General features: G+C 45.2%; 42 protein-coding genes (1 of these 42 running past the window's edge). 21 read left to right on the forward strand and 21 right to left on the reverse strand.

Annotation, left to right across the window (positions count from 1 at the left end; all coding sequences use genetic code 11):
- Positions 1–117: 117 nt before the first annotated feature.
- From GVO62_RS11165 to GVO62_RS11175, 3 genes are all read right to left on the reverse strand, one after another.
- The gene (locus GVO62_RS11165) at positions 118–366 is read right to left on the reverse strand and encodes a hypothetical protein (protein WP_236547136.1); all 249 of its coding nucleotides are present in this window, start codon (positions 364–366) and stop codon (positions 118–120) included.
- Positions 367–1,220: 854 nt separating this feature from the next.
- Positions 1,221–1,832 carry a tyrosine-type recombinase/integrase gene (locus tag GVO62_RS11170; protein ID WP_159119316.1) on the reverse strand — a complete coding sequence of 204 codons (612 nt, stop codon included), beginning with the start codon at positions 1,830–1,832 and terminating at the stop codon, positions 1,221–1,223.
- 366 nt (positions 1,833–2,198) lie between these two features.
- A complete protein-coding gene (locus tag GVO62_RS11175; protein WP_159119317.1) occupies positions 2,199–2,657 on the reverse strand; it encodes a PACE efflux transporter in 459 nt (152 codons plus the stop codon).
- A gap of 86 nt (positions 2,658–2,743) precedes the next feature.
- Between GVO62_RS11175 and GVO62_RS11180 the strand changes: the two genes are divergently transcribed.
- Positions 2,744–3,148: a LysR family transcriptional regulator gene (locus tag GVO62_RS11180; RefSeq protein WP_159119318.1), complete on the forward strand. Its 405-nt coding sequence runs from the start codon at positions 2,744–2,746 to the stop codon at positions 3,146–3,148.
- A gap of 76 nt (positions 3,149–3,224) precedes the next feature.
- Here the strand turns inward: GVO62_RS11180 and GVO62_RS11185 are convergent, their stop codons facing one another.
- A complete protein-coding gene (locus tag GVO62_RS11185; protein ID WP_159119319.1) occupies positions 3,225–6,881 on the reverse strand; it encodes a YobI family P-loop NTPase in 3,657 nt (1,218 codons plus the stop codon).
- Positions 6,882–7,599: 718 nt separating this feature from the next.
- Entirely contained in the window at positions 7,600–9,765 is a 2,166-nt protein-coding gene (locus tag GVO62_RS11190; RefSeq protein ID WP_173360582.1) for a molybdopterin oxidoreductase family protein, read from the reverse strand.
- Positions 9,766–10,024: 259 nt separating this feature from the next.
- On the opposite strand from GVO62_RS11190, the gene GVO62_RS11195 reads away from it, so the two are divergent.
- The 8 genes from GVO62_RS11195 to GVO62_RS11230 all read left to right on the forward strand — a co-directional run bounded on the left by GVO62_RS11195 (position 10,025) and on the right by GVO62_RS11230 (position 21,848).
- Entirely contained in the window at positions 10,025–13,360 is a 3,336-nt protein-coding gene (locus tag GVO62_RS11195) for an amidohydrolase family protein (RefSeq protein ID WP_159119320.1), read from the forward strand.
- Between the two features lie 202 nt (positions 13,361–13,562).
- On the forward strand, positions 13,563–14,105 hold the full coding sequence (locus GVO62_RS11200; RefSeq protein WP_159119321.1) for a hypothetical protein: 543 nt from the start codon (positions 13,563–13,565) through the stop codon (positions 14,103–14,105).
- Between the two features lie 23 nt (positions 14,106–14,128).
- Entirely contained in the window at positions 14,129–15,385 is a 1,257-nt protein-coding gene (locus GVO62_RS11205) for a hypothetical protein (protein ID WP_159119322.1), read from the forward strand.
- A gap of 85 nt (positions 15,386–15,470) precedes the next feature.
- A complete protein-coding gene (locus GVO62_RS11210; protein WP_159119323.1) occupies positions 15,471–16,919 on the forward strand; it encodes a hypothetical protein in 1,449 nt (482 codons plus the stop codon).
- 11 nt (positions 16,920–16,930) lie between these two features.
- Positions 16,931–18,913 carry an SUMF1/EgtB/PvdO family nonheme iron enzyme gene (locus GVO62_RS11215; protein ID WP_159119324.1) on the forward strand — a complete coding sequence of 661 codons (1,983 nt, stop codon included), beginning with the start codon at positions 16,931–16,933 and terminating at the stop codon, positions 18,911–18,913.
- 125 nt (positions 18,914–19,038) lie between these two features.
- Entirely contained in the window at positions 19,039–19,809 is a 771-nt protein-coding gene (locus GVO62_RS11220; protein ID WP_159119325.1) for a MotA/TolQ/ExbB proton channel family protein, read from the forward strand.
- A 16-nt stretch (positions 19,810–19,825) separates the two neighbouring features.
- Positions 19,826–20,884, forward strand: coding sequence for a vWA domain-containing protein (locus tag GVO62_RS11225; protein WP_159119326.1), 1,059 nt, complete (start codon positions 19,826–19,828; stop codon positions 20,882–20,884).
- 13 nt (positions 20,885–20,897) lie between these two features.
- Positions 20,898–21,848: a VWA domain-containing protein gene (locus GVO62_RS11230; protein WP_159119327.1), complete on the forward strand. Its 951-nt coding sequence runs from the start codon at positions 20,898–20,900 to the stop codon at positions 21,846–21,848.
- A 37-nt stretch (positions 21,849–21,885) separates the two neighbouring features.
- On the opposite strand, the gene GVO62_RS11235 is transcribed toward GVO62_RS11230, so the two are convergent.
- Positions 21,886–23,430, reverse strand: a complete 1,545-nt coding sequence (locus GVO62_RS11235; RefSeq protein ID WP_159119328.1) for a hydroxymethylglutaryl-CoA reductase — start codon at positions 23,428–23,430, stop codon at positions 21,886–21,888.
- 425 nt (positions 23,431–23,855) lie between these two features.
- On the opposite strand from GVO62_RS11235, the gene GVO62_RS11240 reads away from it, so the two are divergent.
- From GVO62_RS11240 to GVO62_RS11260, 5 genes are all read left to right on the forward strand, one after another.
- Positions 23,856–25,109 carry an HlyD family secretion protein gene (locus GVO62_RS11240; protein WP_159119329.1) on the forward strand — a complete coding sequence of 418 codons (1,254 nt, stop codon included), beginning with the start codon at positions 23,856–23,858 and terminating at the stop codon, positions 25,107–25,109.
- Between the two features lie 2 nt (positions 25,110–25,111).
- Entirely contained in the window at positions 25,112–27,304 is a 2,193-nt protein-coding gene (locus tag GVO62_RS11245) for a peptidase domain-containing ABC transporter (protein ID WP_236547137.1), read from the forward strand.
- Positions 27,291–27,602, forward strand: a complete 312-nt coding sequence (locus GVO62_RS11250) for a helix-turn-helix domain-containing protein (protein ID WP_105932204.1) — start codon at positions 27,291–27,293, stop codon at positions 27,600–27,602. The genes GVO62_RS11245 and GVO62_RS11250 overlap by 14 nt, the downstream gene beginning before the upstream one ends.
- A 47-nt stretch (positions 27,603–27,649) precedes the next feature.
- Positions 27,650–27,862: a hypothetical protein gene (locus GVO62_RS11255; RefSeq protein WP_159119330.1), complete on the forward strand. Its 213-nt coding sequence runs from the start codon at positions 27,650–27,652 to the stop codon at positions 27,860–27,862.
- Between the two features lie 108 nt (positions 27,863–27,970).
- Positions 27,971–28,951, forward strand: a complete 981-nt coding sequence (locus GVO62_RS11260) for an ATP-grasp domain-containing protein (protein ID WP_159119331.1) — start codon at positions 27,971–27,973, stop codon at positions 28,949–28,951.
- A 53-nt stretch (positions 28,952–29,004) separates the two neighbouring features.
- Here GVO62_RS11260 and GVO62_RS11265 read toward each other — a convergent pair whose 3' ends face one another.
- Entirely contained in the window at positions 29,005–32,445 is a 3,441-nt protein-coding gene (locus GVO62_RS11265; protein ID WP_159119332.1) for a hypothetical protein, read from the reverse strand.
- Positions 32,446–32,730: 285 nt separating this feature from the next.
- Between GVO62_RS11265 and GVO62_RS11270 the strand changes: the two genes are divergently transcribed.
- Positions 32,731–33,723: a LacI family DNA-binding transcriptional regulator gene (locus GVO62_RS11270; protein WP_159119333.1), complete on the forward strand. Its 993-nt coding sequence runs from the start codon at positions 32,731–32,733 to the stop codon at positions 33,721–33,723.
- Here the strand turns inward: GVO62_RS11270 and GVO62_RS11275 are convergent.
- The 7 genes from GVO62_RS11275 to hslV all read right to left on the reverse strand — a co-directional run bounded on the left by GVO62_RS11275 (position 33,704) and on the right by hslV (position 45,374).
- Positions 33,704–34,933, reverse strand: a complete 1,230-nt coding sequence (locus GVO62_RS11275; protein WP_159119334.1) for an oligosaccharide MFS transporter — start codon at positions 34,931–34,933, stop codon at positions 33,704–33,706. The two genes, GVO62_RS11270 and GVO62_RS11275, sit on opposite strands and share 20 nt — an antisense overlap.
- 22 nt (positions 34,934–34,955) lie before the next feature.
- The gene (locus tag GVO62_RS19610) at positions 34,956–37,031 is read right to left on the reverse strand and encodes a glycoside hydrolase family 32 protein (protein ID WP_308469240.1); all 2,076 of its coding nucleotides are present in this window, start codon (positions 37,029–37,031) and stop codon (positions 34,956–34,958) included.
- A 13-nt stretch (positions 37,032–37,044) separates the two neighbouring features.
- The gene (locus GVO62_RS11285; RefSeq protein WP_159119335.1) at positions 37,045–38,355 is read right to left on the reverse strand and encodes a sugar porter family MFS transporter; all 1,311 of its coding nucleotides are present in this window, start codon (positions 38,353–38,355) and stop codon (positions 37,045–37,047) included.
- A gap of 42 nt (positions 38,356–38,397) precedes the next feature.
- A complete protein-coding gene (locus GVO62_RS11290; RefSeq protein WP_159119336.1) occupies positions 38,398–40,113 on the reverse strand; it encodes a RagB/SusD family nutrient uptake outer membrane protein in 1,716 nt (571 codons plus the stop codon).
- Between the two features lie 26 nt (positions 40,114–40,139).
- Positions 40,140–43,100: a SusC/RagA family TonB-linked outer membrane protein gene (locus tag GVO62_RS11295; RefSeq protein ID WP_159119337.1), complete on the reverse strand. Its 2,961-nt coding sequence runs from the start codon at positions 43,098–43,100 to the stop codon at positions 40,140–40,142.
- 338 nt (positions 43,101–43,438) lie between these two features.
- Positions 43,439–44,767 (reverse strand): HslU--HslV peptidase ATPase subunit, encoded by a 1,329-nt coding sequence (hslU, locus tag GVO62_RS11300; protein WP_159119338.1) that lies wholly within the window; start codon positions 44,765–44,767, stop codon positions 43,439–43,441.
- 82 nt (positions 44,768–44,849) lie between these two features.
- Positions 44,850–45,374, reverse strand: coding sequence for an ATP-dependent protease subunit HslV (gene hslV / locus GVO62_RS11305; protein ID WP_014950969.1), 525 nt, complete (start codon positions 45,372–45,374; stop codon positions 44,850–44,852).
- 301 nt (positions 45,375–45,675) lie between these two features.
- Here hslV and GVO62_RS11310 point away from each other — a divergent pair, with 301 nt between their 5' ends.
- Positions 45,676–46,296, forward strand: a complete 621-nt coding sequence (locus GVO62_RS11310; protein ID WP_159119339.1) for a DUF1294 domain-containing protein — start codon at positions 45,676–45,678, stop codon at positions 46,294–46,296.
- Here the strand turns inward: GVO62_RS11310 and GVO62_RS11315 are convergent.
- The 3 genes from GVO62_RS11315 to priA all read right to left on the reverse strand — a co-directional run bounded on the left by GVO62_RS11315 (position 46,293) and on the right by priA (position 50,035).
- Complete coding sequence (locus tag GVO62_RS11315) at positions 46,293–47,033, reverse strand: hypothetical protein (protein WP_159119340.1); 741 nt, start codon at positions 47,031–47,033, stop codon at positions 46,293–46,295. The genes GVO62_RS11310 and GVO62_RS11315 overlap by 4 nt on opposite strands.
- A gap of 85 nt (positions 47,034–47,118) precedes the next feature.
- Positions 47,119–47,697: an SPOR domain-containing protein gene (locus GVO62_RS11320; protein WP_159119341.1), complete on the reverse strand. Its 579-nt coding sequence runs from the start codon at positions 47,695–47,697 to the stop codon at positions 47,119–47,121.
- 148 nt (positions 47,698–47,845) lie between these two features.
- Positions 47,846–50,035 (reverse strand): primosomal protein N', encoded by a 2,190-nt coding sequence (priA, locus tag GVO62_RS11325; RefSeq protein ID WP_159119342.1) that lies wholly within the window; start codon positions 50,033–50,035, stop codon positions 47,846–47,848.
- A 430-nt stretch (positions 50,036–50,465) separates the two neighbouring features.
- Between priA and rpmE the strand changes: the two genes are divergently transcribed.
- Complete coding sequence (rpmE, locus tag GVO62_RS11330; RefSeq protein WP_014950975.1) at positions 50,466–50,678, forward strand: 50S ribosomal protein L31; 213 nt, start codon at positions 50,466–50,468, stop codon at positions 50,676–50,678.
- 97 nt (positions 50,679–50,775) lie between these two features.
- Here the strand turns inward: rpmE and GVO62_RS11335 are convergent, their stop codons facing one another.
- Positions 50,776–51,093 carry a hypothetical protein gene (locus tag GVO62_RS11335; protein ID WP_159119343.1) on the reverse strand — a complete coding sequence of 106 codons (318 nt, stop codon included), beginning with the start codon at positions 51,091–51,093 and terminating at the stop codon, positions 50,776–50,778.
- Between the two features lie 597 nt (positions 51,094–51,690).
- Between GVO62_RS11335 and GVO62_RS11340 the strand changes: the two genes are divergently transcribed.
- The gene (locus GVO62_RS11340; RefSeq protein ID WP_159119344.1) at positions 51,691–52,926 is read left to right on the forward strand and encodes a malic enzyme-like NAD(P)-binding protein; all 1,236 of its coding nucleotides are present in this window, start codon (positions 51,691–51,693) and stop codon (positions 52,924–52,926) included.
- A gap of 168 nt (positions 52,927–53,094) precedes the next feature.
- On the opposite strand, the gene metJ is transcribed toward GVO62_RS11340, so the two are convergent.
- Entirely contained in the window at positions 53,095–53,427 is a 333-nt protein-coding gene (gene metJ, locus GVO62_RS11345; protein ID WP_159119345.1) for a met regulon transcriptional regulator MetJ, read from the reverse strand.
- A gap of 160 nt (positions 53,428–53,587) precedes the next feature.
- On the opposite strand from metJ, the gene metF reads away from it, so the two are divergent.
- Entirely contained in the window at positions 53,588–54,475 is an 888-nt protein-coding gene (gene metF, locus GVO62_RS11350) for a methylenetetrahydrofolate reductase (RefSeq protein WP_105932193.1), read from the forward strand.
- A 219-nt stretch (positions 54,476–54,694) separates the two neighbouring features.
- Positions 54,695–55,579, forward strand: coding sequence for a virulence factor BrkB family protein (locus GVO62_RS11355; protein ID WP_159119346.1), 885 nt, complete (start codon positions 54,695–54,697; stop codon positions 55,577–55,579).
- 101 nt (positions 55,580–55,680) lie between these two features.
- Here GVO62_RS11355 and GVO62_RS11360 read toward each other — a convergent pair whose 3' ends face one another.
- Positions 55,681–56,319 carry a DUF2959 domain-containing protein gene (locus GVO62_RS11360; RefSeq protein ID WP_159119347.1) on the reverse strand — a complete coding sequence of 213 codons (639 nt, stop codon included), beginning with the start codon at positions 56,317–56,319 and terminating at the stop codon, positions 55,681–55,683.
- Complete coding sequence (locus tag GVO62_RS11365) at positions 56,316–56,558, reverse strand: hypothetical protein (RefSeq protein WP_159119348.1); 243 nt, start codon at positions 56,556–56,558, stop codon at positions 56,316–56,318. Before GVO62_RS11365 ends, GVO62_RS11360 begins: the two co-directional genes overlap by 4 nt.
- A 188-nt stretch (positions 56,559–56,746) precedes the next feature.
- On the opposite strand from GVO62_RS11365, the gene pip reads away from it, so the two are divergent.
- Positions 56,747–57,671, forward strand: the 5' portion of a protein-coding gene (pip, locus tag GVO62_RS11370) for a prolyl aminopeptidase (RefSeq protein WP_159119349.1). It continues 53 nt past the right edge of the window; only the first 925 of its 978 coding nucleotides appear in the window; the start codon lies at positions 56,747–56,749; the stop codon falls past the right edge of the window.

The following is a 57,671-nucleotide window of genomic DNA, read 5'->3' on the forward strand; positions in this document are numbered from 1 at the left end:
AAAAATGGGCGTTAACACTTGAGCAATAGTTTGTTGGATAACCCTGTCGACAACAATGGGAATGCCCAGTTGGCGTTTACCACCATCGGGTTTATCAATTTCCACGCGTCTAACAGGTTAAGGTTGGTATTGTCCTGAGCGAAGCACAGTCATAATACGTTTCCAGTTACCCTCTTTTGCCCAAGCGGGGAAGTCATCAATGGACATGCCATCAATGCCAGCGGCCTCTTTGTTGGCTCGGACTCGTTTCCATGCAGCCATAATATTGGCTGATTGAAGTGCGAGTCCGAGTAGATCGGCACTAAAGGCTGGCTGCTCATCAATACGCTGAGTCACGTCATTACCGGTCGGCATTCGTGTGTTCAAGTTTAACAAGGCTCCTCCTTTATTCTATGTGTTCTGGCCTTCACCGTGTCCCAGCCATTACGATGGGCGTTTGGCTACTATGCCGTCTGCTGACTTCTGCTTAATCACTTGCAAGGTTGCCCCTGAAAGCGCTGTCGGTTTTCATCATATTCGCTCCTTTGAGTTGATGAGACCCAAAGACCAAGGCACTTATATACCAGAGCCTGACTGGTGGTTTACCGATCGCTTGTTAAGCAGATCTTCGGGTGACCGATGCACCACAGATAAGAGCATGAACTTTCCCTGCACTGCTGCATCATTTACGGTGGCCGTTAAGTCACATGGCTTCGTTGTCTTGTGCCAACTCGCCTCCAGCCTACGCCTCATATGATGTTCTTATTCATCAGCTCGCAGATTTGCGTCCGGCTTCCTTCAGACTATCCCTCGCGGTTTAGCCCTTGCCATTCGCTAGTAGTTATCGTTTAATAACCAATAAGTTATGTAAACGGTGACTTTCCTACAGAGGACTTTCACCTCATTAGTTCATGCCCATGCTGGGCGTACACAAAAGCATCAAGCGGATTTTGGCAATAGCGGCCAAAACCGCTTATGCAAAGTGTTGAGTGTCCGCTATCGGGAAAAATACTTAACTCACCAAACATTCAGGTTTACTTAATAAATAACACTATTTGACCTTGCGCTTGTCAAACATTGAAGCAATCCAGCAATTTTTGACAGTCCGCTTACTGCCCCATAGCAGTCTATCAGCAACGAAAATTCTTACTTCCGCTTTTCGCTCATTCCAGAACTCTGCCTCACTCTTTCCCAACGGCAGCAATACGTACACAGGGGCTGCACAAGCAGCCCCGTAAAGCCTAAATTTCAATAGATTCCGATATTTCCAAAGCGTCGTCCACCTCGATGCCTAAGTAGCGGACTGTGCTTTCTAACTTCTTGTGGCCCAGCAAGAGTTGAACTACCCGAAGGTTTTTAGTCTTCTTGTAAATTAAATAGGGTTTGGTTCTGCGCAGTGAATGGGTACTGTAGAGTGAGGCATCTAGTCCAAGTTTTTCGATCCATCCGTGAAAAATGCGATTATATTGTCTAGTTGATATGTGCTCAGCACCGTGTATACGCGATTTAAAAAGGTAGTCAGATGCTTTTAGTTCAGCTTTTTTTACCCAAGCCAAAATCGATTCTCCGGTGTTCGGTGTTATCTCAAATTGGACAGGACTACCAGTTTTTTGCTGAACGACATGCGTGCGCCTCAGCACTGAACGTCCGCAAACGACATCTGAAACTTTGAGTTTAACGAGGTCACAACCTCGTAGTTTGCTATCAAGACCAAGATTGAACAGTGCGAGATCACGCGTCCGCCCTTCAAGTTCTAATCGAATTCGGATACCCCATATATGTGATATCTGAAGAGGCTTCTTCTGCCCAATAATGCGATCTTTGTTCCAAGGTGTATGGATTTGAATTGCCATGAGTTGTCTCCTGCTTAGTAGGAAACATAAGTATGGCATTCAAGTTGACTGGCGCATTTAGACAAGGAGCGGTCGCTCAGGTTTTAAAAGCCCTAGTGTCGCTTTGTGCCAAGAGCGGAAATTCGCTGAGAAACGATTGCATCAGCGCTTTTCATTGAAAGCGGACGTTCCTTAGAATAATTATCGCGACAAAATACGTGTGAGCAGCTTTTTCAAGAAAAAGCTAATAGCGTTAACCAAGTTTATGCTAATGGGAGTTGTTGCCAATTAAAGACTGGCGGTTAGTGTCGATAAAATTATAGTTTGTTTAATAACAGACTATTAGAGAAACTTGCATCCCTGCATATCCACTATTGTCATTATCAGCTAAGTCGAACTAGCCTTAGGTGGGAATACCACATCATACATCCAATGATAGAAGTAGCCATAAACCAGATAGAACAACATAAACCCCAAGTCGAGTAAAAGAGCATCCCACAATGTAATGTTCAGATACCATGCGGTCACTGGTAAAATGGCAATCAGAAGCCCGCATTCGAATCCTATGGCATGATAGATCCGCTCTGACTGCGTTTTATAAGTCCGACCCCGAGGAGACAGATAATATCTATCAAACAACTGGTTGAACTGATAATTCCACCAAGTCGCAATGAGTGACATAAGCACTGCGAGCCAGCCGAGTTCAGATGCAGGTTTGTTCAAAATTAAACTACCAATAGGTATCAATAACAAAAGACCTATCACCTCAAAGCCTATAGCCATTCGAAGCCTATCTGCGGTGGAACGCCCCAGACTAACTTTTGGTTGCTCAGATAATTGCTTCATCAAATTGCTCCGCTAAACGCTAATGAAGCTAATATATCTGCTAAAATAAATACTACTAAGTTAGATAGCATCTGAAAAACAGATATATGAACCTACAACAACTTGAAACTCTGCTGACGGTAGTAAATACCGGCTCATTTTCTGCTGCGGCTCGAAAGCTTGGTAAGGCGCAATCTGCTGTTAGCACTGCAATCAGTGATCTTGAGATAGATTTGGATCTGCTGCTATTTGACCGAAGTGGACGATATCCAGTGTTAACGGAAGCGGGAGTGCGGATCCTCCAACAAGCAAAGCTGGTGCATATGCAATGCAATCAGTTAAAAGAGCTTGCAGTTGATTTAGCTGCTGGAACAGAAACATGTTTGCGTCTAGCGGTCGATGATGAAGGGCAGTTGCCTTGGTTAGCACCCATATTAGCTGAACTTGCTGAGAGATTTCCCAAACTCGAAGTACAGATTGTACTTAAACTGCAGAAATGTACGTATTGCTGAAGTTGGGGCATCGGTTCAGCTTCTAATCAAAATATGGTTATGATGTGTCTACTGAACTAGTGGCAATTCAGTGCGCTTAGCCTGATGTCCAGTTTCTATATTTTCTTACCCTGAGTCTGCTTCCATCAACAGAATAGTCAACCAAAACTTCGAGTCTGACGAGCAAATCCAATATTTGTTTGTTTTGCGGTGTGTTTGAAAACGACGGACGTTTAGAGTTATCTAACAAGTGTCTCAATGGACCATCTGGTAATACTGACAAGGCGATGCGAATGTGTGTTTTGGACAAAGATTCTCTGTTTTCATGCAGCATCTCTAGGTACTTATCTTCACTGGTTGTTGCCATATGTTGATAGAAGAGCCTGCGCAATGTATCAGAGTCTGAACATCTTTGAATAAGATTAGCCAGAACCTCAGTGTTTTGTTCTTTATTTGACAAAGACAGATAAAGCTCGGATAGTCTTTCGGGTTTGACATCAATTTTATCAATATCGTGTTTTGGCAAGTCAACCAGAGCGCACTTAGTGAGCTGCGTCGACTTTGCCATCTTGATAATTGCAGAGATATCTTCATTGCCCAGCTCTGGGTATTGTTCTTTGTGGGCGATGTATGCTTCTGCATCACTATCCAGCAGCATTGCAACACACAATGGCAAGTGACTAATTTTCTCAAAAGTGCGCTCATTCAGGGAAATTTTGTTGTACTTGATTAGTCCTGCTAGTTTTGTATCGTTTAATTCTGGTAATGAGGTGATTTCTTCGGTAATTAAAAATGATGCAAGCGTAATGTACAAATCATCAGTGAATTCATCGGCATTTAACAGCATCTGCTTAAGGCTGTTGCTGATTTTAATGTCCGTGGAAATTATATTTTCATTCGTAAGTGTTTCAATAACATTGCTGTCGTTAATGAAATAGAGAAAATCGTCTATATCAATCCGCTCTGACTGATGAAAGTCCTCCAGTAGTTCCCAGCTTGGATTGACTTTCCTGTGCTTAAAGAAGAGATCGGCGCCATATGCAACATGCTGAAGCGAATCAAATACATGTTCTTGTTTACCAATAACTGCCCCTCTTAGTTTGTCTTCCAGCCCGCTGTTATTGATGATGGAAAGAATTGCCTCTTCGCTTTCCTGTGTGTTATTCGGATTAGGAAGCATAACTGTCGAGATATAGTGGTTAATTTCTTTGTCTACTCTCTCTATCACCGTGCTTAGCTTTGAGTGCAGTAGTTTGTGATAAGTCGACTTACTGGCTTCATCCTCGGTTGCATCAGAAAAATACACCAGAACGAAATGTATCGCTTCGGGGCTGATTACGAATAGCGCATTTTTGACAATGTTCTTAAGTGCTATTGGAGTCTTTTCCAATGGGGGTAAATCCGCGACTTCCAGTTTAAAACGCTCAATGATGCCCAGGGCATTTTGAGCTGTCTCGCTTGCATCATCGATGATGAACACGCTGGTTTTTCGAGACAGTACCTCTAATAGCAATTGATGACTGGGTATTGTGTCGATATATGAAGCGTCTAAGTGGCCAACTAGCCATCTGGCTTCGGTGCCTGTCGGGTTTTTATCAAAAACCATTTCAAGGTATTCGGGCCAACGTTTTGTGAGCGCCATTGCCAAAGCATCCTGACAATTATCTGTGCTCAAATATTGCAGTAAAAAATCGCTGCCGGCTTCGTGATAGTATTCGATGACAGTGTCGAGCAGTTTTCTGGTTTTGACCTCGGTGATTCTATTAGTTAGTGCGTGCGTGAGGAGCTCGTTATTGAAGATGTGAGGCGAACTAAATTCGGACTCATTGAGGCGCTGGTAGACTTCCTGACAATTATCCATCGGCTCATCAAAGGCTTTGTCCTGTCGCGATTGGAGTTTTAAGAAAAAACGATGGTCTCTCTCAGTCCAATGTGACTCGTTGTTAAACACGGTTGTATAAAGGTAGTAGTTTTCATTCAGATAGCCCATTCTAACCAGATATTTGACGAGTGAGATGTTTTGCCATGAATAAACCTGCGTGTTGTCTTCGTTAGAATAAAGGTCATCAATGCGATTGCTTATCCAGTTACCGGAAGCGTACAGGTCTTTAATTTTCTGCGTTTCAAGTATGCTCAACTGTTTATTTAACTTTTTAAGCTTATCGCTTACCAACTTTTGCTGCGATTGGCTTTTGTCCTGTATCGCCTTGATGCGCTGCTCAATGCTTTGTGATGGATGTAATTCCGCTTGTAACGTGTCCACCCCTAATGTCATGACTGAGATTTGGTTGCTTGGAATACACCTTACGTTGATTGACTTAGCCGTTTGAGGTAACAGTTTTTTTAAACTATCGACTGAACTGAGGCTGGATAAAGAGACCTCATTATAATGGCGATTTTGACAGATAGCACTTATCCCTTTACGATACAAAGCGCCTACGTACAAGTTCAGCAATTCCTCCTCGCTGCCCAGATGTTCCTGATGAGCATCAGCAAGTATTTGTTCATACTTCTTAACTTCACTGTTTAGTCGGTCTTTTTCGTTTTTCTTGTAGGTTTCTACATCACTCACTAAGGTGAATAAATTCCCGTGACCGTAATGTAAGTCGTCAAAGTCATGCACAAAGATGTTTTTGTACAATATCAGTGAGAACAACTGCTCATTATCAATATCGCGGTTTTGAATGGCGGTGCAATAAACTACATATTCGTTGAAGGTGTTGTGAATAATACGAGGCTCGGTGACAAACTGCGCGACGCTCTTCAGCAATTCAGGATTAACTTTTGTCCTATTTTGTTTTTTGCCACCCTCCTCCCGAAGTAAGTTATCATTCCGTCTGAGAAACGTATCTTCTGCATTAGCTGGCCCGGTAACAGGGAGAACAGGAATAATGAAGTCAAAGAATTTTGCCCTATCGTTTGCATCAAACATTGAATCTTTAATGGCGTAGATAAACTGGATATGCCGATCTATACCTGAATTTTGGTTCAATAGCCTATTGAGCTCATGCAGCTTGGTGTAAATAGTAGCCGTGCCAAATCTGTCTAAATCTTCGAAAATGACAACTTCGTATGGTTGTACCTCGAAGAAATATAAGATTTCATCAAAGTATTTACTCAAAATTGAGTTTTGGTCTTCCTTTTCTCGCTCAAATTCGAGGTTCTTTATCGATAGCTTTTTAAAACTCGCAGTATCAAAAAATTGGGACAACCAATCTACCCCAATAATAAGACCGACGACCGAATACCAAACCATTAAAAATACTGAAATAAATTCCGAGGTCCATGGGCGAAAGTTGAGTAGAATCTGTGGATGAAGAGCCAGAATAAGGGTGACAAAGACCCAGATTACAAACAATGTGGGTACCATCAGAGATCGTTTTCTGTTTTTGATTCTGTTAAACCTGGAATGCGGCAGCTCTACTCCAGTAACGGTATACAATATTTGCTGCAAAACCCTCAGCTCAATATCTTCTCTGGCGTTATTCTTCTGACATTCGGATTGTGTGTCACGAAAATCAGCGACTGAAATGTTCAGAACCTTTTCTGGTGCCTCAGACCCCATTTCTGAGGATAAGTACTTTTTTATAATTGAACTTTTGCCTGACGCATATGGTCCGGAAATAGCAATATTGTTAATATCTCTATGACCAATGCACTGTCTAAGCGTCTGCATATAAATGCCGGTTTTGTCCGGGTGTTCTATTGGTGCAAGATGCTGAAAGGACTTTTCTAGTACACGGTTTTCTTCCATGATTAACCTTCGTTGATATGGTGTTGATTTAATATCCACTGACTACATAGTAAACATATAAGCCGCCTCTCGGAAACAAATTTCAATTTTTTCAATAGCGTAGTGTAAAGCACGCGAAAAGCATTTTGATGCTAAACGGCTCACCAGACGCTTCCCAGCGGAGATAATTTATGTGCGGGAGACAGTGATATAAACAAAGTTCGCTTATCACGCGAACAAACGGCTTCATTGCACGAGGAACTAGCTTTTTAACAGACTTCCCTAACTAAATTGCGTCAGACCATACTGGTATTTACTGCTGATGATTTGGCTTAACAACGGTGCGTGGAAATCCCTTAATGATATTATTGGCCAGTAACAGAGCAACCTGTATATGCCACGGACAACATAAAACCTATTTTATTTTTTCTGGAAAATACTGACCAATTTCTTTAGTAAAAAAGATTGATATACTCCTTAAATTGGAAAATATGGAAAAAGCCTATAGAACAAGAGCATCAACAATTTCCAGAGATTTTCCAGACATTAAACTAAATAGTAATAAGGTACGATGACTTAATACTTCTGATTCGCATGGCAAAAAAGCTGATCACAACCTATCAGCTCACGTCACTCTCTTTTTGCAAGCGCTATTTCTGTAAGCGACTTTGCCCTGATTTTAAAACCGGCTTTTGATTCACAACAAAAGCCGTTTTTTTAGTATGGGTGCCCCTTTTTCCTAACTTAATTTTTCAAGTTCCACCGGCACGCCATTTAACACCGCATTTCCGGAAAGCTCATCTACCTGCAGATCATCGGTAAGAATATTCGTATTAACGCCGGGGTGCTGGCTTGCGACCGATAGCTGAATACCTTTCTTATCATGCCCCCACCCATGCGGAATAGAAATTACGCCGGGCATAATCGCATCTGTAATTTCAGTCTCTATTTGTAGCTGCCCCACACGAGACCGCACGGTTACTGCATCTCCATCTTTAACACCGTGTTTATCCGCGTCCTCTGGATTTATCTGCAAAGTGCACCGATTGTTGCCTTTGACCATTCTCGGGCTATTGTGAAGCCATGAGTTGTTGGTTTTTATATGACGTCGACCAATGAGTACCAGCGAGTTAGGCTGGTTCTGCTCGTTAAAAAAGTGAGCATCAACCCTTTTCAAGTCCGCCATAAAATATTCAAAGTCTAAATGTATTTTTTGGTCTTCGTGAAAAATTGCTTGTGGTAGCGCGCTTTGCAGCGGTCCTAAATCAATACCGTGAGGATGCGCTTTTAACGTCTCTAAAGAAAGCTTATACCCAGCATTTTCACCCTGTCCATTTTTCCCGTACATCCCCCTTTTTAAGAGGTCGTCAACCACGCCTTTGGGCTGCTTTTCCCATAGCGATGGGTAGTGGTCCGTGCTCTTTCCGTTTAGTGCATCTAGCCGCTGCGCCAAAGACAGATAAATTTGCCAGTCGGTTAACTGATCTTCGTCTATTTCCACTACCGCTTCTGAGTATTTAGCAAAATTTCGTACTGCAAAATTATGGAAAACGACATCGTAGTGATCCCGTTCAAGGGCAGTTACCGGAGGAAGAATAATGTCTGCATGGCGAGAGGTTTCAGTAATGTAAAAATCAACCGCTACGGTAAATTCGAGAGTGGAAAAAGCGCGGTCGAGTTGCTCGGCATTTGGCGTTGTAACTACTGGGTTACCTGCGCCAATTACCATTGCTTTAATTTGCCCCTCACCTGGGGTAAGGATTTCCTCAGCCAAACAGGCTACAGGATACTCTCCAGCGAAGGCAGGAAGCCCGCGCACCCGTGAAGTGAAATCACCCATACTGCCTTTGCCTGACACTGGCAGGGTATCAGCCGCTGGCTGAGTAAACATCATGCCACCGCGCTTATCTAAGTTTCCGGTGAGCATGTTAAATAGCATAATTAGATATTGCGTTAGCGTACCAAACGCTTGCACGCTCGCCCCCATTCTCCCATAACAAGCGGCCGATTCAGCCTCGCAAAATTCGGTAACAAGCTGAGTAATCACACTAGCTGAGATTCCCGTGTGCTCACTCACTTTTAGTGGCGAATAAGGCCTAACGTATTTTTCTACTTCGCTGATATCTTCAGCGTAAGGCTTTAAGGCATCTACGTTATACAACTCTTTTTCAAACAATACGTTAAGCATAGCGAGTAAGAGTAATACGTCACTGCCAGGGCGGATAAAATGATGCTCACAGCTTAGGTCTGCTGTCTCGCTTCTTTTCGGGTCAATAACCACAATTTTTCCGCCCCGCTTTTGAATACCTTTTAAGCGCTTTTTAACGTTAGGCACAGTCATAATGCTGCCGTTTGATGCCAGCGGGTTACCCCCAATAATCATAAAGTGCTGCGTGTGGTCGATATCAGGAATAGGAATTTGCGACATATGGCCGAAAAGCCTGCGGCTGATAATATGATGCGGCAGCTGATCAACTGATGTGGCAGAGTAACGATTATGGGTCTTCAGCGCGCGATAAAAATAGGGACCAAAAAGAATAGAGCCCATGTTGTGCGCATTGGGATTTCCTAGATATACACCTACCGCATTGTTACCGTGGGTCTGTTGAATGCGGTGCAGGTTATTAGCAACTAGGTCGAAGGCTTCATCCCACCCGATCTCTTCCCAGGCGCTTTCTTGTCCTTCACGTTTTACCCTTTTTACAGGGCGCTTTAAACGGTCAGGATCATCATATAAGTCTTTGAGCGCACTGGCTTTCGGGCAAATGTGTCCTTGGCTAAACGGGTTATCTTTATCCCCTTTTATTGACAGTATTTGACGGCCTTTTGTCGCTACTTCAATGCCACACATTGCTTCACAAAGCGTACAAGTAGAATAATGCATTTGTTGTTCAGCGTCGCTCACGGTTATATCCACACAATTCGTTGTTAATAGCTTGTTACGAAATTAGCGGCTATTGCTGTAATAGACAAGCATCATTGACAGTGATGAAAGGATAACTGAACGTTAAAATCATACCTACAATCGCATCAGCTAAATTAATCTCGACTACTTTGCAGTAAGATTAACCTCAAATTTACAAATGAAGGGTACAAAACAGTAAGTGAGTTCATGTACTCTGATGCCGACAGAAAATAAAAAATAAGCACTTGGAAACATTATTATGATAACAACAAAGAAAAACTTGCTAGCCATAGCGCTGGTAAGCGCGTTGGGCTTAAGTGCAGCACCTATTGCATATGCCCAAAACGACGGTGAAGAAAAGACAGAAAATGAATCTGAAAAGTGGGACGTTAACAACCCGCCTTATGCATTAAACGAAGTTACTATCAAAACCAATGAAACCACGTGGTCTAGCTTAGACGTGGCGCCAAATGGCGAGTTTATGGTTTTCGACATGCTCGGCGATCTTTACAAAGTGAGCACAAAAGGCGGCGATGCGACGCCACTTACTCAAGACTTCGCGTGGAATATTCACCCTTCCATTTCTCCTGACGGTAAGCAAATTGCGTTTATCTCGGATCAAGATGGGTTAAGTAACGTGTGGGTTATGGATATTGACGGCAGCAACCTTCGCCAAATAACCAAAGAAAAAAGTAATCTCATACACTCACCTAAATGGAGTCCCGACGGCGAATATTTAGTGGTAACCAAAGGCATTATGTCTAGCCGCAGTATTCCAGCAGGCGAGATTTGGATGTACCACAAATCAGGTGGCGACGGACTTCAAATTAAAGCCCGTAACAGCGGAAAACGCGACCAGCAAAACATTGCCGACCCTGTATTTTCTCATGACGGTAAGTATATATATTTCACCGAAAACACCGTTCCAGGCGCCCGTTTCGAATATAATCGCGACCCGCTAGAAGGCATTTTTGCTATCACTCGCTACGATCGCGAAACCGGCGAAGAGAGCCGCTATATAAGCGGTACAGGCGGCGCCGTTGTACCTACGCCTTCACCCGACGGAAAATACATTGCTTTCGTGCGCCGTGTTAAAGACAGAACCGCGCTTTTCATTAAAGACATAAAGACAGGGGTGGAAACTCCGCTTACGTTGGAACTTGAGCGAGATATGCAAGAAGGCTTTGGCTCGGAAGGCTACTTTGCCTACTTCGACTGGATGCCAGACAGCAGTAAAATTGTATATTGGACAGGCGGCAAGTTTCACACCATTGACGTGAAAGATAAAACCACCAGCACCATGGACGTAACCGTTGAAGGCACCGTGAAATACGCAGATGCCCTGCGCTTTAACGTTGATGTAGCCCCTGATGAGTTTGACGTTCGCATGATCCGCTGGTCGCAAATGTCGCCGAACGGTAAAACCGTACTTTTCCAAGCGTTAGGTAAACTTTATGTACGCGACGTGAAGTCTGGCAAAATTAAGCGCTTAACTAAACAAAACGATCACGACGAATACTATCCGCGTTTTTCTAACGATGGAAAGTCGATTGTTTATACCACATGGGATGACCAAGATTTAGGCACTGTTCGCGTGGTATCTGCCCGTGGTGGTAAAGGAAAAGTCATTACCCAACAGCCTGGTCACTACATTGAGCCTTCGTTCTCTGCCGATGGCGAAAAAGTGGTTTTCCGCAAATTTACCGGCGGCTATTTACTCGACCCTAAATACTCGGTTGAGCCAGGTATTTATGTCGCGAACCTTAAAGAAGACACGGTAGAAAAAGTCTCTGAAGGCGGCTATAACGCGCATTTCGCGGGTAACGACGACAGGGTGTACTTCACCGAATCAGCGGGCGGCGAAGCGTACTACGAAACCCAACTTTCAAGCGTTAACCTTAAAGGCAACGACAAACGAACTCACCTTTACGGTGCAGATAAGGTAAGTGAGTACAAACTTTCTCATGATAAGAAATGGGTTGCCTTCGTATACCAATTTAAAACTTATGTGGCGCCGTTTGTAGAAAATGGCAAACGCATTACTGTTGGTCCGAATATGACGTCACTGCCAGTAACTCAGCTCTCAAGTCGCGCAGGTGAATACCTAACGTGGTCGCCTGACAACAAAACCCTTAGCTGGTTTAACGGCCCTACCCTATTTAGCCGTTCACTCGATGAAGCCTTTGCCTTTGTTGATGGCGCAGCAGAAACGTTGCCTGAGCCGGTAGCTGAAGGTATGGATTTGTCGTTCACCACTAAAGCTGACAAGCCCTCTGGCTACAAAGCCTTGGTTGGCGGTAAAGTGGTCACCATGCGCGATGCAGACAATACCCAAGAGGTAATTGAAGATGGCGTGGTGCTCATTAAAGACAATCGTATTGAAGCGGTGGGTAAACGTGGCGACATCGCTATTCCTGAAGATGCTATGCAAATAGACACCTCAGGTAAAACGATTATTCCAGGGCTTGTTGATGCACACGCGCACGGCTCACAGGGCCGCAATGAGATTATTCCTCAGCAAAACTGGAGTCAGTACTCGAATGTGTCGTTCGGTGTAACCACCATTCATGACCCTTCAAACGATACAACGGAAATTTTCGCTGCGGCTGAATTACAGCGTAAAGGCGATATTGTTGCGCCGCGTATCTACTCCACCGGTACTATTTTATACGGTGCAGAAGGACTAGGTTACAAAGCGATTATCAACAATTATGAAGATGCGTACTTCCATGTAGAGCGCTTGAAAGAAGCCGGGGCTATCTCGGTGAAAAGCTACAACCAGCCCCGCCGTGATCAGCGTCAGCAGGTGCTGTGGGCAGCAAAAAATCAAGAGATGATGGTAGTGCCTGAAGGGGGCGGTAAGCTTCAACAAAACCTGACTATGCTGGTAGACGGTCACACGGGTCTTGAGCACAGCATTCCTGTGGAGAAAGGCTACAGCGACGTCACTCAGCTATGGAAAGCCACAGAATTTGGCTACACGCCGACCTTTGTTGTTTCTTACGGCGGCATGATGGGTGAAGAGTACTGGTACGACAAAACAGAAGTGTGGAAGAACCCGCGCCTTCTTCGCTATACCCCGTCAACTATTCTAGATAGCCGCGCGATTCGCAGACCAACAGCGCCAGAAAATCAGTATAACCATCAAAACGTAGCTAGCTACGCCAAAGAACTTCGAGATAATGGGGTCAGTGTACATATTGGTGCGCACGGGCAACGCGAAGGCTTAGCTGCTCACTGGGAACTGTGGATCATGGAGCAAGGCGGCTTTACACCTTGGGAAGCGCTACGCGGTGGCACGATTGATGGCGCGAAACACCTAGGAATGGGCAAAGACCTTGGCAGTATCGAAAAAGGTAAACTTGCTGATCTGGTCGTGATTGATGGTGATGTACTTAGCGATATCAGAAAGAGTGAATTCGTAGAATACACCGTACTCAATGGCCGCGTTTATGAGTCAGCGACCATGAACGAAGTGGGAAGCAAAGAAAAACGCAAACCGTTCTTCTTTGAGCAAGACAATGCCACCTTTATGCCGCAGCAAACCGCAGATGAAGTTGAAGCAAAGGCGCACCACTATCATTGGGAGCATTAATTAACGCTAGCGCTCATTGACTAACGTTAAATTAATAAGCCGATAAAACCTTATGTTTTGTCGGCTTTTTTGTCTCAGTGCTTTTACTTTATACCATTAATTTAAATCTGTGTTTTGTCTTGGATGAAAGAATGCTATAAATAAAAAAGGAATGAGGTTGTACGCATGTCTCAAACATTGTAAATAAAAGGACTTAATGGCGATGCCGAACTATTTGCCCTTTGCTTTATTACTCTATACATTTTCTTTAACGCCTGTTTGCGCACAAACAAGCGATACTCCTACCTATTATCAAGATTGCTCGGTACTCGACTTTGGTGAACAAGATATGTCAACCATGACCGAAGCAGAAAAAATTCAGGCGCTAGATGACTCTCTTTTCGGCGCATTAAATCAAAGCGAAGAATGCATGGACGCTGCTGCACAATCCAGCGCACAAAGTGTTGCTAACGCAGCTGGCCAAGGTACAGGGCAAGGTGGCGGTACAGGAAGTACCTCCGTCACCGCGTCTTCTGGCTCAGGTGCAGGGCAATCTGACTCGCAAAGTAATACCGAATCTCAAGATTCATCATCGAATACACAAACCACTACCTCAAGCTCTGGTCCTTCAAAACAGTCCGTTGGCGGACAAGCAAAAGGTGGTAGTTCAGCGGTATGTGACGCCGTAATTGCCGGTTTGCAAGGAGCAAAAGATGAGACCGAAAAAGCTCACTTCCAAGCATTAAAAGAGCAATACGGCTGTTAATAAACTCAGAGGAAGGAAAGGAAATGTCTTCATTTAAACCAAAGGCCCTGCTTACAGTGGTCGCAACAGCGTCGTTTATACTTTTAGGCGGCTGTGGTTCCACGCAAACGAATGTTTCTAGTGTTGGTCCATCTATGGTGGGGCCTGGGGTTGGTCAGCCTTTAGGCGCCCAGAGAAATAGTTATAATTATAACTCAGAAATTTATATGGATGTTGCCATTCCGGTATTCGACCCAGGTTTTCCAACTGACAGCGATGGCTCTATCGATTACGACGAAATAGAAGAAGAAGGCATCTGGCCACAGGTGCGTAGGCTAGAGGCTAACCGTTTTGCCATTGCTACTAAAGAAGCGTTGGGCGAAACCAAGTCTTTTGGCAGCATCAATGTAACGCCTGATGCATCTGCTCTTGCCGATGTATACGTACTTGGAAAAATCAATTATTCAGATACTGAAACCGTAGAGATTGGCGTAAGAGTCATGGACGCTAAGAACACAGTATGGGGTGAGGAAGAGTTTGAGTATCGCGTAAGCGAAGGCTGGTATCGCGATGCGATGTCTCGTGGTGAAAACCCAAATGGCCCAGTGTTCGAACAAATTGCCAAGTTTGTCTACGACTTGCTTATCAAGAAGTCAGAGGCTTACAAGCAAGAGGTTCAAATGGTCTCTGATCTGCGCTACGCACAAATGTATAGCCCTGAATCGTTCAGCCAGTATCTTTCTCAGAACCGCAAAGGCGAAATTGACTTGGTCAGTGCGCCTTCTGAAAGCGACCCAATGCTTCGCCGCGTGCGCGCAATTCAAGCAAAAGATGAACAGTTTATTGATAGTCTTCAAGAAACGTACGATTCGTTCTGGGTAACAACAGAAGCGCCGTATAGAAAATATCAGAAAGAAACGCTGCCCGAAGCCAAGAAAATCAGAGAGCTTGAAGCAGAACGCACCACCAAACAGGTTACTGCTGGTTTGTTTGCTGTAGCCTCGGTACTGCTAGGCTCGAACTCCAGTTCTACTGTTGGGCAAGTGGCTGCTGCAGGTGCGGGTATTGCTGCTATAGGCTCACTAAGCCAAGCAATTCAAACCAATAAAGAGCTTCACGCCCAACGTGACTTGTTCGACGAGATGGGTCAAAACCTTGATATTCAGGTTGCTGATCAGATTGTTGAAATTGATAATCAACGTATTGAGCTACAGGGCACGGCAGCTGAGCAATATTACCAGCTGCGCTCTCGCCTTAAAGATATTTATGATATGGAAGCAACACCGATGACTGCGCTGTAAGCGTAGTCATCTTCTTGCGTTGTTTCAAAGTTGAGTTCCACCACTACTCATTTACACAATAAAATAAGAAAGCGAAGGAATACGCATGCCGAGCGTTGAACAGCAAATAGAGCAAAGCAGAGCCAAGAAGAAAGCATTGATTAAAAAGGCACTGCTTGGCTGTGCAGTAGTACTCTTTGTTGGCATGGCAAGCGTCGTCCTTATATCTTTTATGCCAAGTGTTTCGACGGATGTTGATTTGTCGGTTGATAAGACAGAAACGGTACATCAACCTTCTGAAAGCCCCTCATCAACGTCCCTGAGCCCAGAAGAACGAAAAGCTCTTCAAATGGCGCTCAGCGACAGCAAGCAGCGCGTAAGTGAGCTCGTTCAGCGAGTTACACATTCAAAAGAATTCTCAGAAAAAGTAAATGTCGTTGAGGATGAACTAAACAAGGCATTTAACGCCTACAGCTCGTCTAACTTCAGCGAGGTTGAAACAGCGCTAGAAGTGGTTAACGGCTCTGTTTCAGCATTAAGCGCTGAATACGAAAATGCCTATACCGCGCCTTATGAAAGCGCGCTCTCTGCTTTCGAAAAAGATGATATTTCAGAGGCATTTAACTTAAACAGAGTATCGCTTACAACCAACCCAGATTTCGAAAAAGCTAAGATATTGCAGCAACGAATTGATGTATATAGCGAAGTGCAAGACGCTTACGAACAAGCACGCGTTGGTCGTGTGGAAAATAATATTCAAAAACAGCGTGATGCATATGCGGAAATTGTCGCCCTTGACCCCTTTCGAGAAGATTCGAAGCAAGCGCTCGATGCTATTGAACGCCAGATACGCGAAAACCGCTTCAACACTTTACTCGCCAGCGCCAATAAGGCTATTGAAGCGCGAGATTTTACCACAGCAACACAACGTATTAATGAGGCTAAAAGCCTTAAGTCTTCGAGCAGCGAGCTAGATATCATCAGTAAAAAGTTGGCGTCTTTAATCGCGGGGAGCGAACAGCAAAAAATTGAAAGCCAAGTCACCTTGTTCGCAGACGCTGATGAATGGAAAACCGTGCAGATGTTGGCTAATAAGGGCCTTACATCTTTTTCTGCCAGCCCAACGCTACTTCAAGCCAAACAAGATGCTGATGGAATTTTAAATGCAAGTAAGCGTTTAGAGGCGTATCAACAAAGACCTGAGCGCCTATCTGATAACAATGTCAGAAACCTTGCCCAACAAGATATCGAACAGGCTCGCAACTACGCCAATAAAAGCGCCAAACTCCTTACACAAATAACGGAGCTAGAAGGTATTGTCGATAAAATTAAACAACCTCGCCCCGTTACTATCACCTCTGATAACGACACCTATATCAAGGTACTCGGCGTTGGGGTTGTTGGTGAGATAAAGCGTAAAACCATTCAACTTAAACCAGGTACGTACCGCGTCGAAGGAAGCCGCGAAGGTTACCGCTCTACAATTAAAGAAATTGTGGTATCACCATCAGACAACAATCCATCAGTGCATATTGTTTGCACTGAAAAAGTATAAGGGCCTATATTGTGAGCAGTATTGACGACGCCATTGCTAAAGGAAAAAAACGACGAAAGGGCGTTGCTATCGCATCACTTATAGGCCTTATCGCCGTACTCGTTGTTTACTTTAGCTGGCTGTTTCTTACAAAAGGGTATGCTTTTGTCGTTTCTCCAGAGCGAGCCGCAGTGGCGCCGGAACTTTCGGTATCAGATGGTACCGCCATGTTCATCAGCGACAAACTGTATGTATTTGGCAGCCACGCGGAAGTACAATTATCAGCACCTAAATATCAAGCTGCAAGCGTCATCATTAACGAAACCTCACCAAGCACAATTAACGTTACGCTCTCGCCTCTACCAGCAGAGCTTACCGCATCCACATCTCCCTCGCTCAATGAGGTAACGTGGTATTTAAATAACGAAAAAATGTCGGTATCACAGACTTTCACTACCGAGTTAGCTCAGGGTAGCTATACAGTTAGCGCAAGTCATCCGCACTTTGAAATAGGTGAAGTTCAGTTTGAGGCTGATATCGCACAACAATTAGAAAAAGTCATTCCCTTATCTCCGATTAAGGGTGCGATCACTATCAACTCTACCCCTACCGGTGCATCAGTAGCCTTAGACGGTAAGGACGTTGGCACAACACCCCTTACACTCGAAACAGAAGGTGGCAAGTACGAGGTAGAAGTAACAAAACCGGGCCTAGAACCGTTGAAAGACGTGATTGAAGTGACTAATAAACGGCTTTCACCGTCGAGAGACTATAATCTCAAGCCGCTTCAGGCACAGCTATCAGTATTTACTACGCCACCAGGCGGCGTGCTTACCGTAAACAATAAGCCAGTGGACAATAACTCCCGCGTAGATGCGAACTCTCTTCATACCGTTAAATATGAAAAAACAGGGTTTGTCTCGCAAAGTGAGAAAATAAGATTAGCACCCGGTGAAAACAAGTCGCTCTCTTTTACCCTTACAAAGGAGCTGGGCCAGGTAAACATTACTGCCTCACTCGATGCAAAGGTTTCAATCAACGGCGCACCACAGGGCCAGACACCGCTGGACATTACCCTCCAAGCGCTACCACATACTGTTACTTTTGAGCGCGAAGGTTATCGCAGCGTAACTAAAACAGTAACACCCAGCGCAAAGCGCACTGCAACAGTTCATGCTGATATGCTAACTGAATTTGAAGCAAGGCGCCGTGAAGGCAAACCGCTTTTCGCCACTACGTTAGGCATTCAACTCGCCTTGGTAACGCCAAAAACTTTCACCATGGGCTCTCCTTCAAACGAAAAAGATCGTCAACGCAATGAAGTTCAACGAGAGGTATCTTTCTCTCGCAAGTTCTGGGTGTCTAAGCATGAAATAACCCAAGCTCAATTTGCCGCCTTTACCGGAAAAGGTGGCGGCAGCGCACTACCAATTAGCAACGTTTCTTGGGATGAAGCCGCGGCCTTTACGAACTGGCTGAGCGAAAAAGAAGGGCTAACGCCTTTTTATATCATTAAAAATAAACGAGTAGCGGGAGTTGATGCCTCTTCGAAGGGTTACCGCTTGCCTACTGAAGCTGAATGGGAGTTTGTAGCCAAATTAAATCGACGAGCATCTTCGACAACTTTCGTATGGGGTGATCAGTATCGTATACGTGATAAGCAAGGAAACTTCGCCGACGCATCACTCAGCGGCAAACAAACTTTCATATTGAAAGACTACGACGACGGATTCGCAAATAAAGCACCGGTTGGCTCATTTAAGGCCGAGCGCGGCGGATTCTTCGATTTAGACGGCAATGTGCGCGAGTGGGTTCACGATACTTATGATGTTGCAACATCCAGCCATTCAGGTTCCTACACCAACTACTTAGGCCCCGTTGGACAAGGGAAACATGTGGTCAAAGGGGCGTCTTATCTAACAGGCAGACTTAAGAATATTCGGGCTAGTGTACGCAGTGGTGAAAATACGCCGGCGGACGACATAGGCTTTCGCATAGCGAGATATGAGAACTAACATGAAAAAGAAACTATTAATCATTGCTGTGCTTTTAGGCATAGCGGGGACGGCCAGCGCCTACTTTGTATCGCTAGACTCGCCACAAGACTTCCCGACTAATATTTAAGTATCAAGGACTGACCATGAGTAAAGAGAATACGTTGTCAATGAACCCCAGCTTTCTAGTAAGTGGCGGGGTATTTTTGTTTATTTTCGCCTTGGTACATTTTCTATTTGCGGGAGTTATTCGCCCTGCAGCTGAGAAAGTCATGGCGACCGCGGGAACGGCTTCCCTCTCATCTATCTGGGTTATCCTTAAAGATGTCGAACAACAAGTTTGTATATCACTAATGTTGTTCTGTATTTTTCTGATGGTCTACAAGCTTTGGAAGCTGCTTGATGAAGAAGAGATCTATTCACGTGATCTTCTTCCTGAACACAACAAAGACACGCCCCTTGACGTAGATAAAGCATTGAATGAGCTTTCGTCTTCATCATACAGCGACACCCCAGCTTACAGCACTTGGATAAACTGTATTAGACGCTTCAAAAATACGCAAAACGTGCAGCATGCCGCGGACGCTATCCATGCATCGGTAGAAAATATAGCGGCGCAATTGGAAAGCGGTAACAACGTGATTCGCTACATTATCTGGGCCATTCCTTCTATCGGCTTCGTTGGCACCGTGCGAGGTATAGGTGCTGCCCTAGCCCAGGCAGACGCCGCGCTAGACGGTGATATTGCAGGCATGACCGCCTCTCTCGGCGTTGCCTTTAATTCAACGCTAGTGGCGCTTTTTATCTCGCTTATCTTGATGTTACTAATGCATCTTTTAAACGGCCGCCAAGACAAAATGGTTATTCGCACACAAGAGTCTTGCGAACATCACTTGCTATCGCACCTTCACAACTAATTAGGCGATTATACCCATGCCTAAAGTGCGTAAAGCCGAAGACGGATTTAATCTAGCCTTTTTAGACGTTATGGCCTGTGGCCTTGGCGCGGTTATTCTTATTTTTATTCTGGTGGATTTCAAAGCTTTCACGCCTACGCCAACGGAAGAAAAAGAGAAATTAGAGCAAGAGCTCGCTGCCGCTGAACAGGAACAGCAAAAACTTAAAAAGTCGCTCGACGAAGTTAATGACAAGATTGCGCTGGAGTCGGCAAAGCAAGATGACGCTGAACAAGCCCAGGCTGACAGCACCCAGGATCAGTCGAAGCTATTGCAAGACATGTCTACCGAAATGGCGGTAGTCGCTGACCTTGAAAATCAGCTGGCAGCGCTGTCTAAAGAAGTTGAAAAGTCGGCCAATATACAAATGCAGGGTACGGGCGAACAAAACTATATTACCGGTATGAAGATAGAGGGCCCCGAAATCGGCTTACTTATCGACAAAAGTGCCTCAATGATGGGCGACAATCTTCTGGATATTCTAGGCAAATTAGCATTGAGTGATGGACAAAAAGTCTCTACTCCCAAATGGATACGCACTAAACGAGTTGCGCAGTGGATGTTGGCGCGCGTGCCTTTAGAATCACGGGTGACGGTAGTAGCATTTTCAGATACAGCAACTACCTTGGGGCTTCGCAATGTGAACAGCGCTAAGGTCAGCGGTTCGATGAACGCTATCGTAAAAGACCTCGGAGGCGTCGTGCCAAATGGTGGAACTAATCTTCAAGAAGGCTTAGCCATTTTGTTTAAAGCCAACCCCAATATTACCGACGTGTACATCGTCACCGACGGTTTACCTACGCTGGGTGATGGGTTGCCATTAAGCTGTAAGAATTTTATTAGCAGTAAAAAATCAATCTCTTCTGACTGCCGTCAGACCCTTTTTGTTGAAACCGTTAAACGGGCTAAAAAAGGCGTGCACTACAACGTCATTTTGCTGCCGATAGAAGGCGATCCATTCGCATCTCCGATGTACTGGGAATGGACCCGAGCAACCAGCGGCACTTTCTTATCACCAGCACCGGAGTGGCCATAGTGAGAATGAAACCGTGAGGAAAATTCAGCGTGCCCCTGTTGAGGTATTCAACATTGCCTTTCTTGACATCATTTCTTGTGCCTTTGGCGCGGTAGTCATGCTTGTGCTGCTGGCGAAAAACGGTACCGAGGATACCGAGCGCGGCCCGAGTAACGTGAGCGTGCTGATTGATCAGGTACTACAGGCCCAGATTGATGTTGAAACGTTAAAAGGCGCCTTGTCAGACAAACTGCAGGAACTCAAAGCAGCGCAAAGCAAAACCGCTTCAGTTACAGAAGAAAGAGATAATCTCGATTCGTCTATTCCCCGTGCGCAGCAAACCATAGACCAGCTAAGAGATAAGGCGTCATCCTTACGTAAGGAGATTCGCCAAGCTACTGCCATGCTAAACACACCAAACCCAACCGATACGCCTGATGATGACGTGGGAGGCATACCCACCGACGCTGAATATGTCATATTTGCTATCGATAATTCGGGCTCAATGTCCTCCGGCAGTGGGTGGAATCGCGTTATCACAGTAGTGAACGACATTTTAAAGAACCACCCTAAAATGAAAGGGTTTCAAATAATGTCCGCAGACGGTAGCTTTATGTTTTCAAGTAAAGCTGGGCAATGGTTAGATGATAGAAAAACCATGCGCGATACGGCGATGAACCAAATGAAAAACTTCAAAGGCGGTGCGAGTCAGCCCGAAGCGGGTATTTTAAAGGCCATAAAGCTATATAAGAACACCAAGGGCCGGGTAAGCCTTTACGTATTTGGTGACGATTATCAAAGGACTAACTTGGATCAAATCGTTGGTCAAATTACCCAAGCTAACAAAGGTAACAACGGGCAGCCTGTCATTCGTATACACGGCGTTGGCTTTAGCCGAAGTAACGGTAACGCACAGCGCTTTAGCGCCTTTATGCAGGCCGTAGCGAAACGAAACCGAGGTGCATTCATCGGCCAATACTTTTAACCGTTATTGGCCGATGAAGGACAACCTAACTCACCGTCTATCTATTTCGCCCGTACTGTTCGTGAGACGATACCCAGTCTGATGAGCTTATTGCTGATGCCAACGATATCTCCCCAGCTAGCACAACCGAGGCCACAATTTCCGCAAATTTATACACGCGGTCACGACCGTAACAATCGAGAAGCTCTAAACACTCGCGCTGCGTACCGATACCTGTACCGCCGCCATAGGTGGCCACTATAAGAGAAGGTATTGTGATAGAGACGTACAAGTCTCCGTCTTCAGTTAACTCGGAATACATTATTGCTGCCGACGATTCAGACACGTTTGCCACGTCCTGCCCTGTGGCAATGAACATAGCAGTAATACCGTTCGGCGAATGAAGACCGGTATTATTCACACCAGACAAGAATGAACCTACACCAGCAACTCGGCCGTGGTAGTCAATCTGTTTAGGCTCTACACGCATCACCTCTAACAAATGTTCACGCTTAATTGTTGCTTCGGCGGTAACGCGCTTACCGCGAGTGCGCATGATGTTGATCTGTGATGCTTTCTTATCAGTGGCGAAATTGGATTCAAGATAAAAGTTCTCTATCCCTTCGTAGTGATCCAAGATCCACCCGCAGGCAGCGAAAGTAGCGCGGCCAACCATGTTCTGCCCCGCTGCATCACCCGTCTTAAAGTTAAAGCGCAAAAAGGCGAACTTATTAGAAAGGAAGTGATCGATATAGGTAAGATTTGCAATACTTGATGTTGCTTCAGCTTCTTCCTTTATCTTCTCGAAATTCTTTTTTATCCACTTAACAAAGTCTCTAGCACCTCGGGCATTTTCAAAAATGAATACTGGCGCTCGCTGCATAGCATCATCTACTACCGTAGCCGTTACGCCGCCGCTCATATTGAGCAATTTCATACCGCGATTATACGATGCTACCAATGTACCCTCGGTAGTTGCCAGCGGCACGACAAACTCTCCTTGCGCATGTTCGCCGTTTATTTTTAAAGGCCCTGCAATACCAATAGGAACTTGAGCAACGCCGATAAAGTGCTCAATATTTCCTTTGAGTGCCTGTGGGTCGATGGAATACTGACCTACATGGTCAATTTTCTTTCCCGTCGCACTTTCGAAATACTCTTGGCGTGTTTTTATAATGCTCTCACCGTAGTCATCCATGTCGTCTCGAGGAATAAACGCACTGCGTTGTCCTGGTGCCGTTATATTATCTTCCACCTCAAATTTGAGCTTTCCGAATGGGGATGCAGAAAAACAAATGCCTAGCTTTCGCTTTTCCGGACAAGGTGCTTCGTCGATGTCTAAATGCACGGTTATAGTTTGACGCAAATCAAAGGGTTCTCCGCCTGATTTGTTCAATGCGTCTACTGAAATGCAAGAATCAGGGGTAAGTTGAAGCGAAATTTTTTCTTCGGGAATTTTTTCGCCATCAAGGGATATCCATTTTACCTCTTTGATGGTTGCGTCTTTTAATCTGTTTTTTAGAGAAAAAGAGAGGCCTTTATCCGTCTTGGTCAGACTTGCGCGTGTGTAAAGTTGTTTCAAAAGTATGCTTGGCACAAACATGAGACTTCCTTCTATTTATTCTTACCGTGTTATTTTCATATTCCATTGTTTTTTATAGCACATTCTTTATACAGATCTATGACTTCTTTTTATTCGTTTGCTAATTCTTTGCGTCATATCAACCTTTAAAATCGAGCCAAACACATTTAAAAATAGGCCAAACCTTTATAAACCTTGCGCTCTAAAAATATAGACCTCTCATAAAATTCATTAACTTAGCCGCCCATCTAAAGTGAACACCGTCACCGCAGTAACGATGACCACTAGGTATCTGGTAGCACAACAAAGGAGGCATCACGGATTGCGATGCCACGGATGAATAGCCGGTAAGGAAGCGGCAGCCAGATACCTTTCTATGCGGGACACAAAAAGAACGTATTAACCATCAGCAACAATCAACCAGACCCTCAGTACAAGGATAGACGATGAGAACAGGACTATTTAGAAAGGAAGCCGTGGATGAACAAGCAAACACACTCGACGGTAATTTTTTAATGACACCTAAACCTGTCTTTTCGGCTATTGCCCTTCTACTCATTGTCTGGATAGTTGCGGTGATCTTTTACCTGAACATGGGTAGTTATGCCCGAAAGGCCTCGGTTAATGGATGGCTGGAGCCTAGCCACGGTGTATTTAAGCTCTATTCTGATACTCGTCGTGGCAAAGTGATTGATGTGCTAGTTCAAGATGGTGATCAGGTAGAGGCAGGCACACCGTTAATCACGATTGATTACAGTAATAGTGATGCATCAGGTAATCCCGTGAGCATCCAACTGCTTAGAGAACTTGAAGCTAAACATGAGCGAACGTTAGAAAATATTTCTCGCCTGCAGGCACTTCATCTTGCTCAAGCTAAAACTTTGAGCGACCAGTTAGCTCAGGCAAAGCGCACATTAGATGACTTAGACGCTATCGTTGCACTTTCTGAGGCCCATTGGAACATGGCGTTTCATCAATGGGAAACAGCACAGTCTCTCTTAAATAAAGGGCATATCAGCCGTGCCGATTTTGAAAACCAAACGCTTCAGCGCTTGACAGCAGAACAACAGATGACGCTGGCTAAAAAAGACAAACGTATAGAACAGACCAACATTACAAAGCTACAGCATGAAATCGCAACGCTACCTAAGCGCCAGGCCAATGAGATGGCGAATTTGGAAAACGCGCTGAGCGATCTTCAGCAGCAGATTGTAAGTCATAAGAGCAGTGCTGAGGAAACCATTTATGCGCCTCGCAGCGGGCAAGTGTCTGGCCTGCGTGCAAAGAAAGGTTACACCGTTGACAACGCGCGCCCTTTGCTGACTTTACTTCCTGTCAACTCCGATATCCAGGCGCGTATCGCGGTACCGGTGCGTTCAGCGGGCTTTTTGCGTGAAGGCCAGGCCCTACACATTCGCTACGATGCATTTCCCTATCAAAAGTTTGGCGTGCAGACGGGAGAAATTACTAATATCTCGCCCTCCCTGATCCTGCCAGGCGAACTTATCGATGTACCGATATCAATAAACGAACCTGCGTATCTGGTCACTGCGAAGATAAGCGCTAACGAAATATTGGCTTACGGTAACAACATTTCGCTTAAAGCCGGTATGACCTTCTCTGCTGATGTGCATCTCAGTCAACGCACCTTGATGGAGTGGTTGATGGAACCGATTTATAGCATTAAAGGGAAGCTTTAAGGATGACTAGCGTTATCATGAATCTCGTCTCAACCTCGCTTCACACAAAGCGACGCGTTCCCGTTATTTTGCAGAGCGAGGCGGCTGAGTGTGGACTAGCTTGTATGGCCATGATTACTCAATATTACGGCGATAAGCGAGATCTCAACGCACTGCGACACACCATGTCTGTGTCACTTAGAGGCAGTACGTTAAAGGATGTTATGGGAGTTGCAAGCGACTTAGGGTTTCAAAGCCGAGCCATTAAAATTGAAATGGAACACCTAGCGCAGCTAGCCTGTCCCGCCATATTGCATTGGAATATGAATCACTTCGTTGTACTCACCAAAGTAAAAGGTGACGTGATTACTATTCATGACCCAGCACTCGGAGAGAGGAAGCTCACATTTGATGACGCATCCAAATGCATAACAGGTATTGCGCTTGAAGTATCACCTACAGACACGTTTTCACCTAAAACGTCTTCGCCGCGCCTAGGGCTTTCTCAATTTTTTACGCGCACCACAGGGTTCAAGCGCAATCTGATCACCTTATTCGCCCTATCCATTGTGTTGCAGCTATTTGCATTAGCCGCGCCTTATTACATGCAAACGGTGGTCGATGATGTACTGATTTACAACAACGAAGCGCTGTTAAAGGCCCTTGCTATTGGGTTTGCTCTTCTTCTAATTATTGAAACTTTTACAAGCGGCGTTCGAAAACTGGTTATTTTATCGGTGTCTTCTCGCCTTCAGCTTCAAATGTCGGCGTCGGTATTTAAGCACTTACTTTCACTTCCCCTAGATTATTTCGATAAGCGCCATATCGGTGATGTAGTCTCACGTTTTGGCTCGCTAGCAAATATCAGAGAATTCTTAACGACTGGCGTAGTTACCGCATTGCTAGATGGGCTCATGGCCCTGGTCACGTTAGCCGTAATGATGCTGTACTCGATAAAACTTACCCTTGTCGTCGTCGCTATTATGTTGGTGTATTTATGTATTCGGCTAGGGCTAATGCCGCTAATTAAGCGACTTACCACGGAACGTATTGCGCTGGCCGCATCAGAGCAAAGTCATTTTATGGAAAGCGTTAGGGCTATACTGCCTATTCGGGTCTACGGACAAGAAGTGCAGCGCCACGGACACTGGCAGAACAAGCTAGTAGCAACGTTAAATAAAGATATTACCCTTGGCAAAATTAATATCGGCAGCACACTCTCAAATCAGCTTTTATTTGGCGCTGAGAACCTAGTGGTTGTGTATGTTGGTGCAAGCCTGGTAATGGAAAATACGCTTTCAATCGGGATGTTGCTCGCGTTTATAGCTTATAAAACCCGCTTCGTGAATGCGCTGGACGGCGTAGTCAATAAAGTGATTGAGCTAAATATGCTCGGCGTTCACTTTACTCGTCTCAGCGATATCTTGTTAACACCTGCTCAGGCAAAGCCAAATACTCTGGCGGCAAATACTATTAGTTCGTTTAGTTATACCCATGCGCTCTCATCAAGCACACCATCTAACACCATAGCGCTTAATGCCAACTCGTTAGGGTATCGCTATAGCGCGTCGAATGAATGGGTATTCAGGCATATCAACCTTTTAGTCGAATGTGGCGACATCGTTGCCATTATTGGCGATAGCGGCTGCGGAAAAAGTACGCTCTTAAAGTGTTTAATGGGGCTGTATCCTTTATCAGAAGGTAGCGTGAATTTTGCTAACGTCAAACGCCCAGTCATCGCTTCGGTGTTACAAGAAGACACTTGCTTAAGCGGTACAATTGCACAAAACATCTGCTGTTTTGAGCAAGCGGCTGACTTTAAGAAAATGGTTCATGCTGCACACCTTGCCTGCATACACGAAGAAATTATGAAAATGCCCATGCAATATCACTCACTCGTGGGCGATATGGGTAGCAGTTTAAGCGGCGGCCAAAAGCAGCGACTGCTTCTTGCCAGAGCCCTTTATCAGAACCCTGACATACTGTTTTTAGATGAAGCTAGTAGCCATTTGGACATGGCTAACGAAGCGCAAATCAATCATCACCTCAAATCTTTAAATATGACACGAATCATTGTGGCTCATCGTCCACAGTCTATCGCCATGGCAGACAAAGTTTATCGTCTGGCAGACGGCATCTTATATCCCTGCTCTCCCGCAGAAGTATCTGGAGCGCAATATCAGGTAAACACGGAGAAATCTAATGAAAGACCATGAAATAAGAGAACCTGCGGTGTTGATGACAGCCGCTGAACGTTTGCAGATAGATGCAAGTGGTATTACCGCCTATGGCAGCGTGATCCCAATTGATTGCTTATCTAAACGGGAGTTACAAGTTGCACACAAAATTATGGAAGGCTGCTCTAACAAAGTCATCGCCTCAGAGTTATTCATCAGTGAAAGGACAGTAAAGTTTCACTGCGCCAATATTTATAAAAAGCTCAATATATCAAATCGTTCTGCGCTCATTGCAGGGTGCTTTAGAACGCTTTACCAAGAGGCAACGTCACTTTAAGTGACATTGTCTTGTTACTCAACACGCCACTACAAGGAGCGTACACTATGAAAAACCATCAACATCAACTAAGTCATAAACAACCTACAGCCGGTCACCCTGTGCAACTTGCAGAAGCCCAACTTTTTGAGGTATCCGGAGGCTTGCGGGCACGATTGATTGAAAACCCACCAGCGATCGTTCCCGAACCTAAAGAGCCTGTATATATCACATTGGCTATTGGAGAGGGCGGCGGCGAACTTCCGGATATATTGTCTTAATCCCACTTAGCATGCTTTAACAACATATGTATGCCTTCAGCGGTATGTGCATGCATGTGTTGTTTTTATTACCCGTAATTTAAAGTTTTCCTCGAGCAAGGAGCACGGATGCACGTCGCATTATTAGGAAGTGAACAAGACCCCCAAATTCAGCATATCGCACAGGCCTTACGTCAACGTGATATACCTTTTTATATTGCCAATACACGTTATTTTGGCACGACCTGGACCATCAGTTACGACCCCGATTTTGATGACGGATTAATTCATTTCAGTTCATCGTCGCTATGTGACCAGCCTAGAGTGACCTTTTCAAATACCAAGGCTGCCTACTGGCATGAATACCTGCCGGGCGAGTTACCAGACAAGGGGGTCAAAGATGCAACTTTAGATGGCAAAGTACAAGATAAACGCGCTCGCGCGGCTGAGCATTACGGCTGGACCGAGCAGGAGCGCGCCAGCACTTTGCTTTGCTGGTTCAGTTATGCTGACATTAAGTGGGTCAACCCTATCGACGCTGTCCGAAGCCACCAGTGCAAACCTTATCAATCGCGTATTGCTGGCAAACTAGGTGCACATATTCCCTACACCTTTGTAGGCAATGCGCCTGAAGTCGCCACGCAGTTTTGCAATAATATGCGCGAGGTTATCTATAAGCCTGTGCGCGGCGGAAGAACTGCACAATTCGTGAATAAACAACCCAATATGCGGCCCTTACTTAACACCTTACTCAGTGAACGCCCTGTTACCTTTCAAAAATACATTGCCGGCGTAAATATACGAAGCTATGTGCTGGGCAATGACGTGCTCAGCGTACAAATTGACTCTAGTGAATTAGATTACAGGAACGACGATAATGCCAGTGTATCGGTGACCATAATCCCCAACGACATTCAGCAGTTAGCTGTCAAAATATGCAAAGCATTAGGTATGCACTGGTGCGCGATAGACTGGCGCAAAAGTGCGAAAGGAAAGTACTTTTTTTTAGAAGCCAACCCCAGCCCTTATTTTTTGAAAGTAGAAAACGATACTGGCTTGGATATTACGAGCAGGCTTATAGAACTTTTGTCAGATACAAAGTTAAGATGAGCTCCTCATCAATGTAGCAGACCACATCTCTGTGATCTGCTCATGGCTTATATTTACGGATTCTTTGTGAATCTCTGAAGATCAACTATTGAAATATTGTGCTCTCGTGTATAAACCCCTATCGGCCTTTGACCAAGGTCGTATAGTCTGAAGCTGAGCGCCCTGAAATCGTTGATGTAAACCGTTCCAAGCCCTGCTTCTGGGTCTAACCACACATCAAGTTTAACGTTAGAGGTAAGGTCCATAGGTACTGCGACTTGCGCATCTAGACTTCCGGAACTTACTTCTTCACCGTCACTGACCGCAGGTAAATCAGCAGCTCTAAACTGGTCGGCCAAAAGATAAGGTAGCGCTGTATCTGTACCGTCATCTGAATGTTGATCTATCAATCTGATAACGGCGGTCTGTCCTATAAGATCACTGACATCCCAGGTTGCCCATTCCATTCGAAACTTATCATCCGCCGTTTTTTCAGCATCAACACCTGACTGGCTACGCACTACTTCTCCGTTTACCAACAAGACAACGGCGGTTGCATTAGCGCTGTCAAACGGGTTGGAACCACCGCCAATTAAGAAGTTTATGTAGGGTTTGGTAATTTCAAAAGACGGGGAGTCTGCGCTTCCGGTTGCCCCAAAGCCAATCCAGCCAAGGGCAGTTCCGTCTTCCTCAAAACCGTCACCAAAGCTTGAAAATACCCTTTCACCCACGTTGTTAGCGACATCACCGCCCCACCAGCCGCCATCCAGCTTCACGAAATCGCCAGTGACGTTTGTGAATTCATGCCCAGACAATGTCCCGTGCTGTCCGCAGCAAAATTCAAACCCCGCTATATTTTGTTCAGGATCCTCTGCTCTGACGAAAAGCGACTCACCTTCAATGGCTGGAGTAGGAGTTACGCTCGCACCACCCGTTGGAGGTGTGTCACCAAAATAAAATGATGCTTTATTGCTGTTGGTGTCAAATTCAAGTCTGGCCACCTGCTCACCTTCTCCTTGAGAGGGGAAGTAAAGTCCAAATCTACCGCCTGATGCTTCACTTCTTACCGTCATCGACAGGCGATTTTTTTCGCCCAATGTGTCCAACGTAAAAGCAGAGGATGACATCAATGAAATCGGAGCAACACCTGATACCGAGCCCTCCTGTTGCTGTATATCGGTAGAGATAGGCTGTGCAAACTCCGTTTTGTAAGAGTGCGGAATCATCACACCTAACTCACCAGAAGAGGTTTGATGTAATTGATGAATCGCCAAGTCGCCGCCAAACGTTCCCACATCGGCATTAGTTCTGGTAATTTTATGAGGTATCCAGCCGAACATAAGCGTCGCTTCTTCTGAAGATGCTGTGCGGCCAGCATAATAAAACTTGCCATCAAGCGACGCATAGTTTGCCAGCTCCCACCCAGCACTCGTCTGATGCAAATACTTGATATCCCTTTCGCCGTCATTCTGATCTGAAAACACCATGAACTGATTGTCGCCAAAATCAATCCAATCCGGCACTTCAAGGTTAAGTGGCGTATTCATCATAAACAGGGGGGCTTGCGCTGCCCAAGTTACAAGATTGTCAGAAGTATACAAGCCAATTGCCGCTTGCCCTTCAAAGCGCGTGGTAATAAGCATCCAGTAGTTATTGGTTTCCTCATTCCAGAATACTTTGGGGTCACGGAAGTCAAAATCGCTATATCCATTACTTCCCGTAAAGGTATCCTCTGGGATTTTAGTAAAGTTTGTAAGCGTGTTGTCTGTCGCCACGGCATGCATTGTTGCTTCCACTGGATTGAAGTCAGCATTATGGCCCGTAAAGAAAATATGCGTCTGACCCTCTGCATCTTCTACAACACTGCCTGAGCCCGTCCACTGGTCTTGCGTATTGGTATCTCCAGTAGCTTCAAGCACCCGCTGGGGAAAGCTAGCCTGCTGAAGGTCGCTCGTTTTAGTGAGATACCAATCATGAAATGCGGTGTCTATTAAATAATAAATGTAGAATTCACCATCACGGAAATACGGATTTGGGTCGGCCATTACCAAAGGTAAAGACACATCATGACCTTCTGGCATACTCACCAAATCGAGTTTGTTTGGCTCTACTGCCGCAAAATCGGCAAGCCTGACCTCATCGAGCATGATGAAGGCGAGACTTCCATCATCTTCTCCTTCGTGCTGGTCAATAATCTCCAGTACAGCGGTCTGCCCTTGCAGTGCACTCACATCCCACGTGTACCAGTCAAGCTGCGACTCTAGTCCATTTCCTACGCCCTGACGCACGATTTTGCCATTAACTCGTAACACCACTGCCGTTGCGTTATCAGTGCGAAAGTCGTTGGTACCGCCACCTACTAAAAAGTTTAAAAATTTATGGCTGATTTCAAAAGGAGGCGTGCTTAACGTGCCGGTAGCTTCATCGCCAATCCAGCCAAGTCCGGTGCCGTCTGCTGAAAAACCATCTCCGCGGCTGGAAAAGATTCGCTCGCCCTGATGGTTGACAATATCAGCAGCCCACCAGCCACCATCAAGCTTGTCCATGTCGCCCGTAGCCAAGAAATCGTGATTTGCGTAGGTGTTAAATTGACCACAGCAGAACTCGAACCCAGCGATATTCTGGCCAGGATCTGAAACACGTCTAAATGCAGAGACTCCCTCCACCTCTGGTTCGACAGAAATATTTACCGACGTTAACAACTGACTGCTTGCTTCTGGAAGGGCGGCCGCTTCATCTGAGATACGAAACTCATCAGCCAATAAATAAGGTAAAGCAGTGTCAGATTTATCATCTGGGTGGTGATCGATAAAACGAATTTTCGCGGTCATACCAAGATAATCGGTCACATCCCAGCTGACCCATCTCATACTCATAGCTGTATCGTCACCGCTAGCCTGTAACACTATTTCGTCATCAACAACCAGCGCTACCGCCGTGGTGTTAGATTCAGACACACCATTTGCGCCACCACCAACAAGAAAGTTTATAAATCGTTCGGATATTTCAAAGGATGGACTATCCATCGTGCCGACTGCACTAAATCCTATCCAACCCAGTGCCTCGTCACTACTATCGAATCCATCGCCAAAGCTTGAGAAAACCCGTTCTCCGATCACGCCTGCGACATCGGCTCCCCACCAGCCTCCGTCTAATTTGTCGAAGTCGCCGGTCACGGTTTCAAATCCGTGTTCAGCGTATGTATTATACTGGCCACAACAGAATTCAAAGCCCGAGAGCACCTGTTGACTATTTTCGGGGTTGTTAAAAAGAGGTTGACCGGAAGTCTCTGGGTTGTCTGTGATAACGATATCTTCATCAGGCTCTTGCTCTTCGGGAGGATTCCCACCGCCAATGACATCAGAGGGGCTCTGCCCTTCCTGTAAAATAATTAGCTCTGCCTCAACCTCATTTTTATCAGTATCACTATCGGAGCATGCTGAAAGAGATGCACTTACCACTAAAATGAGTCCTGATAATTTCCACCCTCTGTTAGTGGGTTTTAATATTTTCATGGTTTTCCTCCATAGCCCCCTGTAAGGCTATGTCCGTTTACTTTTAATTGGTTATGTCAAATTCGTACGGCTGTTCTTTGACATTCTTTTTGGGTTTCCATACAAATAAACAACGTTGTCTTTACGATATTAATGTCAGCTGCACATTAACTCAACATTTTTTTTACATTTTTATGAGGTTGATAAAAATCGTCTCGGCTATTACCAGTTTATTCAAAAGTGTGATAAAAGTGATAAGCGTTAGCACATTGATATTGATGACAAATTTTTTGGGAATAATCTGCTATGGTGACGATTAAAGACGTAGCTGCACATGCAGGCGTCGCATTCAAAACTGTTTCTAGGGTAGTGAATAACGACCCTACAGTTAAACCCAAGAATAGGGAGAAGGTGCTTAAGGCAATCGAAGAACTCGGATATCGTCCCAATCGCGCAGCACAAATGACCCGTCGTAAGAAATCTGGCGTTGTAGGCTTTATTGCAGATGAGCTACTAAGAGTACCTTACACTTTTGATCTTATTAGGGGGGCACAGGATCTTGCCTGGCAGCACAATAAAGAGCTGATGGTACTCAACGTAAACGTGAATAAGTACAGTGTTGAAGGGGCCGTAAACCATCTTTTTGAGCACCGAGCAGAAGGCATTATTTATGCGGCGATGTACCATCGAGAAGTTCGGCTACCGTCTCAGTTTTCAGAAGTTCCCACCGTGCTAGCTAATTGCTACGACAGCGATGGTAAATTTCCCTCTATTGTACCCGACGAACAAGAAGCCGCGCGGGAAATTACAGCGAACATGCTGAGCAAAGGCTACAAGCGTATTGCTTTTTTGAACCTAAACGAAAATATTATTGCTGCCAAGCTTCGTAAAAAAGGGGTTGAGCAGGCGTTTGCTGACGCCAAACAAAGCTCAGACAATCTTGTAATCGAATCCGTTATTATTGGTAACGAGGGTGAAGAACGCTCTATTACCCGTCAGCGCGCAGCGGAATTAATTAAAGATTTTAAACCTGACGCAATTCTCTGTGGTCAGGACCCAATGGCCGTGGAAGTCTACTTTGTGGTTCAATCTCTTGGCCTTCAGGTTGGTAAAGACATTGGAATAGGCAGCTTCGATGACTGGGATATCATCCCTTCTCTTTTACAACCAGGGCTAACAACCATGGCACTTCCTCATTACGAAATGGGTAAGTGGGCATTTAATTACCTGCTTACAGAAAGAACAGACAAGACGCGCGAAACCGCGCGTTTTTCTCTTGTCAGCCGTCAGTCGTTTTAACCGTTACTAACGTTTCAGGCTTAGCATTTTCCAGAAGCCAAAAAGAAACGACAAGGTTAATCGTGACCGCACTGCCAAGGAGCAAGTAAGCATCTGCGAATCCCAGTGTGTCGTATAGCTCCCCAACTGGCGATGAGAGAAGGGTTGTCACTACCTGAGTGAATACGTGAAAGCTACCGAGGTAAATCGTCGCCGATAACCTTGCGTCAAAATTCGCTACAATGTACTTGAAAATCGCGACTAATAAGATCGGAAGCTCTAATGCATGTAGCAATTTTACCAGTGAAATGGACACAGGGTCTGCAACCAGACCAGAAGCCAACATTCGAATGGCCATGATGGCCCCACTTAACAGCAAACCCTGTTTTGGACCTATTCGATTGACAATATAAGGAGCAACAAACATCATCCCTGCTTCAACGAATACTTGGAGTGAGTTCAAAAAACCGTAGAACCTGTTTCCTTCCTCTGGCGAGGCAAATAACGATGCAAAATAAATAGGGAATTGCTGATCGTATATTTGATACAGGCAGGATACGCCCATCACATACACACTCAAGCGCCAAAACTTCTTCTGCCCAAAGAGCGCCCATACGTCTCTTAAATTGACGTTACTGTTTGAAGACGACGCCGTGCTCGCAGATTTAGGCAACCAGAATAGACAGATGACAAACGCCAGTCCACTGATGCTTGCTAGCGCAAAATTCAGCCTGGGGTCAACATTAAAAAGACCTCCAGCAATGAACGTCGCGCTTGCCCAGCCTAGCGACCCCCATAATCGGGCTTTACCAAACTCAACATTATGTTGCCGACCAAGCCTTTCAATAAACGCTTCAAGCGTTCCAACCGCGGCACCAAACGATAACGCACTATACACAGCGCCCACTACAGCACCAAGATAAAAGAAAGACGCGAGCAACGGCTGATAGACAAAGATAAAGAAAGGACCCACACCAGCCATGAGGATACCTAACATAAACAATAGCTGCTTGCCGGTTCCCAACTTGTCCTGCAGCACACCATAAACTGGCATTATGAATAAGGCAGCCATTGCATTGATCGCAAAGACGACGCCCGTCTCCCTTCCGGTTAACCCAAGGGTTTGGTTTAGCCATAACGGAAAGAGCGAATAGCAAAACGACCAGGTCAGGAAAAACGCAAAAAACGTTAACGCGGATGACCAGTATGCTGAGTTTGACTGCCACTTCATAATAATTCCCTAGGCGTTTTACCTAATTAGAAGACCACACAGAGCCTAAGCGCTCAATAGATACTTGATGCAATGATTGACTATCAGGTCCTACTCGCAGCGTTTCGTAAACAGACTTAGGAAATACCAGTGCTGTCATTGTGGTAGTGCCATCGTTAATGAATAGTTCCAATGATGACCGGTCGACAATTATTGTAACGTTGTAGGAGTCGCTTGTTGTTGCTAACTCTGCCTTCTGCACTTTTCCAAAATGCTCACTAAATGATGTTTCTCCAGAATTACTTCGGTTTAGTAACACCTTCGATTGTTGATGATCTATTTCAATATCAACAAATTCACCGCTTTGGTTTTCAAGTCGAATCAAAAGGGGTGAAGGCGAATTTCCCTGAACTTCAAAAGAATAGCGAAGCGCCGATTCCCTGCCAGTGTTATCTAGAGAAGAGAGGCTCATTGCTTTTCCTGCCACCAGCAGTGACGACTCAGTAGAAGCTTCAACCAATTTATCCACTTCGTCTACCAACTGACTACGGACACGAAGTCCTTTGCTAGTTTTAACGAGATGCAGCGTGCGAGGCAATGTCATCGCACTACGCCACATTTCCGTTGGTACATCATTAGCGTATAACCAATTGCTCATCCAGCCCATGAAGATATGACGTGCTTCATCGCTTTCTGGCGATTTAAAAAAAGTTACCCCTGCATAATTGTCTGTACCGTGATCCAGCCAAATAGCGGGCTCTATTCGATTTGTTGCAGGCTCGCTCGCAAACACAATATCGTCAATGTAAGTGTGTCCCCAGCTTTCGGACTCGTTATCGATAATTCTCAAAAATGCAGATTTACCTTGCCACTGACTAACATCCCAGCTCGCATAATGGAGCATTTCTCGGTTAAGGCCTGTTTCAGATTTTACTATATTGCCTTCCACCACGAGTTGAACGCCAACCCGGTCTGGATGATGGCCGCCACCAATTTTAAAGTTGATATAAGGTTCAAAGATGGTGAACGTTTCCGACGTCAGTGTTCCTTGCGCACGATCTTCATCTGCAAAACTGTTTACAAGATAATCACCAGAGTAACCAGAGGGGGGCGGCTGGTTGGCATGTCCCCCCATAGTGGGTGCATCAGCAAAGGCATTCCCTTCTTGCGTCCACTTGTCAGCTCCATCTTCAAAATTATCGAAAACCGTGCCTTTTGGAAAATTAGCCACAGTAGGTGAGAGCTCGCTTTGCCACTTAGCATCTAATACGAATTTTTTGCCGTCAAAATCACCAACAAAGTATTGGGTTGCCGAGCCTCCATTTGGGCCGCCTGGCGATATACTTACCAACAATACATATCTAGATTCATCAGTTCCTTCGACAGGCAATAGCAGCAGTTCCGGGCACTCCCACACACCGCCATGGCTGCCTATATCTTCACCAAATGTGCTTTCTAACGACCAGTCAATCAGGTTATCTGAACTGTAAAAACCAATATGATCTTTTTGTGCTAGCACCATCACCCACTTTCCTGACGGTTCATGCCACATGACCTTCGGGTCGCGAAAATCTTTTATGCCCGGGTTGTCAATAACAGGGTTATTAGAATACTTTTCCCATGTTCTCCCCTTATCTAAACTGTAAGCAAGCGCTTGGGTTTGAAAGTCAATTCTTCCCTGTTTCTCCATTGACGCATTGTGATAGGTATACAACGCTACAATAGGGGGATTAGCTTTGCTTCCCAAGCCACTGGTGTTCTCGACATCGACGACTGCACTTCCAGAGAAAATGGTGCCAAGCTCATCAGGGTAAAGCGCTATTGGTAACTCCTCCCAATGCATGAGGTCCTTACTCACAGCGTGCCCCCAATGCATAGGACCCCAGATGGAGGCATCGGGATTATGCTGAAAGAATAGATGATACTCGCCATCGAGATAAAACATACCGTTGGGATCATTCATCCACTTTTCTTTCGGTGAGAAATGGATCTGGGGACGAAAAGCTTCGTTGCGAGCGGCCTCGACCATAAGAGTCGAGTCCTCGGGAAGTGGACTAATTTGATTCATGGAACATCCAACAAGAGCTGAAGAAATAATAAGACCTAATAGTGTTTTCATATTTAAAATGCCTCTATTTTGATAACGCTGCAGACACATCCTCAAGCGTTTTCCCTTTCGTTTCTGGCATCATGAATCGAACAAAAATAAGCTGTAAGAACATAGCAAATGTGAAGAACGCGAAGACCTGGCTGGCAGAAAAGGCGGCTAATACCTGAGGCATTAAAAGCGCGATCAGCGCAGCAAAAACCCAATGTGTACCGCTTCCCAATGACTGTCCTTTAGAGCGCACGGAATTGGGGAAAATTTCTGCAATAAAAACCCAGATAACGGCGCCCTGCCCAACCGCATGAGACGCGATGAATACGAACACTGCGCCAACCACAATGGTGCCGCTAACCTGGCTATTGAAAGCCCATGAAACGGTTGCTAAAGACAGGATGTAACCGATAGAGCCAATGTACATTAATGATTTTCGCCCAAGCCTATCTATCAGGCTTAATCCAACCATCGTAAATACAAGATTGACTAATCCGACACCCGCTGTGGAAAGCAATGCGGTGCTGCCATCTAAACCCGCCATATCAAACACGCGTGGTGCGTAATAGATGATAAAGTTAATACCTGATAGTTGGTTAAATGCAGCAAGTAAAAAGGCAAGCATCACCGGAAGTCGAAACTCAGGTTTAAATAAAGACTCTCTTTTACGCCCTGCCTTATCAGCTTTTATCGCGCTGATAGTTTGTTCGACACCTTCACTCTGTAGCGATAAAAAGACCTCTCGAGCACGGGCTTCGTCATCGCGATGCAGCAACAACCAGCGAGGACTCTCCGGTGCTTTCAGTACCATTAGGAAGTAGATCAATGCTGGCACGGCTTCAACTCCTAGCATCACTCGCCAGTCATCAACAATAACGCCCGAGAGCAAATAATTTGAAAGAAAAGCGATGAGGATCCCAAATACTATTTGAAATTGGTAGGTTGCGACTAGCCGCCCCCTGATTTTGGCTGGTGCAATTTCAGAAATGTAAGCGGGTACAGCGATTGAAGATACCCCTACTCCTAAGCCTCCGATAAACCGAAGAATGGCAAAGGTATACGGATCCTGAGCGAGTGCTGAACCTATAGCAGAGAGTAAATAGAGGATGCCAATAAGGACTAACGTCTTTTTGCGCCCAAGCCTATCGCAGGGCCAGTTCCCCATTAACGCGCCAATCACCGTTCCCCACAGTGCAGAAGACATGACGAACAACCCATGGAAAAGGGGCGTAGTGTCCCAAAGTGCTTGAATGGATTGGTCTGCTCCAGATATCACTGCGGTGTCGAAGCCAAATAAAAATCCGGCTATTGCAACAGTGAGTGACCAGTAAACTATTTTGTTCATGATGTATATTTTTACCTCTTAACCACTTTAGGAATACCGGGCTTAATAGCCCGGATTCTGTATATAAATTCCGCCACTCAAATTAATCTGCTGATTAGGGATTGGGAGGTATTCATGCTTATTTTTTGTAAATGCAGCGTCTTCCAAGTAGGGCTTTCTGCCGCGCTCGGTAGTGAGGTATTCATCAATGGTCTCTTTAGCTACGCCCCAGCGAACCAAATCGAAAAATCGATGACCTTCTAGCCCTAACTCAACGCGCCTTTCCCAGCGCAGTGCCTGCCTTGCTTCTGCTTTGCTGGAAAATGTGTCGTAAGTGCCAATACGGTATAAGCTCGCATCGTTTAATCTCGCCGTGCTGGCTGCGGCCCGCTCTCTAAGACGATTGATAATCGGGGTTGCTTCTTCCCAGCGGTCAAGCTCTATCAGCGCTTCTGCTTTCCACAACAATACATCGGCATAGCGTACTAATACGGTATTGAGAGAGAATATCGGAAAAGGACCGTTCTCACCCCGGCAGTCACACTCAGGGTGTTCTAAGTCTTTCATTCCAGTGTAATTGCCATAGATACCTGGTGCCCGTGCCCAGCTGTCGCCACCATGAATAAGGTTAGGGTCGTACTTAAATGGCTTGCCTTCCATCGCCACTGTATGGTCGAGCCGAGGGTCAACATGGTCATTATTTACGTTATACACACTGTCATTGAATGTGTTGAAGCGGGGCAGACCCGAGTTATCGGTCTTAAACGCGTTAACGAAGTTTTCTGTTGGAACGTGGAAACCACAGCAACCAAAACCGCCTGACATTGGCGCATTCAACGCGCTAGACCACGAACCTCTTCCGTCAGGACTGCCATCATTCAATGAACGCTGAATAGCAAATACAGACTCCTTTCCATTCTCAAATTCGATAAGAAAATTCTCTGCATAATCGTCGTAAAGACCATACTGTCCACTGGCTTCAATACTATCCACCAAGCTGACTACTTCTTCGAGTTTCTGCTGATTGATACTCACCACATTGTGCAATTCGTCTTGCTCGTACGCCTGATACAAAAGGGTTTTAGCTAAATAGGCTTTGGCTGACAGTGCGGACGCCCGGCCGACATCCTGCTGAACATCTGGCAGGCTGTTCGCGGCAAAACGAAAATCTGCTGCGATCTTGTCCCATAACTGCTGGTCTGTGAGATCACGGTTCGTCGTCGCTAATACTTCCTCTTGAGTCATTGTTTCATCAATCCAAGGGATATGCTTGTGATGGATTTTCAAATCGAAATAAAAGATAGCTCTTAAAAAACGTAACTCTGCCGCTTTTTCATCGGCACCTGGTAATTCACCAGAAGGCGTCTCTGCAATAACCTTAAGTGCTGCGTTAGCTCTCGAAATACCGGTATAGTTACGGGTCCATTTCTTGTTATTGAGATCGATCAAATCAGGTGGGAATGACTCCATATCCGGCACTAAGGGCTCGTACATTGAAAGTGCGTGGTAGGCGAAGATATCCGAAGGACCGTTTCCACCTTTGTGCGCATCACCAGCACGCAGGTTGCCTGTCGGCCACAGATAATTAGGTGCTGTATAGTGATCATTGCCAAGATAGGAGTACGTGGCGATAACCAAAGCATCTATATTCTCAGTCGTTGCTACCTGGTCTTCAGTGAGCACTGCTTGTGGTTCACTGTCCAATTCATCGCTTCCTCCGCAAGATACGACTGAAAGCGCAATCAAGCTTGTTGTCAAAAGTTTGCTTATATAATTCATGTGTCTTTATCCATTATCCTGTTAGCTTAAAAAGAGAATTCCAGCCCGAGAGTAACGCGGCGGGGTACAGGAAAAACTTCATTAGGAGTTTCAGGATCTTCACTCAATGTGCCATCAGGCGTGATAGTCAAAAGATTCTGAGCCTGCAAATAAATGCGAGCATCGTTAAGGCCTAAGCGTTCGATGAAATCTAATGTAGGCGTGTAGCCAACGCTGATATTGCGAAGTTTCAGGTAAGTGCCTTCCTCCCAGAAAAAGCTAGACTGACGGCCCTCCCCATTGTTATCAATCAGGGTAAGAGCAGGGACATCGCTGTCTGTATTTTGAGGAGTCCAGGCATCAAGCGTTCGTGCACCATAATTTGAGCCAATGTTTAAGGAAGTAAAATCGGTGAATAGTCGCCAGTTGTTCCTTATCTGTCCTCCTTTAACTCCCTGCCAGAACATGTTGAAGTCCCAGTCTCTATATTTAAACGTGAAGTTCATTCCATAGATAAAATCTGGATCCGTGTCTGCAAAGAAGTCTTGGTCGTTCTCATCAATAACGCCATTACCATCTAAATCTTGCCAACGGATTCGACCCGGCGCTGCGCCCGATTGTGTAGCATGTTCATTCACTTCGTCTTGATTTTGGAATATACCATCTGCTACATACCCATAAACTGAGTTAATTGAACGCCCCAAGATTGTTTTATCTTGTCCATTTCCCCCAAAGGAATTCACGACATCTTCAGGCAAGGCTGTAACGGTGTTTTCAGCAGAAGATATATTGAAGTTGATATCTACAAGCAACTCGTCTTCCAGCAAGCCTGTATCTATCCACTTTTCATATCCAAGCACCAATTCAACACCAGCATTTTCAATGGTGCCGCCATTGACCCACTTTTGTGCCCCTTCGCCAAGCGTTGCAATTGGTTGAGTGAGAGTAAGAATGTCGCGGGTTTCTTTTTTAAACCAATCTACGCTTCCATAGACCGTTCTCTCAAACAATTCGAAATCTAAGCCGAAGTTAACCTGGGTTGATGTTTCCCATTTCAGATCAGAGTTGCCAGTTTGCGCCCGAACAAAGCCGGATGGTAATGTGCCGCCATTTGCGCCGGTAATGTCGTATGCCGTGCCCTCATCTTGCTGGTTTGTGAAAAGTGACTGGGTCGCATAACGGGGTATATAGGTTGTAACCGTCGCATCAGTAGGAATTTCCTGATTACCGGTTTCCCCCCAGCTTCCCCTGAACTTTAAGGTGTCGATAAAATCAATATCGAAAAAGTCTTCGTTGCTGACAACCCAGCCCAATGACGCTGCTGGAAAATTACCATACTCATTAGCATCACCAAATCTAGACGACCCATCTCGGCGAATGGTGAATGAGGACAAGTAACGGTTGTCATAGTTGTAGTCCACGCGTGCGAACTGAGAATCGAGAGACCAGTTGTCTCCTTCGCCTTCTACTCTTACATCCGACGTAGCCTGTGACAGATAAGCGAAAGAACGGTCATCCGAAGCGAAGCCTGACCCAATGCCGCGAGATAATTCACGCTCATAATTAATTTGCTCAACCCCGGCTAAGAAATTGAACTTGTGCAGGTCATCAAGTACGAGTTTGTAAGTGGCTGTAGCGCCAGTAATGATGCTTTGATTCCAGTTGTCTTCAACCGTTAATCTGTCTGCACCGCTTAGTGAGCCAGCGGTAAACGCACGAGTGAAATTTCTAAAATAAAACTGACTGTAATCAACCCCTACATTTCCCCTAAGCGTTAAGTTTTCAATCGGTGTGTACTCAACAAAAAAGTTCGCCATGAGTTTATTGTAGGTATGACCGTTATCACGATTTTGCTCGATTATTCGAACCGGATTGTCTCTGTCAGTAATTCCAGGCACCGGCCCACCCCAGCCTCCTACATCGTTGTAAACGGGAACGATTGACTGCTGCTCAATTGATAGTCCTAGTATCTGGCCCGCTAGGTCATTGATAAGGTTAGCTTGCTGATCAGTGATCAAAAATGTCTGACCGACTTTTAATTTATCTTCAACAACGACATGTTCAGAATTGACTCTGAAAGCTAATCGCTCGAACTTGGAACCATCTACGATACCCTCGGCCTCAAAATAGCCCAGTGATGTATAGAACTTGGAAACGTCATTGCCGCCTGCCACCGAGAAATTCACATCAGAGACTTTAGAGGTTCTTGTAACTTCATCAAACCATCTAGTATCGGCGGGGCGTTGAACACCTTCTGGATCAGTAAAGGTAGGCAGAATGACCGAATATAATTCGGGATTTTGAAAATTTTGATTCCAGTCAAATGTATAAAGCGGGCTCGCTGAATTAGGGTTTGACCCGTCATTGACTGCCGCCTGCCACACTACGGCACCACGCTCTAACGTGTTGAGTGGCTGTAGGTCATAGTCATAATCTTCAATACTCTGGTTGTATCGGAAGTTAAAGTCCAGGCCATCGTGACCTTTCTTTGTGGTCACAACAATTACACCGTTTCCAGAGCGAGCCCCATAAATACTTGCAGCGGCCGCATCACGTAACACCTGTACATCGGCAATATCGTTGCTATTAATTTCGTGTAGACCAGACTTTGTTGGAATTCCATCGATAATGTAAAGCGGGTCATTGTTGCCAAGAGGTCCTAGTCCCTGACCGCGGATCCTCACGGTTGCTGTCGAACTTGGATTACCTGTGGTGGTGATTTGTAAACCAGGTACTCTTCCCTGAAGATTTTGCATAATGTTGCCGGCAGGCAAATCAATCACGTCTTCGATGTCCACTGTGGCTATTGCCCCAGTTAAATCTTTCTTCTCGACGGCGCTATAACCGTAAGAAATCTCTATTACTTCTACTTCCTCTGGCAATTCCGAATCATCAGACCCAGCCTCTTGAGCTTGTAACGACGTTGCCATTAGCATCAGTAAAAGTGGAGTAGGCTTTATAGCCGTCCTTAGCTGACGTGTTAATGGATGCAATGTGTAATTTTTCATATCGCGCCTTGATTGTTGAAGTGGTGTAATTTCAAATAAACAACGTTGTCTTTTTAGGTTATACTATTTATGTAAAGTCTGATCAACAAAAATTTAACAAGAGGTTTTACACGCCAGGTCGTTTTCAATTGAGGCTTATAGAAGTTGGTATGCCGAAAAATTTTGCAGGAGGGCAACATTAAAATGTTATATAGCAATATGAAGACAAGATTTTTAAATGAAAAATAAAAAGCCCAGAGCATATTTCTGGGCTTAAATACTCTATTTTCAAAAGCTCACTGGGTCATGTTACACCCGATAGGCTTTTTAGCTGAGCTGTTTGCGAGCTCAAAACTGCATTACAAAATAAAGCGCGACAGGTCTTCGTTATCCACCAAGGTTTCTAGGTGGCTGTTAACGTAATCTGCATCAATCACGAATGACTCACCGCTCTTTTCAGAAGCGTCAAACGAGATGTCTTCCATAAGGCGTTCAAGCACCGTGTGCAAACGGCGGGCACCAATATTTTCAGTGCGCTCATTCACCTGCCACGCTGCTTCGGCAATACGCTGAATACCCGAATCATCGAAGCTGATATCAACCCCTTCGGTTTTCATTAGCGCAATGTACTGGTGCGTTAACGACGCATTTGGCTCAGTAAGAATGCGTTTAAAGTCACCGACTTTAAGGGCAGAAAGCTCAACGCGAATAGGCAAACGGCCCTGAAGTTCAGGAATAAGATCTGACGGCTTGCTCATTTGGAAAGCGCCCGAGGTAATAAACAAGATATGGTCAGTTTTCACCATGCCGTGCTTAGTTGATACCGTTGAACCTTCCACAAGTGGGAGTAAGTCACGCTGAACGCCTTCGCGAGATACGTCTGCAGACGAGTTACCTTCGCGCTTACAAATTTTGTCAATTTCGTCGATAAACACAATGCCATGCTGCTCTACCGACTCAATGGCCTTTTCTTTCAAGTCTTCTTGGTTGACAAGGCGCGCCGCCTCTTCCTCAATAAGCAGCTTGAAAGCTTCCTTAATTTTCAGCTTCTTCTTTTTCTTCTGCGAACCGGACAAGTTTTGGAACATGCCTTGAAGCTGGTTGGTCATTTCCTCCATGCCTGGAGGCGCCATAATTTCTACGCCCACCTGCGGAAGTGCCACATCGATTTCAATTTCTTTGTCGTCTAGGTCGCCCTGACGAAGCTTCTTGCGAAATGCCTGACGTGTACCGCGATCTTCAACGTTTTCTTTATTGCCCCACGCATCTTCTGGTGGAGGCAATAAAACATCTAAAATTCGCTCTTCCGCAGCTTCTTCTGCACGGAATTTCACCTTTTTCATTTCGTTTTCTTTCGTCATCTTTACCGCGATGTCGGCAAGATCACGAATGATGGTTTCAACTTCTTTACCTACATAGCCCACTTCAGTGAACTTTGTTGCTTCAACTTTGATAAAAGGCGCGTTTGCTAGCTTTGCTAAACGGCGAGCAATCTCAGTTTTACCTACCCCCGTAGGACCAATCATTAAAATGTTTTTTGGCGTGACTTCTTGACGCAGCTCTGGTTCAAGCTGCATACGACGCCAGCGGTTTCGAAGTGCAATAGACACTGCGCGCTTGGCATCTTGCTGACCGATAATATGACGGTCTAACTCGTGAACAATTTCTCTTGGTGTCATTTCAGACATGAATAAACCCTTATCTAACAAGTACTCGCTTTACCAGTTTCAAAGCTGTGGCAGCGAGCTGATAACAGCGTTACGCTATTACTTAGTAATCCAGTACATCAACCGTTTGGCTATGATTAGTGAATACGCAAATATCGCCAGCAATGGTCAGCGCCTTTTCAGCAATTTCTTTGGCGCTCAGTTCAGTGTTTTCAAGTAGTGCCGTAGCCGCAGCTTGCGCGTAGTTACCACCAGAGCCAATCGCAATAAGATCTTGTTCTGGCTGCACGACATCGCCGTTACCGGTAATAATAAATGATGCAGTTTCATCTGCTACGGCAAGCAAGGCTTCTAACTTGCGCAGCGCCCTATCAGTCCGCCAATCTTTGGCAAGCTCTACCGCCGCTTTGGTTAAATGGCCTTGGTGGGCTTCAAGCTTAGCCTCAAAGCGCTCAAATAGCGTAAATGCGTCGGCTGTACCACCCGCAAAGCCCGCTAAAATTTTGTCGTGGTATAAACGGCGCACCTTGCGCGCATTACCTTTCATCACGGTGTTGCCCAGTGATACCTGTCCGTCACCGGCCATTACCACTTGATTCCCACGTCGTACAGATACAATCGTTGTCACGTTAATTCCCCGTTTAGCTGGGCGCTACTGCATTATATGTGTAGCTTTTTGCCTCACTAAGGCAGCAGCGTAATAATTCAATAACAAATAAGTGGGGGGAGGCGTGTTAATTTCAAGGGTAAGAGTGAATAATGTGCGCTCAAAGCTTTCTGCGCTAGGGGCTTAGTGCAAAGGTTATCTATTGAATGCGCTATTTATTGCATACATACTCTCATCAGTTTTGCCTGTGGTTATTTGAAGAAATGTCCAAGCAGTAAAATGAAGTTGTAGTAGCGACACGAATAGCAGTAAAGGAAGGGTTATGAAGTATCAGGGAAGAATTAAGCAGTGGGATGATGTTAAAGGTTTTGGTTTCGTCGAGCCTAACGGCGGTGGTATAAGAGCGTTTGCTCACATAAAGGCATTTAAACAATGTTCCAGGCGCCCCATCAATGGCGATATCATCATTTATGAAATAGAGAAAGATAAGAAAGGTAGCCACCGCGCTCACAACATTAGTTTGCTGAAAGATTACAAAGCAAAACGCTCTAGCGCTAATAAGCATACCTCACACACAAAGCGAAACGTTATTCTATCAAGCATATTTTGCAGTGTAATTGCCTTGCTAACATTGTGGGGTCAGTTACCTGTTGTAGTATCGATTGTTTATGGAGCGTTGAGCTTAGTTACCGTGCTCTTTTACGGTATTGACAAATTTGCGGCAAAAAACAACATGTGGCGAATTTCAGAGGCAAAGCTGCACTTATTGAGCTTAGTAGGAGGCTGGCCTGGCGCATTGATAGCTCAGCAATTGTTTAAACACAAGCGCAGCAAATCGGCATTTATGAGTGTTTATTGGATAACGATTGTGGTTAACCTGATTGTGCTCGGACTAATTGTGTTTGAAGTTATTGATGTACAGGCAATCATGATTGAAATTTAGCGAAATCGATACTCTTCGATTTCAAAACCAAAACCACTTTCATGGCCCTCTACATAAACCCACCCTTCATTTGGTAAACGTTTATGCTCATCTTGACTTAAGCATAAGCGACCATCGGAAAAGGTTACGCTCTCTTGTAGCAACAGCGAATGTCGACAGTGTTTAGAACCGCTTCCTTTCTTATAAGCTATTTTTCGCTCTACCTCTTGTTTATGGGACGCTAAATGCAGGGTGTAGGGCAATGCCGTATCAACAAAACTCGAGCTTAAGAAAAATACCAGAAACGGCATACCGAAAACTGTTATTTTGCCGCGGAAATCTTTAGTCACGAATTGCGCGTGTCGCTGATCGATATAGATAGAGAAGTAAAAGAGGGCACTATAAACAACAATGAGCAGTAGAATGGCCCATGTTGAATTGTCTAGCCATGCATTAATCACTAGAAAATCATTAAAAACTGTTATGAACATTGCGCCAATAAGTACCAAAAAGGTAACGTTTGAGATGCGTGTTATCAGGTGTAGTTCAGACCATTTAGGTCGAGTGAAATGCTCATCTTGATGGACGCTATCCGTATCATCCTCAGACGGCAACATTGCTCGCTTTGAAGCGAGCTGTTTCTTCGCTGCCTGGTAGCGCTCTGGAAAGGCCTCCTTATCGATATTTTCTAGAACGTCCTCAAGCTCTTCTATGCTATAAGCCGCGTAGTCGGGTTGCTCATTAGTGGCAATACTCATTTGAACTTCCTTGTAAATGCATTCCTTACATACACCCTATTTCTGCGCTTTATGCTACGTATTACATGTTACCTAATATGAAATGCTATAAATTCCAGTACCAAATTTGGCAAGTCGCTATGTTCACTTTACGCAGACTGTGCTTCGCTTTTTCCGCATCTCTTTTCGACTCGTAAGGGCCTAAAATAACGCGAAACCATTCGCCGTTGCTGCCAGAGCTTTGTTTAATCAACGCTTCTAAACCTTGAAACGCAATTTTAGCTTTCATCTCTTCAGCCTGAGCACGTGTTCTAAACGAGGCGCACTGCATTAAATAACGCTTATCGGATTTTTCCTGCTCTTTTACTTCTACTTCAACTTCATACCCTGGCAGAGTTTTTATGTATTCCCACTCTTCTTCGGGCAATTCAGGCAATGACTCTTCCGTTGGTGCAATGGGGCGCGATACTTGTGTATCTACATCTTCTTCAACGTTATCTTTGATTGACCATAAAAAAACACCGAAGCCAATCACAAGGGCAAACACACCTACAATTCGAATAATGGGGAGCTTTGCGGCTACCGCTCCGTTTACCTGAGCGTTTCCAGCAGGCTTTCGTCCCTTTGCTGAAGACTTCTTTTTTTGGGTAGAGCGTCCACGAGAGACATAATCGCGTTGGGCCATAGTCGGCAATATTCCTACTTGTTATCGTTGTTCGTATTCGTAAGGAAACGTCGTAATTCAAATTTGACTAAGGTTCAAATTTGGCAAAGAAAAGTGTTTATCACACCTTCCACTGAGTAGAAATTTTAACGTATTGCTACTCAACAAGCTAACTGAAATCGGTAGGATCTATATCTATTGACCACCTTACCTTCATTGCCTGTGGCAACGCCTGTAGAAATGGCAGTGCCAAACGTAGCGCGTTATGAAGGGGCGCTCGCTTTTCATGGCTGCATACCAGCATAAACCGAAATCGGCCTTGCCGCTTTTCAATCAAACAGGGAAACGGACCGTTTATTTCAACGGCGTGTTGTTGATTGAATACCTGTTTGCATTCTCTCAAGAAGTGATAGGCCAAACTGCTGTCGCTGGCTTCGGCACGAATAACGAATTGACTTGTAAAGGGTGGAAGCCCTGCCGCTTTTCGCTCCATTAGTGCATGTCTAGCAAAATGCCCGTAGCCATTGTGCACCAAGTCTTGTAACAGCGGATGGTGAGGATTTAGGGTTTGCAGCCACATCTCCCCCGGTTTGCTAGCGCGTCCTGCCCTTCCCGCAAGCTGCGTAACAAGCTGAGCAAGCTTTTCTGGCGCTCTAAAATCAGCACTAAACAAGGCGCCATCGCAGTCTAAAACCGCGACTAATGTTACATGCGGAAAATGATGACCTTTTGATAAAATCTGAGTGCCAACCAGTAGCTGATACTCTTGTCGGTTTATTGCATCAAGGGTTTGGTGAAGCTTGTCTTTTCCCCGCACGGTGTCGCTATCTATGCGCACTTGTTTAACGCCAGGAAATAGGTTTGAAAGGCCTTGCTCAACCTGCTCCGTTCCAGTTCCAGCTGTTACAAGCTCAGGATGGTGACACGCCTCGCAGTTCGACGGCATCGAACGCATACCACCACAATGGTGACATTGTAGCCGGTTTTGTGATTTGTGAACGGTATAAGGGCGCTCACAACGCTTGCACATTACGGTTTCACCACAGTGATGACATAGCAGCGCTGGCGCATAGCCTCTACGGTTTACAAATACTAATACCTGATTACCTGCACTGATATGTTGACGCATAATGGTCAACAGGCCTTGCGAAATACCATAATGAATCGGCTGATCACGAGCATCTAAAACGTGCTGGTGCGTACTTCTCGCGCCGCCAGCACGCTTGGTCAACTGTAAGTGTGCATAGCGACCAGTTAATGCATTGTTTAGCGTTTCAAGTGCCGGAGTGGCGCTACCTAATAGAAGTGGAATGTTGTGCTGCTTGGCGCGCATAGCAGCAAGATCCCGCGCGTGATAACGCAAGCCATCTTGCTGCTTGAATGACTCATCATGCTCTTCGTCTACAATTAACATGCCGGGGTTGTTTAGGGGAGTAAAAATTGCCGAACGTGTACCTATGACAATACCGAGCTCGCCAGCCTTGGCCCGCTGCCAAACGTGCAGCCGTTCTTTATCAGAAAGCTGAGAATGCAAAACACCCACGGCTATACCGAACCGCTTTTCAAAACGAGACACCGTTTGCGGCGTAAGTCCGATTTCTGGCACCAGAATAAGGACCTGCTTACCCGCACGCAACAAAGGCTCGATAGCCTGGAGATACACTTCTGTTTTACCGCTACCGGTAACCCCTTCAAGCAAACTCACCGCGAAGTTGCCTTGCTGACGGTTAAGCGCGGCAATAGCAACTGACTGCTCAGTGTCTGGAATTGGTTTTTCAGACAGTGATAAAGAGGCAAGCCAACTGCCTGACTTCAATTCAGGTGCCACTTCTTCGATACTTGCCAGAGACTTTTCGACGAGCGCTTTGACTGCAGGTGCTCCATACTGCTTGCGCGCCTGCGAGGCTAATAAGGCACCACCAGCCAGAGCCGAAAAACAGCCTTGTTGTTTAGGAGCCCGCGATAACGTGTCTGCAGCCGTTTGCTTACCTTCTTCGGTAAGCATTAGCATATCTTGCGGTGTAGGGGCCGCCGACTCACCTTTGCGCAGTAAAACAGGCAACATGGCGTGTAAAACTTCACCCGGCGCATGATGATAATACTGCCAGAGCCACTGGGCCATTTTCAGCAACGCATCATCTATAACAGAGTTGTCGTCAAGTACCGACTCGATGGCCTTTAGCTTATCGGCATTATCAATTTTACTTTCAGGTTTTTGCAGTGTTTCAACGACCACACCCACTAATTTGCGTGGACCAAAAGGTACAACCACCCTCACGCCCGCACTTAGTGCGCTGCCGTGGGTATATGTGAAAAGTTGGCGCAGTGGCACTGGCACGGCAACTTGGATAAAGGCCATTGCGAACGTTCTACCTTATTTGATGACTTTTACAGCGCACACTGCGCTTACCGAACTCTTAATAATGGGCTACTTATATTAAAATCACTTACACGACTAGGCCTATCTGCTAAGCCTAACATTGCAGAAATTTGCGCTGCTCACAGCACAATTTATTACTCGCCCGTATTGCCTTAGTCTTGTACGACAAATATTTAAACATACTTTACGGTTAAGCATGAAAGGAATGTTTTGGCTTGGCCTTCTTGTGTCGCTTCCTTGTTTAGCAATTAGTCAAAAACCGCTTGATCAAGCCCCTCCCATCCTTTATCATGCGCCGCTCTTTTTGCGATAGGCTGTTCTTTGAACGACTTATCATTTGAATTAAGTAACGTATGGTGTGCGACTTCGGGTTGTATAGCGATACGGCCTTATTATGTGAGGTAACCCAATGAAACAAGATATCCACCCTAAATACGAAGAAATCACAGCAACTTGCTCATGTGGTAACGTAATGAATATTCGTTCTACGCTTGGTAAAGACATCAACCTAGACGTATGTTCTTCATGTCACCCATTCTACACTGGTAAGCAACGTAACGTTGATACTGGTGGTCGTGTTGATCGCTTCAAGAAGCGTTTCGGTGCATTGGGCAAAAAGTAAGCCTGATATCGAGTTTGAAAAAGCGCCTTTATGGCGCTTTTTTATTACTTAAATTATTTCTATTTTGATGGTTTATACCAAGCAGCGTCACTTGAAGTTAATGGAAGCTATCTCGCCGCGACAGATGCTTTTCCCAGTCACCCCTACTGCTACTGTTACAAGCCTCTTCGCTATCAAAATGAATGGCTTGTGCCTCCGATTTAACTGAGTCCAAGGCAATATTCACTTCATTGATGAACCAGGTATCCCATCCGCTACTTAGCGCCTTTTTTCTTGCTTGCTCAGTTGTGAATACCGCCACTACCTGTGGCGTTCTCCAGTGACCAGTATGAGTTAGCCAAACAAAGCCATTTTCACCTTGCTTCGCCGTTTCACAAACATCGGTAAGAACGGCAATTAATTTTCTTTCTGTCATTTGGTAACTCTCCGTGGAGCGTTCACTCATAAAAGTGAGCATTCGCATTAGTTTTTATGTCATGTTACCAGACAAAATAGGCGCCTAAAAAAGACGATGGTTTTCACCATACAATGCTGAAGACGCTTGGATATCGCTGAAACAAACATTCTATTTAGTCGCACTCGGTCAACGCAACGTTAAAACCCACGCTCTCTCAATAGATCAACCGAATGAAGCAGCCGGTCAAAATAAATAATATGAATGCCAATTATAGCGGTATTTTACTGGTCTAATTAGTACGTCTCACCTACATTGGTAAATGAGAATTCTGATCAGATATGTACACAGTAATTAGCTGTGTTAGAGTTGCCAACGGCATACTAATAGTGAGTATTAATTCTGTGAATAATAGCTCAATAGTAGCCTTCTGGCGCTTTAGGTACGACACACATCGTTCAGTACTAACTCTGGCGCTAGCAATTGATTATAAGACGTTTTTAACTGCTTAGTTGTATTGCGCTCACGTTAATTTATCTATACCTACAACAACAATAAAATAGCGACAGACCGAGGGCAAAACACCGATGAACCCTACATTCAAGGATACCATTTTACATGTCAGATTTTAGACAACGCGCACTCGATTATCACGCTAAACCTACCCCTGGAAAAATCCGCGTTGAGCTGTCCAAGCCTGCCGATAGTGTCGATGACCTTGCTCTTGCCTATAGCCCAGGCGTTGCCGAGCCGGTCAGAGAAATCGCTGAAGATGCCGACAACGCTTATAAATATACGGGTAAAGGTAACTTGGTTGCCGTTATCAGTAACGGAACCGCTATTTTAGGGTTGGGGAATTTAGGACCTCTGGCATCGAAACCTGTAATGGAAGGCAAAGCCCTGCTGTTTAAGCGCTTTGCGGGGCTTGATGCTATCGATATTGAAGTAAAGCATCGCACTACAGAAGAGTTTATCAACACTGTTGCCAACATTGCTGATACCTTCGGCGGAATTAACTTAGAAGATATTAAAGCGCCAGAGTGTTTTGAAATTGAGCAAGAGCTTATTAAGCGTTGCAAAATTCCGGTGTTTCATGACGATCAGCACGGCACGGCTATCGTAACTGCAGCAGGTATGCTTAACGCGCTAGAGATTCAGGGTAAAAATATCGAGAGCGCTAAAATTGTATGTATGGGTGCAGGGGCTGCCGCGGTTGCCTGTATGGAGCTGCTTATTAAGTGTGGTGCTCAGCGCGAGCGTATTTACATGCTTGATAGAAAAGGCGTCATCCATACTCGTCGCGAAGATTTAACTGAACACAAAAAGCTCTTTGCGAATAATACCGACAAGCGGACGTTAGAAGATGTTATGGAAGGCGCAGATATCTTTGTTGGCGTATCAGGACCAGATGTTTTGCCACCAGAAACACTGGCGCTAATGGCTGAAAACCCAATTGTATTTGCCTGTTCAAATCCAGACCCTGAGATAAAACCAGAACTGGCTCATGAGGTGCGCAAAGACCTTATCATGGCCACAGGTCGCTCTGACTATCCGAATCAGGTGAATAATGTTTTATGCTTCCCGTTTATTTTCCGGGGCGCGTTGGATGTTCGCGCAACGGCAATTAACGATGAAATGAAAGTGGCGGCCGTAGAAGCTCTTCGCAGTATTACCAAAGAGCCTGTTCCCGAGGAAGTATTAGCGGCCAGTAAAAGCGACAGCCTGACGTTTGGTAAAGAGTATATTATTCCGAAGCCGATGGACCCTCGCCTTTGTGAACGCATTGCAACTGCAGTTTCTAAAGCAGCAATAGCGTCTGGTGTGGCACGTTTGCCCGAGAGCGCAAGCGAATAAAATTCAATCTTTTTGTCGTTGAAAGCTAAGGTTGCTAAGCGCAGGTTTTAGCTTCTCAACACAGGCTGTAAATTGCTGATATAACACGCAGCAAAAAGCGGTGCCTTTAGTGCGAAATCATTTCACAGTAAGGGCGCCGCTTTTTATATTTTAATTAGAAGGTAACGATTAGTCGTCTTCGGTTACGTTGTTCTCGAAACTTGGGTCAATCCCCATCTCTTCCATAATACGTCTAGCTTCTGCCGGGACGCGGTTAAGGTTGTCTTTACGCAGATCATCATCGTTTGGCAAAGGCTGCCCAGTAAACGCATGTAGAAATGCTTCACAAAGCAGCTCGGAATTAGTCGCGTGACGCAAATTGTTTATTTGACGGCGGGTGCGCTCATCAGTCAGAGCTTTGAGTACATTAATTGGGATAGAGACAGTGACTTTTTTTACTTGTTCGCTTTTTTTGCCATGCTCTGCGTAGGGGTGAATATATTTGCCATTCCATTCTGCCATTGTGCTAACTCGGTCTACTCTTTTTATATTATGAACAGAAATTCTAAACAAGTTCACGAAAAGGTCAATTGAGCAGTGTAAACCTCTTGACGTCTAGACATATATTCTTTAATTTAGACGTCTAAACGTCCATAAGAACATATTTTTGAGAGAATAAACCATGGTTTCGTACGCGCAAGGTATCGATGCATTAAACCAGTCCCTGTCGGAACTGCGTGATATAGATGTATCTTTTGAATTTTTTCCGCCTAAAACGGAAGCCATGGAGCAAACCCTTTGGAAATCGGTCGAGCGTTTAGCGCCGCTAAAGCCCAGCTACATGTCGGTAACCTATGGTGCAAACAGTGGCGAACGCGACAGAACTCACGATGTTGTTAAACGCATTCAGCAGCAGACAGGCGTAGCCGCAGTTCCTCATTTAACCTGCGTCGATGCGAGCCGCGATGAGCTTAAACAAATTGCTAAAGACTACTGGGATTCAGGTATTCGCCGTATTGTAGCGCTACGGGGCGATTTGCCGCCGGGAGTAGAAAAAACAGAGATGTATGCCTCTGACTTAGTTGCACTTTTGAAAGACGTTGCCGATTTTGATATTTCGGTTGCTGCTTATCCTGAAAAACACCCCGAAGCGCCTAATGCCCAATTCGATTTACTCAATTTAAAGCGCAAAGCAGAGGCTGGCGCTACGGAAGCCATCACGCAGTTCTTCTTCGATACTAGCGTATTTTTGCGATTCAGAGACAGAGCCGCCGCCGCTGGTGTAGATTTAGATTTAGTACCGGGTATTTTACCCGTAACCAACTACCAAACTTTGGTTAAGTTCGCAGGTTTTACGAACGTACACGTGCCTGGCTGGTTACACAAAATGTTTGATGGCCTTGATGCTGATGACCAAGCTACTCGTAACCTTATTGGTGCAAACATTGCTATGGATCAGGTTAAAGTGCTGGCAAAAGAAGGGGTAAAGCACTTCCACTTTTATACATTGAACCGCAGTGAACTCAGCTATGCTATCTGTCACATGTTGGGTGTGCGTTCAGGTGCGTAAAACCAATCCGCAAAGGTAGTCACTTTGAGTGGACGAAACATGCAGACGAGAAGGCGCAGCTAATGCGCCTTTTTTGTATAAAGTTTATATTAAACTTTTGCCAGCGAGGCCGCCCCCAGTTACCATTCAAATAACAAGTTATGAACTATCGATACCCATGGGTCTTAAAATCAAGCCCCCCATACTCCTTCTTTATAAGGTATCGTCAGGAGAAGTTGAGTGGATTTAGACAAGGTTAAAACCTTATATAACAATGTTACCCCTCAGATGAGAGAGCTTTTCAGCATTTTCATAAAGCGCTGCAAAGAAGATAATATAACTATCTCTGCCGGCCATTTAGCTTATGTAACGTTGTTATCTTTGGTGCCATTTATTATGGTGACCTTTACCATCATGTCTGCGTTTCCCGCTTTTGCGTCTGTGCGCAGTAAACTTGAGCACTTTGTTTTTAGCAATTTCGTGCCGACGGCCAGCGATGTAGTCCACAAATACATGACCGACTTTGTGGGAAATGCTTCTCAAATGAGCGCCATTGGTATTTTGTCGCTTTTGGTCGTTGCGCTCATGCTAATATCAAACGTAGACAAAACGCTTAACCGAATTTGGCGCACACAAAGTGACAGACCGATTGTATATACCTTCGCTATTTATTGGATGGTAATCACCCTTGGCCCCATGCTTATTGGCTCTAGCGTAGTAGTCAGCTCTTATTTAACCGGTCTTGCGGCATTTACCGAAGAGTACACACCTGGGCTTGGAACATTTTTATTAAGTCTCGTGCCCAGCGGCGCTGCCCTCCTCGCTTTTGCCATTTTGTATATGGTGGTCCCAAACAGACGAGTTTATGCGCGACATGCCTTTGTTGGCGCTGTTGTTGCCACTATCGCTTTTGAAATAACGAAGTCTGGCTTTGCGCTCTACGTCACAAACTTTCCATCATATGAACTGATATACGGTGCTCTTGCCGTCGTACCCATCCTCTTCTTGTGGGTCTATCTATCATGGATAATCGTATTATTCGGTGCAGAGTTCACCTGTAGTCTAGGCGAAGCCTTTGAGAACAAAAAAGCGGAAAATGAACCTCGCAAGGTACCTAAAGAGTAGTACGTCGTTTCACGATAAACTGTAGTGAAAAAGCACTCGAAGTAGGATTGTAGTTATAAAAAAGGGGAGCGTTGCTCCCCTTCTCTGTTAGTATTTATTCTCTAATTTTTCATTGATGCTATGAAAGCATCAGACTCTGCTATAGCCGAGTTCATCTGGCCAATAAGCTGTGCAACGTTGTTTTCAATCGTTGAGAGCTCACCTTGCAGTGCACCAATGGCGCTAGCATTTAAGTTATGCTTTAAGTACAACACATTGTCTTGCAGTGCGCTAAGCACAGGAGGCATTTTACTCTCTGCTTTGCGCATGGCTTTCATCAGTGACGCATAGCGACGCTGAGTTTCACGAAGCTTTGCTGAGCTGTCGCGCTTGAGCGAAGCATTCTCGTATTTTTCCAGCTCTTCTGACCATTCATCGAACAAGGCTTCGGCCACACTCTCGACTTTATCAATACGTGCGCTTACCTCTTCTGATGCGGCAACACTGTCCTCGTACTGTCCGTTAAGACGGTCGTAAATATCTTCTAATTCGCCGCCATCGAAAGCAACGGCTGCACTAAACGCCTCAAGGGCTGAGCTAAACTGCTCTTGTGCGTCTTCTTGCGATTCTTTGGCGTTTTCTACACGGTCGACTAAGATATCGCGCTTTTCAACGCCTACCTTTTCCCATGCCGCGTAATATGCGGACTGACATCCACTTAGGGCAAGCATAGCAACTAATGCCGATGCGATTAATTTCATGCGGTTACTCCACCTCTATAACGTGCTGCACTTATGATGCTGATTAGATGTAAGATGGCTCCTAATGGCCAAAATACAATAGCAAGCACGACTGTTGCCGCGAGAGCATAGCAAACGCCAACTGCCACAAAGTAGAACAAGGCACCTAAAATTCGACCTTGAACCAAATGACCCAAACCGGGAATAAAAAAGTTACAAATTGCGGCGATTACATTACCGCCCGATCCTTGACCCGCCATATAAACATCCTCGCATTTATGACTATAATATGATTAGCTAGTACGTAATGACATTTGTTCTATAGTATACAATTTGTGTTTAACACATAAAATGTAAGCATAAACAGCGTTGAAGCAGTCAGCACGCAAATGTTTGTATAACAATAAACTAAACTAAAACAGGCACTCACACAACGCGCAGAAACAAAATGAAACGACTTTACCCCGATGTTACCTGCTATGAGAATGGATTTATCGAAGTAGGAAATGGGCACTCGCTTTACTTTGAACAAAGTGGCAACCCAGACGGTATCCCCGTACTCTTTATCCACGGTGGGCCTGGCGCTGGCTTGCCACCTAACTATAAATGCTTCTTCGACAGTAATAAGTATCGCATAATCGGCTATGAGCAAAGAGGGTGTGGTCGTTCGACACCTATTGCTGATACGCTTAACAACGACACATGGTTAAATGTTGAAGATATTGAGGCGTTAAGAGCACACCTTCACGTGCCCAAATTACTCTTGTTTGGGGGCTCTTGGGGCTCTACGTTAGCGTTGCTGTATGCGCTTAAATACACCGACCATATGACAGGGCTTATTCTTCGCGGCGTTTTTCTTGCCAGACAAGAAGATAGAGACTGGTTTTTATCACCATCTGGATGTGCAGCCCAGTTATTTCCAGAACACTACCGAAGATTTATCAAAGATGTTCCCACGCCCGTTACGTCGAAAGCCGTTTGTGACTTCTACAGCGCAATGGTTCGCTCTAGTAATGACGTGCTGCGTCACGCCGCGCTGAAAAGATGGTATCAGTGGGAAGAGCGACTTTCGCGTCTATCTTTGCCGCCAGGCGTTGGTGACTCAACCACCCACTACCCTATGCATCTGGTAACCTGTTTAGCCACGCTGGAATGTCATTTCCTTTCTAATCAATGCTTTTTAGAAGAAAACTATATACTTGAAAACATTAGCAAAATAAGCCATATTCCTGGCACAATTGTTCACGGTCGATACGATATGATTTGTAAAACAGAAGCGGCGGAGACCCTTCATAAAGCATGGCCACAAAGCCAGTTACAAATCATACCCGATGCAGGACACAGTACGTCAGAGCCAAGCATCGGCTATGCGC

Source organism: Alteromonas sp. KUL150, assembly GCF_009811475.1.
GTDB classification, from domain to species: Bacteria; Pseudomonadota; Gammaproteobacteria; order Enterobacterales; family Alteromonadaceae; genus Alteromonas; species Alteromonas gracilis.

Bases quoted from the DNA above. Each gene is read 5' to 3' on its own strand.
- GVO62_RS11170 (WP_159119316.1), bottom strand. From the start codon at position 1,832: ATGGCAATTCAAATCCATACACCTTGGAACAAAGATCGCATTATTGGG.
- GVO62_RS11175 (WP_159119317.1), bottom strand. From the start codon at position 2,657: ATGAAGCAATTATCTGAGCAACCAAAAGTTAGTCTGGGGCGTTCCACC.
- GVO62_RS11180 (WP_159119318.1), top strand. From the start codon at position 2,744: ATGAACCTACAACAACTTGAAACTCTGCTGACGGTAGTAAATACCGGC.
- GVO62_RS11185 (WP_159119319.1), bottom strand. From the start codon at position 6,881: ATGGAAGAAAACCGTGTACTAGAAAAGTCCTTTCAGCATCTTGCACCA.
- GVO62_RS11195 (WP_159119320.1), top strand. From the start codon at position 10,025: ATGATAACAACAAAGAAAAACTTGCTAGCCATAGCGCTGGTAAGCGCG.
- GVO62_RS11200 (WP_159119321.1), top strand. From the start codon at position 13,563: ATGCCGAACTATTTGCCCTTTGCTTTATTACTCTATACATTTTCTTTA.
- GVO62_RS11205 (WP_159119322.1), top strand. From the start codon at position 14,129: ATGTCTTCATTTAAACCAAAGGCCCTGCTTACAGTGGTCGCAACAGCG.
- GVO62_RS11210 (WP_159119323.1), top strand. From the start codon at position 15,471: ATGCCGAGCGTTGAACAGCAAATAGAGCAAAGCAGAGCCAAGAAGAAA.
- GVO62_RS11220 (WP_159119325.1), top strand. From the start codon at position 19,039: ATGAGTAAAGAGAATACGTTGTCAATGAACCCCAGCTTTCTAGTAAGT.
- GVO62_RS11225 (WP_159119326.1), top strand. From the start codon at position 19,826: ATGCCTAAAGTGCGTAAAGCCGAAGACGGATTTAATCTAGCCTTTTTA.
- GVO62_RS11235 (WP_159119328.1), bottom strand. From the start codon at position 23,430: ATGTTTGTGCCAAGCATACTTTTGAAACAACTTTACACACGCGCAAGT.
- GVO62_RS11240 (WP_159119329.1), top strand. From the start codon at position 23,856: ATGAGAACAGGACTATTTAGAAAGGAAGCCGTGGATGAACAAGCAAAC.
- GVO62_RS11245 (WP_236547137.1), top strand. From the start codon at position 25,112: ATGACTAGCGTTATCATGAATCTCGTCTCAACCTCGCTTCACACAAAG.
- GVO62_RS11250 (WP_105932204.1), top strand. From the start codon at position 27,291: ATGAAAGACCATGAAATAAGAGAACCTGCGGTGTTGATGACAGCCGCT.
- GVO62_RS11255 (WP_159119330.1), top strand. From the start codon at position 27,650: ATGAAAAACCATCAACATCAACTAAGTCATAAACAACCTACAGCCGGT.
- GVO62_RS11260 (WP_159119331.1), top strand. From the start codon at position 27,971: ATGCACGTCGCATTATTAGGAAGTGAACAAGACCCCCAAATTCAGCAT.
- GVO62_RS11265 (WP_159119332.1), bottom strand. From the start codon at position 32,445: ATGAAAATATTAAAACCCACTAACAGAGGGTGGAAATTATCAGGACTC.
- GVO62_RS11270 (WP_159119333.1), top strand. From the start codon at position 32,731: ATGGTGACGATTAAAGACGTAGCTGCACATGCAGGCGTCGCATTCAAA.
- GVO62_RS11275 (WP_159119334.1), bottom strand. From the start codon at position 34,933: ATGAAGTGGCAGTCAAACTCAGCATACTGGTCATCCGCGTTAACGTTT.
- GVO62_RS19610 (WP_308469240.1), bottom strand. From the start codon at position 37,031: ATGAAAACACTATTAGGTCTTATTATTTCTTCAGCTCTTGTTGGATGT.
- GVO62_RS11285 (WP_159119335.1), bottom strand. From the start codon at position 38,355: ATGAACAAAATAGTTTACTGGTCACTCACTGTTGCAATAGCCGGATTT.
- GVO62_RS11290 (WP_159119336.1), bottom strand. From the start codon at position 40,113: ATGAATTATATAAGCAAACTTTTGACAACAAGCTTGATTGCGCTTTCA.
- GVO62_RS11295 (WP_159119337.1), bottom strand. From the start codon at position 43,100: ATGAAAAATTACACATTGCATCCATTAACACGTCAGCTAAGGACGGCT.
- hslU (WP_159119338.1), bottom strand. From the start codon at position 44,767: ATGTCTGAAATGACACCAAGAGAAATTGTTCACGAGTTAGACCGTCAT.
- GVO62_RS11310 (WP_159119339.1), top strand. From the start codon at position 45,676: ATGAAGTATCAGGGAAGAATTAAGCAGTGGGATGATGTTAAAGGTTTT.
- GVO62_RS11315 (WP_159119340.1), bottom strand. From the start codon at position 47,033: ATGAGTATTGCCACTAATGAGCAACCCGACTACGCGGCTTATAGCATA.
- GVO62_RS11320 (WP_159119341.1), bottom strand. From the start codon at position 47,697: ATGGCCCAACGCGATTATGTCTCTCGTGGACGCTCTACCCAAAAAAAG.
- priA (WP_159119342.1), bottom strand. From the start codon at position 50,035: ATGGCCTTTATCCAAGTTGCCGTGCCAGTGCCACTGCGCCAACTTTTC.
- rpmE (WP_014950975.1), top strand. From the start codon at position 50,466: ATGAAACAAGATATCCACCCTAAATACGAAGAAATCACAGCAACTTGC.
- GVO62_RS11335 (WP_159119343.1), bottom strand. From the start codon at position 51,093: ATGACAGAAAGAAAATTAATTGCCGTTCTTACCGATGTTTGTGAAACG.
- GVO62_RS11340 (WP_159119344.1), top strand. From the start codon at position 51,691: ATGTCAGATTTTAGACAACGCGCACTCGATTATCACGCTAAACCTACC.
- metJ (WP_159119345.1), bottom strand. From the start codon at position 53,427: ATGGCAGAATGGAATGGCAAATATATTCACCCCTACGCAGAGCATGGC.
- metF (WP_105932193.1), top strand. From the start codon at position 53,588: ATGGTTTCGTACGCGCAAGGTATCGATGCATTAAACCAGTCCCTGTCG.
- GVO62_RS11360 (WP_159119347.1), bottom strand. From the start codon at position 56,319: ATGAAATTAATCGCATCGGCATTAGTTGCTATGCTTGCCCTAAGTGGA.
- GVO62_RS11365 (WP_159119348.1), bottom strand. From the start codon at position 56,558: ATGGCGGGTCAAGGATCGGGCGGTAATGTAATCGCCGCAATTTGTAAC.